Origin of the sequence: Carboxylicivirga litoralis (genome assembly GCF_025499605.1) — a bacterium.
Lineage (GTDB): Bacteria > Bacteroidota > Bacteroidia > Bacteroidales > Marinilabiliaceae > Carboxylicivirga > Carboxylicivirga litoralis.
The window spans coordinates 1-57,671 of the sequence record NZ_JAFMVC010000019.1 but is presented as its reverse complement, the minus strand read 5'-3'; the positions used below and the strand labels follow the sequence as shown (position 1 = coordinate 57,671).

At 40.0% G+C, this 57,671-nt stretch carries 37 protein-coding genes (1 of these 37 running past the window's edge); 17 read left to right on the top strand and 20 right to left on the bottom strand.

Annotated features, from left to right (window positions below; all coding sequences use genetic code 11):
* From J1N10_RS15810 to J1N10_RS15785, 6 genes are all read left to right on the top strand, one after another.
* On the top strand, positions 1 to 1,094 hold the 3' portion of the coding sequence (locus tag J1N10_RS15810) for an efflux RND transporter periplasmic adaptor subunit (protein ID WP_262327703.1). It extends 19 nt beyond the left edge of the window; the window shows 1,094 of its 1,113 coding nt (coding positions 20-1,113); its start codon lies off the left edge, out of view; it ends in the stop codon at positions 1,092 to 1,094.
* Positions 1,095 to 1,233: 139 nt separating this feature from the next.
* Entirely contained in the window at positions 1,234 to 4,401 is a 3,168-nt protein-coding gene (locus tag J1N10_RS15805) for an efflux RND transporter permease subunit (protein WP_262327702.1), read from the top strand.
* A complete protein-coding gene (locus J1N10_RS15800) occupies positions 4,391 to 5,737 on the top strand; it encodes a TolC family protein (RefSeq protein WP_262327701.1) in 1,347 nt (448 codons plus the stop codon). Before J1N10_RS15805 ends, J1N10_RS15800 begins: the two co-directional genes overlap by 11 nt.
* A 1-nt stretch (position 5,738) precedes the next feature.
* Positions 5,739 to 6,797, top strand: coding sequence for a sensor histidine kinase (locus tag J1N10_RS15795; RefSeq protein WP_262327700.1), 1,059 nt, complete (start codon positions 5,739 to 5,741; stop codon positions 6,795 to 6,797).
* Positions 6,790 to 7,557: a LytR/AlgR family response regulator transcription factor gene (locus J1N10_RS15790; RefSeq protein ID WP_262327699.1), complete on the top strand. Its 768-nt coding sequence runs from the start codon at positions 6,790 to 6,792 to the stop codon at positions 7,555 to 7,557. Before J1N10_RS15795 ends, J1N10_RS15790 begins: the two co-directional genes overlap by 8 nt.
* An 87-nt stretch (positions 7,558 to 7,644) precedes the next feature.
* The gene (locus J1N10_RS15785) at positions 7,645 to 9,294 is read left to right on the top strand and encodes a diflavin oxidoreductase (protein ID WP_262327698.1); all 1,650 of its coding nucleotides are present in this window, start codon (positions 7,645 to 7,647) and stop codon (positions 9,292 to 9,294) included.
* Between the two features lie 6 nt (positions 9,295 to 9,300).
* Here the strand turns inward: J1N10_RS15785 and J1N10_RS15780 are convergent, their stop codons facing one another.
* Both J1N10_RS15780 and J1N10_RS15775 read right to left on the bottom strand, forming a co-directional pair.
* Positions 9,301 to 10,128 (bottom strand): LytR/AlgR family response regulator transcription factor, encoded by an 828-nt coding sequence (locus J1N10_RS15780; RefSeq protein WP_262327697.1) that lies wholly within the window; start codon positions 10,126 to 10,128, stop codon positions 9,301 to 9,303.
* Positions 10,129 to 10,134: 6 nt separating this feature from the next.
* Positions 10,135 to 13,053 carry a sensor histidine kinase gene (locus tag J1N10_RS15775; RefSeq protein ID WP_262327696.1) on the bottom strand — a complete coding sequence of 973 codons (2,919 nt, stop codon included), beginning with the start codon at positions 13,051 to 13,053 and terminating at the stop codon, positions 10,135 to 10,137.
* 244 nt (positions 13,054 to 13,297) lie between these two features.
* Here J1N10_RS15775 and J1N10_RS15770 point away from each other — a divergent pair, with 244 nt between their 5' ends.
* On the top strand, positions 13,298 to 14,350 hold the full coding sequence (locus J1N10_RS15770) for a right-handed parallel beta-helix repeat-containing protein (protein WP_262327695.1): 1,053 nt from the start codon (positions 13,298 to 13,300) through the stop codon (positions 14,348 to 14,350).
* 1 nt (position 14,351) lies between these two features.
* Positions 14,352 to 15,947 carry a LamG-like jellyroll fold domain-containing protein gene (locus tag J1N10_RS15765; protein WP_262327694.1) on the top strand — a complete coding sequence of 532 codons (1,596 nt, stop codon included), beginning with the start codon at positions 14,352 to 14,354 and terminating at the stop codon, positions 15,945 to 15,947.
* A gap of 70 nt (positions 15,948 to 16,017) precedes the next feature.
* Here the strand turns inward: J1N10_RS15765 and dnaB are convergent, their stop codons facing one another.
* Positions 16,018 to 17,571 carry a replicative DNA helicase gene (dnaB, locus tag J1N10_RS15760; protein ID WP_262327693.1) on the bottom strand — a complete coding sequence of 518 codons (1,554 nt, stop codon included), beginning with the start codon at positions 17,569 to 17,571 and terminating at the stop codon, positions 16,018 to 16,020.
* A 283-nt stretch (positions 17,572 to 17,854) separates the two neighbouring features.
* Between dnaB and ispE the strand changes: the two genes are divergently transcribed.
* Positions 17,855 to 18,670 (top strand): 4-(cytidine 5'-diphospho)-2-C-methyl-D-erythritol kinase, encoded by an 816-nt coding sequence (gene ispE / locus J1N10_RS15755; protein ID WP_262327692.1) that lies wholly within the window; start codon positions 17,855 to 17,857, stop codon positions 18,668 to 18,670.
* A gap of 86 nt (positions 18,671 to 18,756) precedes the next feature.
* On the opposite strand, the gene J1N10_RS15750 is transcribed toward ispE, so the two are convergent.
* From J1N10_RS15750 to tgt, 4 genes are all read right to left on the bottom strand, one after another.
* Positions 18,757 to 19,080: a biotin/lipoyl-containing protein gene (locus tag J1N10_RS15750; RefSeq protein WP_262327691.1), complete on the bottom strand. Its 324-nt coding sequence runs from the start codon at positions 19,078 to 19,080 to the stop codon at positions 18,757 to 18,759.
* Positions 19,081 to 19,091: 11 nt separating this feature from the next.
* Positions 19,092 to 20,636 (bottom strand): acyl-CoA carboxylase subunit beta, encoded by a 1,545-nt coding sequence (locus J1N10_RS15745; RefSeq protein ID WP_262327690.1) that lies wholly within the window; start codon positions 20,634 to 20,636, stop codon positions 19,092 to 19,094.
* A 172-nt stretch (positions 20,637 to 20,808) separates the two neighbouring features.
* A complete protein-coding gene (locus J1N10_RS15740) occupies positions 20,809 to 21,891 on the bottom strand; it encodes an LptF/LptG family permease (RefSeq protein ID WP_262327689.1) in 1,083 nt (360 codons plus the stop codon).
* Between the two features lie 153 nt (positions 21,892 to 22,044).
* Entirely contained in the window at positions 22,045 to 23,175 is a 1,131-nt protein-coding gene (gene tgt / locus J1N10_RS15735) for a tRNA guanosine(34) transglycosylase Tgt (protein WP_262327688.1), read from the bottom strand.
* A gap of 204 nt (positions 23,176 to 23,379) precedes the next feature.
* Here tgt and J1N10_RS15730 point away from each other — a divergent pair, with 204 nt between their 5' ends.
* From J1N10_RS15730 to J1N10_RS15700, 7 genes are all read left to right on the top strand, one after another.
* Positions 23,380 to 24,495 (top strand): glycosyltransferase, encoded by a 1,116-nt coding sequence (locus J1N10_RS15730; RefSeq protein WP_262327687.1) that lies wholly within the window; start codon positions 23,380 to 23,382, stop codon positions 24,493 to 24,495.
* Positions 24,486 to 25,094 carry an RNA polymerase sigma factor gene (locus J1N10_RS15725; RefSeq protein ID WP_262327686.1) on the top strand — a complete coding sequence of 203 codons (609 nt, stop codon included), beginning with the start codon at positions 24,486 to 24,488 and terminating at the stop codon, positions 25,092 to 25,094. Before J1N10_RS15730 ends, J1N10_RS15725 begins: the two co-directional genes overlap by 10 nt.
* A 57-nt stretch (positions 25,095 to 25,151) precedes the next feature.
* The gene (rsmG, locus tag J1N10_RS15720) at positions 25,152 to 25,772 is read left to right on the top strand and encodes a 16S rRNA (guanine(527)-N(7))-methyltransferase RsmG (protein WP_262327685.1); all 621 of its coding nucleotides are present in this window, start codon (positions 25,152 to 25,154) and stop codon (positions 25,770 to 25,772) included.
* A 191-nt stretch (positions 25,773 to 25,963) separates the two neighbouring features.
* Positions 25,964 to 26,122 carry a 50S ribosomal protein L34 gene (gene rpmH / locus J1N10_RS15715; protein WP_262327684.1) on the top strand — a complete coding sequence of 53 codons (159 nt, stop codon included), beginning with the start codon at positions 25,964 to 25,966 and terminating at the stop codon, positions 26,120 to 26,122.
* A 187-nt stretch (positions 26,123 to 26,309) separates the two neighbouring features.
* Positions 26,310 to 27,143 (top strand): PASTA domain-containing protein, encoded by an 834-nt coding sequence (locus J1N10_RS15710; protein ID WP_262327683.1) that lies wholly within the window; start codon positions 26,310 to 26,312, stop codon positions 27,141 to 27,143.
* Positions 27,144 to 27,166: 23 nt separating this feature from the next.
* Positions 27,167 to 28,216, top strand: a complete 1,050-nt coding sequence (locus J1N10_RS15705; protein ID WP_262327682.1) for an RluA family pseudouridine synthase — start codon at positions 27,167 to 27,169, stop codon at positions 28,214 to 28,216.
* A 28-nt stretch (positions 28,217 to 28,244) separates the two neighbouring features.
* Entirely contained in the window at positions 28,245 to 29,213 is a 969-nt protein-coding gene (locus tag J1N10_RS15700) for a D-alanine--D-alanine ligase (protein ID WP_262327681.1), read from the top strand.
* 501 nt (positions 29,214 to 29,714) lie between these two features.
* On the opposite strand, the gene J1N10_RS15695 is transcribed toward J1N10_RS15700, so the two are convergent.
* From J1N10_RS15695 to J1N10_RS15660, 8 genes are all read right to left on the bottom strand, one after another.
* Positions 29,715 to 34,094 (bottom strand): hypothetical protein, encoded by a 4,380-nt coding sequence (locus tag J1N10_RS15695; protein ID WP_262327680.1) that lies wholly within the window; start codon positions 34,092 to 34,094, stop codon positions 29,715 to 29,717.
* 199 nt (positions 34,095 to 34,293) lie between these two features.
* Complete coding sequence (locus J1N10_RS15690; protein WP_262327679.1) at positions 34,294 to 39,012, bottom strand: type 2 periplasmic-binding domain-containing protein; 4,719 nt, start codon at positions 39,010 to 39,012, stop codon at positions 34,294 to 34,296.
* 215 nt (positions 39,013 to 39,227) lie between these two features.
* Positions 39,228 to 39,767 carry a hypothetical protein gene (locus J1N10_RS15685; protein ID WP_262327678.1) on the bottom strand — a complete coding sequence of 180 codons (540 nt, stop codon included), beginning with the start codon at positions 39,765 to 39,767 and terminating at the stop codon, positions 39,228 to 39,230.
* A 231-nt stretch (positions 39,768 to 39,998) separates the two neighbouring features.
* Positions 39,999 to 41,015, bottom strand: coding sequence for a DUF4097 family beta strand repeat-containing protein (locus tag J1N10_RS15680; protein ID WP_262327677.1), 1,017 nt, complete (start codon positions 41,013 to 41,015; stop codon positions 39,999 to 40,001).
* 249 nt (positions 41,016 to 41,264) lie between these two features.
* Entirely contained in the window at positions 41,265 to 44,135 is a 2,871-nt protein-coding gene (gene gcvP, locus J1N10_RS15675) for an aminomethyl-transferring glycine dehydrogenase (RefSeq protein WP_262327676.1), read from the bottom strand.
* 154 nt (positions 44,136 to 44,289) lie between these two features.
* Positions 44,290 to 44,928: an MBL fold metallo-hydrolase gene (locus tag J1N10_RS15670; RefSeq protein ID WP_262327675.1), complete on the bottom strand. Its 639-nt coding sequence runs from the start codon at positions 44,926 to 44,928 to the stop codon at positions 44,290 to 44,292.
* A gap of 56 nt (positions 44,929 to 44,984) precedes the next feature.
* The gene (locus J1N10_RS15665) at positions 44,985 to 45,338 is read right to left on the bottom strand and encodes a four helix bundle protein (RefSeq protein WP_262327674.1); all 354 of its coding nucleotides are present in this window, start codon (positions 45,336 to 45,338) and stop codon (positions 44,985 to 44,987) included.
* Positions 45,339 to 45,471: 133 nt separating this feature from the next.
* Positions 45,472 to 46,125 carry a protein-L-isoaspartate(D-aspartate) O-methyltransferase gene (locus tag J1N10_RS15660; protein WP_262327673.1) on the bottom strand — a complete coding sequence of 218 codons (654 nt, stop codon included), beginning with the start codon at positions 46,123 to 46,125 and terminating at the stop codon, positions 45,472 to 45,474.
* Positions 46,126 to 46,325: 200 nt separating this feature from the next.
* Here J1N10_RS15660 and J1N10_RS15655 point away from each other — a divergent pair, with 200 nt between their 5' ends.
* A complete protein-coding gene (locus tag J1N10_RS15655) occupies positions 46,326 to 47,036 on the top strand; it encodes a sugar transferase (RefSeq protein ID WP_262327672.1) in 711 nt (236 codons plus the stop codon).
* A gap of 127 nt (positions 47,037 to 47,163) precedes the next feature.
* On the opposite strand, the gene J1N10_RS15650 is transcribed toward J1N10_RS15655, so the two are convergent.
* The 5 genes from J1N10_RS15650 to J1N10_RS15630 all read right to left on the bottom strand — a co-directional run bounded on the left by J1N10_RS15650 (position 47,164) and on the right by J1N10_RS15630 (position 57,296).
* Positions 47,164 to 49,968, bottom strand: a complete 2,805-nt coding sequence (locus J1N10_RS15650) for an alpha-amylase family glycosyl hydrolase (protein ID WP_262327671.1) — start codon at positions 49,966 to 49,968, stop codon at positions 47,164 to 47,166.
* A gap of 66 nt (positions 49,969 to 50,034) precedes the next feature.
* Entirely contained in the window at positions 50,035 to 51,615 is a 1,581-nt protein-coding gene (locus J1N10_RS15645; RefSeq protein ID WP_262327670.1) for a SusF/SusE family outer membrane protein, read from the bottom strand.
* A 63-nt stretch (positions 51,616 to 51,678) separates the two neighbouring features.
* Positions 51,679 to 52,707 carry a SusE domain-containing protein gene (locus tag J1N10_RS15640; protein ID WP_262327669.1) on the bottom strand — a complete coding sequence of 343 codons (1,029 nt, stop codon included), beginning with the start codon at positions 52,705 to 52,707 and terminating at the stop codon, positions 51,679 to 51,681.
* 14 nt (positions 52,708 to 52,721) lie between these two features.
* Positions 52,722 to 54,338, bottom strand: coding sequence for a RagB/SusD family nutrient uptake outer membrane protein (locus J1N10_RS15635; protein WP_262327668.1), 1,617 nt, complete (start codon positions 54,336 to 54,338; stop codon positions 52,722 to 52,724).
* Between the two features lie 21 nt (positions 54,339 to 54,359).
* Positions 54,360 to 57,296: a SusC/RagA family TonB-linked outer membrane protein gene (locus tag J1N10_RS15630; RefSeq protein ID WP_262327667.1), complete on the bottom strand. Its 2,937-nt coding sequence runs from the start codon at positions 57,294 to 57,296 to the stop codon at positions 54,360 to 54,362.
* Positions 57,297 to 57,671 lie beyond the last annotated feature (375 nt).

The window sequence follows — 57,671 nt, the reverse complement described above, 5'->3', positions numbered from 1 at the left end:
CGTTACTAATTGCTATTGTCATTATCATTGCTGCAGTAGTATTTAACAAGGTTATTTCGGCATCGAAAGAAAAGAGTGCAAAAGAGCTGGAAGCAAGCAAAGGCCTATTGGTAAATGTGGTTTATCCCCAAAAGGAAACCATTGAAAACCATTACCAGGGAACCGGTAAGCTTAGAGCAGTTGACCGCTTTGAAATAGTTGCCCAGGTTGATGGTCAGCTTTTATCTTCGGCCCGAAAATTTAAAGAAGGCAAGAGCTACCGCAAAGGAGAGCTTATGCTGGAGATTGACCACCAGGAATATAAAATGAACCTGCTGGCACAAAAAAGCGAGTTTGTCACCTTGGCAACATCCATACTGCCCGATTTAAAATCAGATTATCCTGATTCGTATCCGCTTTGGCGTCAATATATCTCATCGATTGAGATGGATAAAAAACTGCCTGTCATCCCAGAGGCCAAAAGTGAGCAGGAACAATTCTACTTATCGGGGAAAGGCATACTAAGCAAATATTACTCAGTGAAATCAGGAGAAGAGAAGTTTGTAAAATACACCATCCGTGCTCCATTTACAGGTGTGGTCACCTCAGTAGATGCCGAAGCCGGTAAAGCTGTTCGCTCTGGTTCGGCGCTTGGAACCATGATCAGCACCGCCAGCTACGATTTGGAGGTAACCATTCCGCTGGCTAATATGGACCAAATTAAAGTAGGCACTGAAGCTGTACTCAAATCAAGCGATATCAGAGGTCAGTGGATGGGTAAAGTGGTACGTATCAGTGGAGATATTGATGAACAATCGCAAAGTGTTAAAGTGTTTATCCGCGTGAGTGGCAGTGAGCTGAAAGAAGGCATGTATCTGAATGCTCAAATCGACCAGAAGCCATTGGAAAATGCCATGCGCATTCCGCGTAAGATGGTGGATAACAATAACCGCATCTATATTGTGGAAGACAACCAGTTAAAGCTTGTGCAGGTAGCCGTTATCACCAAGCAAAGCGATTATGCAATCATCAAAAGCCTCGACGAAGGAACAGCCGTATTGGCCACAGTCATTAAGAGTGCTTATGATGGTATGCCGGTGCGAGTTAATGATTAATGGTTAATTGTGAATGATTAATGGTTGGTGATTAATGGTTAGTCAACTGGCACATGATTCAGATTTAAGTTTACCTGTTGGACTTCTGGCCAACAATTGACTACTCACCACTCATTACTGACTAATAAACTACAAACAAATGAAAAACATCATAGCCTATTTTATGAAATTCCCGGTGGCAGTGAACCTTATAATGGTCATGGTTGCTATATTCGGTTTTATTTCATTGCTACAAATACAAAAGAACTTCTTCCCCAATGTACCGCAGCGTTATATTTACGTTGACATTGTGTACCCCGGAGCCTCACCTGAGGAAGTAGAAGAAGGTGCCATACTGAAAATCGAAGAGAATGTTAAAGGATTGGAAGGTATGGAGCGCATCACGTCGGTATCGCGCGAAAACAGTGGTACGGTAACCATTGAAATGCTAAAAGGAACCGATATGGACGAGGCGCTGATTAAGGTGAAGAACGAAGTAGAGCGCATTGCCTCCTTTCCTGTTGATATAGAATCGGTGGTAACTTATAAACATGACGATGTCAATTTCTCGATTAACTATGTGATCACCCCTAACGAAGGTAAAAACGTGAGCCTGGAACAGCTGAAAGCTACAGCGCGCGACATGGAACACGACCTGCTCCGAATGGATGGTATCTCAAAAATATCCATTGGTGGGTATCCGGATGAGGAAATTGCCATCTTACTTAAAGAAGATGCCTTAGAATCGTATGATATTACCTTTAGTGAAATTGCCAACGCCGTGAAAAGCACCAACCTGCTTATGACAGGTGGTAGCATCAAAGATGGTGAAGAAGAATTCTTTATCCGGGTGCGCAACCGTGAATACTATGGCGAAGGGCTTGAAAACATAGTGATTCGTAACACCCCTGAAGGTGGCATCATACGCCTGAAAGATGTGGCTACGATTAAAGACCAATGGGCCGATGCCCCCTCTGAAGTTTTGTTTAACGGACAACAGGGCGTGGTTATCACTATTAACAACACCTTCTCTGAAGATATTGTCACAGCTACAGATGCGGTAAAAGAATACATTGGTGAATTTAATGAGCGCCAGGATTTATTAACCGCCACCGTCATTCGCGACCAGAGTGACTTGCTCGATCAGCGTATTGAGCTATTAGGCAAAAATGGAATTATCGGTATTGTACTGGTTCTTCTTTTTCTTTCGCTCTTTCTGAATCCACGTATCGCCTTTTGGGTAGCCGTAGGTATACCCTTCTCCATGTTGGGTATGTTTATTCTTGTGCCAGGAACAGGTGTTACCATCAACATGCTGTCGCTATTTGGATTGATACTGGTACTTGGTATCCTCGTAGATGATGCCATTGTTGTGGCCGAAAACATATACCGCCATTGGCAAATGGGTAAAACTCCTATTAAAGCAGCTGTGGATGGTACACTGGAAGTAACGCCTGCCGTATTATCCGGCGTGTTAACGACCATGATGGCATTTTCAGCCTTTATTTTCCTTGAGGGGCGTATGGGCGATATGTTTAAAGAAATTTCCATTGTGGTAATGGCTATTTTGTTTGTGTCGCTTATCGAAGGTTTGATAATCCTTCCGGCTCACGTGGCCCACTCCAAGGCACTGAAGAAAGATTACAAGAGCACCTGGATGAAATACATGGGATGGGCTGAAACGGGTTTATTGAAAATTCGTGACATCACCTATAAACCAGCTGTGGAGTTTGCCATCAAATACAAAACCATCACCTTTGCCATTTTCACGGCTATGTTTATCATATCCATCGGCATGGTATCAGCGCGATGGGTTAATGTCACCTTCTTTCCTCAGGTAGATGGTGATAATATCACTGTGAGCTTAACCATGCCTTCCGGAACAGATGAATCGGTGACGCAGCAACAGCTGGACAAAATCAATAAAGCCATCTGGGAGGTTAATGAAGACATGCGATCGCTGCAACCTGGTAATGCCAATATTATCAAACAAACATTCCAACAATTCCAGGGAAGCGGTAGTAGTGCAACCATTCAGATTACTTTGCTCGATGGTGAATCGCGTAACTCCAGCGCTGACGACGTGACCATCCGACTGCGCGAAAAGGTAGGCGATATACCAGGGGCCGAAGCTTTATTGTTCGAAGGATTTAATCCCTTTGGTAAAGCACTGGCTATTTCACTCTTAGGCGATGATAACGATGAGTTAAGAGCCGCCAAAGAAGAACTGAAGCTTGCCCTTAATAACTTACCCGAAGTGACCGATGTATCTGATAAATCTCCGATCGGTTATCGCGAAATTGAAATTTCTTTAAAAGAAAAAGCACATCACCTGGGCCTAAGCTTACAAAGTGTGATTGGCCAGGTCCGTCAGGCCTTCTGGGGTAACGAAGCACAGCGCTTACAACGGGGTAAAGACGAGGTAAAAGTATGGGTTAAATACAGTGAAGAAAACCGCCAGAATATAGGTCAGTTGGAAGATATGAAAATCCGCCTGGGCAATGGTGTCGCTTACCCATTATCAGAACTGGTAACGCTTAAGCTGGTCAATGGTTTCTCTAGTATTCAGCACCTCGATTTCGACCGTGAAGTACAGATTGAAGCCAATCAAACCGATCCAACAGCCTCGTTACCTGATTTGATTAAAAAGATTGAAAAGGAAATACTTCAACCTATTTATAAAAAACACCCCGGCGTAAAAGCTAACTACGACGGCCAAAAACGTGAAAGTAAAAAGGTTGGTGACTCCATGGCGAAAGTCATGCCGGTGATATTGCTTTTGATGTTTGCCATCGTGATTCTGACCCTGCGTTCTGTCACGCAGTCCATTTTGGTTTACATGATGATTCCGTTGAGTTTGGTGGGTGTCATTATGGGCCACTGGATTCATGGTATGTCATTAAGTTTGATGTCGGGCATGGGTGTAATTGCTTTGATTGGGGTGATGATTAACGATTCGCTGGTATTAATCAATGCGCTTAACATCAACCTAAAAGAAGGCATGACCTACGAAAACGCCTTGATGGAAGCTGCCATGTCGCGTTTCCGTCCGATTATACTTACTACGCTAACAACTATTGCTGGTATGGCGCCAATGTTATTGGAAACCAGCTTGCAGGCACGTTTCCTGATTCCTATGGCTATTTCGGTAAGTTATGGTATGGCCATGGCCACAACAACAACGCTGGTGTTATTACCGGTAATGTTGCTGATTGCCAACAAGGGTAAAGTAAAATGGCAACAATTTGCATATAACAGAACTGTGAGCAGTGAAGAGATTGAGCCAGCTATTAAAGAAATGAAATACATTAAAGAATATGAAGACTAGAATTCTATATACAATTGTTTTGTTTCTGGGAGTAATAAGCTCCCAGGCTCAAACAGTACCCGATACAAGCACGCAACTAACACTGCAAAAAGCCATTGAAATTGCCATGGTTAATAACTATGATATTAAAATTGCCAGTGCCGAACGCGAGAAAGCAAAAAATAATAATTCGATTGGTAATGCCGGACTATTACCTTCAGTGAGTGTTAGCGGAGGTGCCGATTATTCGAGTAATGATACAGAGATTCACATCGCCACACAGGATGCTGACGGAAACCCTGTAACCATAATACAGGAGCAAGATAATGCTGCTTCGACTAATTACAATGCAGCAGCACGAGTTGATTATACTTTGTTTGATGGCTTTGGTAATATTTACACCTACAAAAAGCTAAAAAGTAGCGATAACCTACAGGAAACTGTCTTCCGTCAGCAGACTGAATCAACCATTGTACAGGTGGCTGAGCAATACTACCAGGTTTGCAGGGCACAGCAGAACCTGCATCTAGCGCAGGAGTCGATGCGTATTTCGCGCGAACGCTATCAAAAAGCGATGGACCAAAAAGCCTATGGACAAGCCAACCAGCTGGATGTACTGAACGCCGAAGTGGATATGAATAACGATAGTACTATTGTGTTACAGACGGAGCAAACATTTATTCAGAGCATCAAAAACCTGAATCTGGTTTTAGGGGTGCCTATTCAAAATATTTACGAAGTTGACAATAGCATCGCTTATCGGGATGATTTTAAAGCAGATGTGGTGATCGCTGATGCTTTAATGAACAATGCTAACTTATCAGCACAACAGCAACAAGAGCAAATTAGCAATCTGGATGTTAAAATTACAGATGCTAAAAAATACCCGACACTTTCGGCATATGGTCAGTATAGTTACAACCGAACTGATAATGATGCCGGGCAGCTATTATATAATCAAACACAAGGACCAAAGGTTGGCGTATCGTTAAACTTTAATGTTTTCAATGGTCGTCAGCAGCGCACACGCGAGAAAAACGCACGCCTTGATTACATCAGTCAGCAAGAACGTACCATGCAGGTAAAGTCACAAGTAGAACGTGATGCATCCAATGCCTACACCGACTATATTTACAAGCGTCGCATTGTTGATTTACAGGAAAGCAGCCTTGAACAGGCTCGTTTGAACTTTGAACAAACACAAGAAATGTTTCAGCTGGGACGTGTCACCTCCATCGAGTTCAGAACAGCTCAGCAGAACCTACTTAATGTGGCCGCGCAATATAATGATGCGCAATATACTGCTAAAGTCGCCGAATTTTATTTACTTCAACTTACCGGTCAGTTAATTCAATAGTATGGTTGATAAAGTTCTGTTAAGAAATAACCGTTTAAAGCTTCTGCTTACACCATTTATACTTCTTGGAATAATTTTTATTTCCATAATGCTAACTGTTGTTTTTCAGTTTAGAACCATTGGTGAAATAAGCCAAATTCCATATGAACGTATGTTAATTGGCTTCATTGAAGCTTTAATCGTTGTTTTCTTTTACAATTGGGTCATCAGAAAACTTAACAGATCATACCCTTGGGGACGCAATTGGTTTATTCGCTCAACCATTGATTTTGGAATCGCCATTGCTTTTCCGGTTGTTGTTATTTCACTAATTAATCTTGCACTTAACTTAGGCTGGTTGCCCGAACACGAGCACGATGACAAGTTCAAAATCATGATTTTCATTATGCCACTGATGGTTAGCGCCTTGTTGATGGTAGTGGTTGAAATGATAGTTGCTACCGAAGAACGCAACAACCTGGAAGTGCAACTGGCTAAAGTTGAAAAAGAACAAATGGTATCGAAATACTCAGCCTTAAAGGAACAGCTTGACCACCATTTCTTATTCAACAACCTGAGTGTACTATCTTCGCTTATTTACGAAAGTACTGAAAAAGCCGATCGCTTTATCCAGGATTTTGCCAGCATTTATCGCTATGTTTTATCCATCAACAAACAAGATTTAGTCTCAGTAAAAGACGAGTTGGATTTTATTTCAACCTACCTCAACTTATACAAGTTCAGGTTTGAAGAAGGCTTTAGTTATTCATTGCAGGTAAACGAACAGTATCACAACTACCTGATACCACCACTTACCTTACAGGTTATTGTTGAAAACGTTTTTAAACACAATGTGGTCTCGAGGCATCAACCGTTAACACTTGCGATTAAGAGCATCGACGGTTTTTTGATAATCGAGAATAACCTACAGGCTAAAAACAAAAAAGAAATCTCGACGCAAACCGGTCAGCAAAACCTTATTGAGAAGTTTAAATTATTAAATTACAAGGCTCCCGTTTTTGAAGAAAAAGCAGAAAAATACAGTGCTCAAATCCCTTTAATTAAACCTAGTGATGATTGATGTATTAATAGTTGAAGATGAAATGCCATCGGCCCGAAAACTTAAGGCTATGCTCGAAGCTCATGCGCCTGATTTTAATATAGTCAATATATTAGATTCCGTTTCATCAAGCATAGAATTCCTAAAGAACAATCAGGTTGAACTTATCTTTCTCGACATTCACCTGGCCGATGGTAACAGCTTCGAAATATTTGAAACCATTACCATATCAACTCCTATTATTTTCACCACGGCATTTGACCAATATGCTATTCAGGCCTTTGATCAAAACAGCATAGGTTATCTTCTAAAACCAATCAGCACAGAAAAGCTTAATGCGGCCATTGCTAAATTCAGGGAGCAACACGAACAGAAGGATAAAGCAGCAATAGATTACCAGCTTCTGGGCAAAGCCATTGCTCAACAGCATGAACAAAAAGAATATCGTGAGCGCTTTATGGTACATTATCGCGATAAAATTAAAACCATTCCGGTTGATGATGTAGCCTATATTTATGCCGAAAACAGAGGCGTATTTGTATGCACCAAAGAAGGTCGCATTTACGATATTAACCAAACGCTTGAACATTTAAATGAAGAGCTAAATCCACGACAGTTTTTCAGAGCAAATCGTAAATTTATTGTAAGCATTAACGCTATTGTTGAAGCACATTTATACTCTAAAAGCAAATTGAAGCTGGAGCTTAATCCTCCTTCCAGCAACGAAGTTATCATCTCAAGTGAAAAGGCCTCCAAATTCAAAAAATGGTTGTCCAAATAAACAAACATTTTGATGATTGGCTTTGTTATAAAGTTGAAGGTTTACACGACAGACCTTCTTTTTTTATTGACAAAACACGCATCATATATGGGATTTTTCAGCACATTACTTAAAAGAAAAGAAAAACCACTCAACCTAAACATATTAGATAATTTCAATTGTCCTCCTGTCACTATTTTGTATGGAACAAAAACCGGTAATGCACAATTAATTGCTCAGCAAGCCCATAAATATTACCACCAGTGTGGTATCGAAAGTGAGTGCCACAATATGGATAAATACGATGTGGGTCGATTGCCATCTGAACACAAACTTTTAATTGCAGTTAGTACCGATGGCGAGGGTGAACTACCGCCCAACGCTCGAAAATTCTTTCAATTATTACAACACGATGAGATGCCAATGCTCAACAATCTGCAGTATGCTATTTGCGGCCTTGGTGACTCTAGTTATGATAATTTCTGTGGAGCTGGTAAAATGCTGGATGCCCAACTTCAAAAACTGGGGGCTCAAACTATTATCAACCGGGTGGACTGTGATTTGGATTTTAAGAAATCGGCTTTACAATGGATTCAAAACACCTATGATACAATTGTTGGGCTTAAGAAAAGCGAAGAAACAACAGTTAAGCCAGAGGTGGAAATGCCCGATTTTGTTTCAACCAGGCTACTACGGCGGCGTCAGCTGACCAAGGCGCAAGTTGAGCAACCGGTATTTCATATTGAATTGGATAATACCCAGCATCCGATTCACTATCAGGCCGGAGATTGTATTGAAATTATTCCAACCAACCCGGCCCGTTTGGTGAGTCAAATTATTGAAACGCTCAACCTGGATAAATCACAAGAACTCATCTCCTATAATCACACCTTAGAATATTCGTTGCTATATCAGTTTGAAATTACCAAATTAACACGCCCTGTCATTCGACGATATATGAAAATAAATGATAGTGCCGAACTAAAGAAACTGAATGATAACAAGGATGAACTGCGACAATTCATCAATCAGTCGGATGTACTGGATTTACTTCGGGAATATCCCTGCTCGATGGACGCCGATGAGTTTGTAAGTATTTTACAGCCCATTCATTCGCGTTATTATTCCATTGCCTCCAGTTATAAAGCCCAGTCCAGTCAAATTGACCTGACGGTAAAAACAGTGCGTTTTCAGCAAAAAGAACGGCAATACGAAGGTGCCGGCTCCACCTTTGTCAACGAAGGCCTCGACGAAGGGGCAACCATCAACTACAGGCTGGTGAGTAACCCATCGTTTCATTTACCGGAAGATACCGACACGCCTGTTATTATGATTGGTGTTGGAACAGGCATTGCCCCCTACCGGGCATTTTTACAGGAATTAAACGCTCAGCAAATAAAAAAGAAAGCCTGGCTCATTTGGGGAGATAAACACCAGTCCACTGACTTTTTGTACGAAGATGAAGTAATAGACTACTACAAAAACGATACGTTGGCTTTTATCAATACGGCTTTCTCTCGCGATCAGGAAACAAAAGAATATGTGCAGCACCGCTTAACAGATTATAAAGAGCGTGTTATGGAGTGGCTGGATAAGGGCGCCGTCATTTACCTATGTGGTCACAATCAAATGGGCGATCAGGTGAAAGCCACACTGATTCAACTGTACATGAGCGAAAAAGGCATGAGTGAACAGCAGGCCAAAGCCCATTTGCGACAACACCGCGATAACAACATTATTCGCGAAGATTTATATTAAAGAAAGTTAGTTAAACAACTTTTTAAAACTCTGTGCAAAACTTTTTATTCGACTATCGGATGAATTAAAGCTGTCTTTAAACTCCTTACCAAATCGTTTGGAGGCATACAGGCAGGTTCCATCAACCAATTCAACTGTTAACTCTCGATGGTTGTATTTTTTGATGTAATCCTGATTGACCAGCAATCCATTGCTGATTGAGTGAAAATTATAGTCACTGACAAGCATCTCCTTGTAAAAGCCAATATTACGGGTGGCCGTTAAGCGCTGGTCACCTGATAGAAATACATAGGTGATAACACCATCAGCCTGTAAATAAATAATATCGGAGATGGCAACAAACTCAATAATGCCACTGTGCAGATGAAAAGCCATTTTATTACTCACCGCTCCCTGCGTCACTCCAACCCGTTCGAGCAACAGTCTAATTTGCTGATTGTAGGCCTTACGGTTAATCTTAACCAAAGCTTTATTAACTGCCTGCGTCAGTTCGGCATCATCCAGTGGCTTGTACAAAAAGTCGATTGCGGAAAACTTAATCGCTTTCAAGGTGTATTCTTTGGCACTCTCACCTGTTATAAAAATGATTTCAAAATCAATCAGGTTTTCATCCATCAAGCGCCTTAATAAATCAAATCCGGTACCTGTTGTTAGTTGTATATCCAAAAACACAACATTGACTATTTGTTGCTTTATCAACTCATAGGCCGACTCGATATCATAGGCCTGCTGAATGGGTTGTATTTGCGGAAATAACAACTCAACACGCTGCCTGATATAATCGGAAGTATCAGGTACATCTTCAACAATTAAAGCACTTACAACTTGTTCCATTTCCTGTTAATTAAAAACAATTACTACTTTGGTTCCACCTTCCATCGGGTCTTCATAACTAATTTCAATCCGGTAACCTAACTCATTCAATATCTCTACGCGTTTATTTATCAATTCTAATCCACGAGATTCATAGGCTTGTATTGAGTCTTCTTTTAACTTCATCGATTGCTTTCGCCCTATACCATTATCTTTAATAACACACACTAATTTATCGGTATTGCCCAGGAAGCGTATTTCAAGCTTACCAGGTATATCACTCGGGTAAAGGCCATGTTTAATAGCATTCTCAACAAACGGCTGCAACACCATCGGCGGAATCATACGATTTAGCAGGTCATCATCGCTTAATTGAATCTCGTAGTCAAAGGCCTTGCCTCTATACTTAACTTGTTCAAAATCGATATACATTGTTAACAAATCGATTTCCTCTTTGATGCTAATCTCATTTTCTGACATGTGTTGGTCTGCCACTTTCGACGATTTAATAGTGGCCTCCATATAAGCCCGAATCAAACGAGAGAATTTTATCAGATATTGATTGGCTTTTTCGGGCTGGTGCTGTGTGATCAGGTTTTGAACTGATGCCAGTAAATTGAAGATAAAATGAGGATTCAGGTTGGCCTGCAGGGAGGCTACTTCGAGATAACGCTTCTTTCGCTCTTGCTCAATGGCCTTCACCTTAAACCGATAACGTGAACGAGCAATATAAGCGACTACCATTGCCAAAACTAACAATATAAAAAAGGCCGTTTGATAAAATTTTGGCTCTTTATAAAATGGCATATCAATCGCTATATGCTGCCGTGCTGTTTTAATAGTTATTTGCCGACTTATGATAGCAGGCTTCACCTCTACTTCAAATGTGTAATGTCCCGATGGCAGATTATAAAAATTGGCATAATTCTGCTGATTCCAAGTCGTCCACTCCTTATCATGCCCCAACAAGCGAAAGCGATAAACCGGCTTGGTTGGTAAGCCAAAGCCAATGGTTTCAAATTTAAATTCCAGGTCATTCTGACCACCGTTTAATTGGATGGCACCTAAATCTCCTCTTAATGCATAAGCAATTGGTTGTGAATTAAAATGAGTGATGGCCACATCAAAAAACTCACTGTCGAATTGCAACTCTTTTAAATTGAGCAATGTAGTATTGGTAGTGGATGGGAACAATATATTATCCTGCCATTGAATAAAACTATTCTGCGCAATTTCCTGTGCGGTTAAACCATTACGAAAATTGTAGGTTTTAACCTGTAATTCACCGTTTTGAAGAAAATCTTTATACTTAACAACCAATACTTCACGTGTAGTACCAATAAGCAATAACTTTTCATCAGCAACCATTAGAGCGGTTATAAAACCCGAGTAACTAATGTCTACTTTTTTAAATGCATTGATAGCTGATTGATAGACAAATAAGCCTTCACGTCCTCCTAACCAAATATTACCAACAACATCTTTGCACATCGAAATAATACCACCCTTAGGCCCTGCTCCACCCGAACTGGAAACATGCCTGTAACTTTGATTGTTGCGATAATAAACGGCTAATGATTTTCCGGTGCCCACCCAAATTGTACTATCTGTAAATACCAATGCCGAAGGATGCGATTTAACCAATGATTGTGATTTATCCATCGCATAGTTTAGCTTACTATTACCATCGATAAAACCTAAGCCATTTTGCTTGCCAAAAACAATTTGCTGCGACAAAGAATCATAAGCGGATATCAAACAAATATCCCTGATTAATTTTTTAGTGTGTCCATTGCTATACTTCACCAAACCATAGTGACTCGGAAAGTATAAATTACCCTTATTATCCTTCGATGCCCCATAGTAATAATCGCGCTCTTTCTCTCCGAAAGGCCCGGGTGCTATCAACTCTTGCTTTTCCTGTTTATCCAGGTTTAATCGATACAAGCCTTGTTTATAAGCCGCTCCGTACAACTGCCGATCATCTCCTAGAATGAATGTCCAGAAGTCATTCATAAACGAACGGGGAAACGTTTTAAAAGGGCGTTCCCATACCTGATATAAGCCATTGTCTGACCCTACCCAAAGGTTGTTATCCTTATCTTCCATAACCGGGAAAGGTCCTTTAATATAATCAAGTTCTAACTTTCTAGATGAGTTGGTCAGGCTGTCAAGTATAAAATAATCGTACATGTACGAATACAAATATTGCTTCACCGGCAGATGATACACCTCAATATTTTGCACTTCATTATCTTGTACCCAGTAGGTAAATAAAGGACGTTGCTCCAATAAAGACAATATTCGAATTTCTCCACCTTTATAAATGGCAATAGCTGGAAGCTCCTGTTTTAATTGCACTGTATTAATACGCCATCCATCAGGAGCCGTATAAACTCTATCGCAACTATTTTCAGACAGTTTAAATACATCATCACTCACACTTCCTGTGCAATACAACTGTTTATTTTCAGCATCATAAACCATTGTTTTTATTTCACCTAAAGGCATATTGGTGCATACCTTATAGGTATGTACAAGGGAGTCACTTCTGAATTGCTTAATCCAGTTTTTTGAATAAATAAATATATCCTCAAAGCTTATATTGACATGAAACAAGGCGTCAGATTCATATACGAGCTGAAAATGCGTTCCATCGTATTTGTAAAGGCCCTTAGTAGCTTTTACATATAAATTACCTTCTTTATTATTAGCAATACTATAAATATGCTCGTTGGGCAAGAAATGATGAAAATGCTCACCATTAAACTGAGCCAAACCAGCTTTGGTGCCCACCCAAATATATCCATGTAAATCCTGAAAGATAGCCGTCACCTGTATTTGAGGTAAGCCATTGTGTGTATCATATAGTCGGTATGGACTGTTTTGACTAAATAACAGCACACTGGTAAGCATAAACAATATGAGTAATATTTTGGGTTTCATCTGGCTATTCATAACACTATAACGACCAAGATAAGCATTAATTTAGCAAATACATGTCAAATAATAACAGGTGGTCGTATTGGATAATAAATGGATAGTAAGCACCAATAAACACCGCTTATTTCCTCTACGACTTTGGCACATACACCCACTTATTATCTTAATTGCCCGATTGTTACTTTTTACTGTTATAGCACCTGTTACATGCCTATTTTTAATCACGAACAAACTTAAAACAGACATAATGAAAAAGATTTCCTTACTTATCCTTTTTTTAACTAGCGTTGTATTGGTTCAGGCGCAAGTAACGTTTATAGTTGAAAACAGTTCTTCTACACAGGTTTTCCCAACATTGCAAGAAGCAATCGATGGTGCTGTCGATGGTGATATACTTTATTTGCCGGGCGGCTCATTCCCATCTCCCAGTGGTGTAGGGAAAAGCTTAACCTGGATAGGTGTTGGACATTATCCTTCAGCGACAGAGGCTACGGGTAAAACACAAATAACAGGGACATTCACACTTTTAGAAACAGCTGATAATACATCTTTGGAAGGAATTCACTTTACAAGCCATTTTTATTTAGGCACCAGTAATGAAACCACCAATGTTGACCATGTAACAATAAAACGCTGCCGCATAGATGGTAATGTTCGTTTAAAATACAACTCAGATGTAGCCAGAACTGACTTTATAATGAGCGAATGTGTTACAATGGGTGAAATACAGGGGAACAATGCGACTCATGCCCTTATTGAGAAAACGATTCTTTCGGGAAGAAAAAAAAGCATCATTAGCATGAGTCAAAGTAATTTTGACCGATTAATCAGCACATCACCAGTGGAAAATGGCAGCTATGGTTCTTCCTACTGTTTTCAGTATGTAACCAACTCTACTATATCAAATTGTCTTCTCAGAAGAGCTTACAATTATTGGTCACCTTATCAATGCACAGGTAATACTTTCTCATATAACGTTTTCGCTCCCGGAGCGTTCGATTTAAGTGGTAATACTGACAATAACAACATGGAATCAACAGTGGTAATTGATGAAATGTTGGAAGCAATTGGAAAGTTAGATGCATTTGATTATTCAGATGACTTCCATTTGAAAGATGGTGTTGTAGGTATAAATGCAGCCAGTGATGGCACCAATGTAGGCCTATATGGTGGAGATGCCCCGGCTAAAGTTACTGCCATTCCCACTACCCCACATATAAGTTCTAAAAGCATAGCGACCTCAACTGACGACAATGCGATGCTGAACGTCAATATTACTGTGGAAGCTCAAGACAACTAATATGAAACAACTATATCAACTATTCATTTTATCACTGACAATTTTGTCAATTGATATAACTGCTCAAATCAATGTCGAGGGCGTTGAGTATTGGTTCGATACTTACACTAACGTCAGTAGTCAGAACATTACTCCCGGCAACTCGTATACTTTTAACGAAGCAATCAGCACCACTCACTTAAAAGATGGTTTGCACCAGTTTACTATTCGTTTTAAGGATGAAAATGACCGATGGAGCGCACCTGTCAGTCAGTTCTTTTATAAAAAGCCCGCTAAAGTTAGTAACAACGAATTAATCAGCTATGAATATTGGTTCGACAGTGAAATTAGCAATGCTGTTAGCTCCCCAATCTCGCCAGGAGCTTCATTTACCTTGAATGATGCATTTGATTTATCTGACCTAAGTAATGGCCTGCACGTGTTTTCAATGCGCTTTAAAGATTCTCATGCCCAGTGGAGTGCACCAATCAGCCAATTTGTATACAAAACGGAGCCAGCTGCAGCTAACAGTCAAATAGCAGCATACCAATATTGGATTGATGACAATATTGCAGAGGCTACCGATGTTGCCGTAACAACAAACCCAACATTAGCGCTTTTAGACGATCTGGATTTATCAACCTTAAAAGCAGGAACGCATCAGTTTAATATCCGTTTCCAGGACACAAACGGCAGATGGAGTTCTCCTGTCTCGGAAGAGTTTCTTAAAGTAGCCTTATCGCTCAATGACCATCTGATTGCCCACTACCCATTTAATGGCAATGCCAACGACGAAAGTGGTGAAGAACATCATGGAACAGTTTATGGTGCATCCTTAGCTTCCGATAGGAATGGAAATACTAATCAGGCATATCAGTTTGACGGCGTGGATGACTACATTGATCTGGGTGACTGGATTAACGGAGGAGCTACCACCATAACTTTCTGGGCGCGCTGGGAGGCATTCCATAACTATTCGCGCGTTGTGGATTTAGCCAATGGCTCATCAAGCGATAATATTGTGGTATCTAACTATCAACAAGGCAATCGCCTATTCTGCCAAATTTACAGTACCTCAACCCGTAATTTAACATCAACAGATAATATAATAACACAAGGTCAATGGGATTTTTATGCTATTTCGGTCGATGAAACAGGTCATTTTAAAATGTATAAAAATGCGACGCTGGTTGATGAAAACATCAGTGGTGTGATGCCCCGAGAACTTTTACGCACTGAGCAATTTATCGGTCGTAGTAACTTTTCGCAAGATGGTTACTTCCAGGGATACATCGACGATGTTCGTATCTACAACAAAGCTATCGAAACCAGTGATATTAATACTGTCTATAATGCTTTATCAACCAACAACAGTGAAATTATTTCACTTAAGAGCATCAAGGCCTATCCTAATCCGGTAGTATCAAACTTAACTGTTCAACTAGCTGGTAACGATTGCCGACTCACACTTTACAATCAGAATGGGCGTTGCGTACTTGATAAAACAAGCAAGAACACTGAAGAAGAAATATCCATGGATAAAATGCAGCCAGGTGTTTACATTCTTCGCATCATCAGTAATGATTCACAGCAAACTTTGAAAATTGTTAAGAAATAATCCAATACCTACTATCGGGAAACAGTAGCTTGCCTAATAAGCGTCCTCAACTGTGAGGGTGCTTATTTTTTTAGAATGGCACATCACTACTAAAACCGGGTCCTTCAGGGAACTCGGGCAAGTGTTGTCCCTCGGCGGGAGCTCCACCTTCATTGCCTTGATTCATCTTTGAACCAAGCACTTGTGTAGGCGTATTGCTATTATCGCCAAATCCATTGTCTTCATATTCGGCATCTTCCACATCCTGGAAGCGTGCCAACTCAGCGCGGAAACGCAAACGAACATCGGCGGTTGGTCCGGCACGGTGCTTGGCAATAATAATTTCAGCCATACCAATCAGTGAGTTACCTTGCTCATCCTCGGTAATACGGTAATACTCCGGACGGTGAATAAAGCACACCATATCGGCATCCTGCTCAATCGCACCCGATTCACGAAGGTCGGATAGCTGCGGACGCTTACCTTCTGCACCGGCACGGCCTTCAACACCACGGTTTAGCTGTGACAGGGCAATAATAGGTACATCCAGCTCTTTAGCCAATCCTTTCAGGTTACGCGAAATCAAACTCACCTCTTCCTGACGCGAGCCCGGATTCATACCACTGGCATTCATCAGCTGCAAGTAGTCAATAATCACACACTGTATATCGTGCTGTTTCTTTAATCGACGACACTTGGCTCGCAATTCAAAAACTGATAATCCGGCTGTATCATCCACAAAAATAGGTGCATCAATCAGGTTCTGAATTTTATGGTCAAGCTGTTCCCACTCATAGGGTGCCAAGTTACCTTTCTTAATTTTATCGGCCGACAACTCGGTTTCTGAAACAATCAATCGATTCACCAATTCCACGTTGGACATCTCCAGCGAGAAGATAGCCACCGGTGTTTTATGGTTCAATGCCATCTGGCGCGTCATCGACAGTACAAAGGCTGTTTTACCCATTGCCGGACGAGCAGCAATAATAATCAAAGCCGATCCTTGCCAACCTGACGTAATCCGGTCCAAAGCGGCAAAACCAGAAGGCGTTCCACTCATCCCATCCGTGCGCTCAGATGCCGCTTTAATACGGTCAATAGCATCCTGAATAACAGGGTTAATCTGCGTCGCATCGCGTTTCATACTCCCCTGCGATAGCATAAAGAAAGTACTCTCCGCTTCTTCCAACAGATCGTTAACATCAATGGAATCGTCGTACGCCTTTCCCTGCAGGTCACTCGAAATCTGTATCATCTGACGTTGCAGATATTTCTGCCAGATAATACGCGCATGGTATTCGATGTGCGCTGCTGAAGCAACTTTACTCGTTAACTGTGTAATGTAAAAAGCACCACCACACTCTTCCAGCTTGCCCATTTTTTTGAGCTGCTGCGTCACCGTCAGCATATCAACCGGTTGCTCATGCGCTTCCAAATCCATAATGGCTTTATAAACGTGCTGATTGGCTTCCTTATAAAAATGCTCAGGCTTTAACAACTCCGAAACATTTAAAAAAGCTTCCTTTTCCAGCAATAAAGCACCCAAAACCGCTTCCTCAAGATCGGTTACCTGAGGTGGTAATTTACCCATTTCCAGCCCAGTCACGGCGGGCTTTTTACGATTTGAATACTTGTTATCTGCCATCTATTTTATTGGAAATTTTAAGAGCAGCAAAGATATAAATTAATTGTTGATTTGCTGATTTGCTGATTTGTTTATTTGACGAACTGAGCAATTGAGAAACTGAAAAATTGCAAAAAACACTTCTGTTTAGTTTAAATGTTGAACAGTTTAGAAGTTGATTGACTTTCAACTTTTAAACTCATTAAACTTATTCATCTCGTTTAATAATTAAACTACGAAATCGACTCATAAACTACTTCTCAAAGAAGAAAAACCCCTTTCTTTGTAAGAAATAACATTACACATGATTTGTTACCCCAACGCTAAAATAAATATTGGCCTCAATGTGGTTGAAAAACGGCCAGACGGATACCACAATCTGGAAACCATATTTTATCCAATCCCTTTATGTGATGCACTTGAAGCTGTTCATTCTGTTGATGGAAAAGCACCATATACATTCAGTAATACAGGTATTGAGGTAGATGCCATAGCTGAAGACAACATCTGTATTAAGGCATTAAACCTGATTAATAAAAAATATGATTTACCTCCGATTCAGATTCACCTGCATAAACAAATACCATTTGGTGCTGGCTTGGGTGGAGGCTCTGCTGATGGTGCATTTATGCTAAACCTGCTTAATAAAGAATTTCAACTAAACATTCCTCAGGATGAATTACAAACCTTAGCCGTGCAATTAGGTGCCGATTGTGCCTTTTTTATTAATAACAAGCCTGCCTTTGCCACAGGTATTGGCGACCAACTTCACGCTATCGATTTAGATTTAACCGGCTATTATCTGGCATTAATAAAACCTCCCATCCATGTTTCAACACCTGAGGCATACGGTGGTGTAGTGCCAAAACCATCTATTGATTCATTGAAGGAAATCATTAAGCTGCCGATTGAGCAATGGAAGCACCATATTAAAAATGATTTTGAGAAATCGGTATTTGCTAATCACCCCGAAATAGGAAAAATAAAAATGGACTTGTATGATGCTGGTGCTGTATATGCATCCATGTCGGGAAGCGGTTCGAGTGTGTTTGGCTTTTTTAAAGAAAAGCCCGAATTAAACATGAATGAATCGCATTATACCTGGGTACAAAAGTTATAAAAGAAAAAGGATCGCCTCTTTATTAAAAAACAGTAATAAAGAGGCGATCCTATAACAAATGAAAAGCTGCCCGAAGGCAGCTTTTTCTATTCAATCACAACCATTAAATGGTTTTTCGGAATTCTATCTCCTTGTGACACTTTAATTGATTTTACCTTACCATCACGTGGCATTGTAATCTGGTTACGCATTTTCATGGCTTCCAGAATTAAAAGTGATTCACCTTCTTGTACTTTCTGTCCCTCTTTAACAAACACCTCACAAATCGTTCCTGGTATGTAGGACAAAATGTTATCGGGGTTTGGAGCTTCATACTTGACTCTGTTTTCGAATTTCTTAGTTAATTTTGTTTTATACTTCATACTAAGTATTGCAAAATCAACCAATCCTTCTGTATTTTTTGTACTCATATGCGCTACTATTAAAATGGAGGAATACCATGCTTCTTAGCAGGGCGATGATCGTCTTTATTAGCCGAAACTTCAATAGCATGTAACAACAATGCCCGTGTCTCGCTTGGCTCAATAACTGAATCGATGTAACCTTTTGCTGCAGCAACATAAGGGTTTGCGAACTTCTCTTTGTATTCTTCAACCTTAAGAGCACGCATCGCATCCTTATCTTCAGCTTCGTCAATCTCTTTCTTAAAAATAATGTTAGCAGCACCTTCTGGTCCCATTACCGCAATCTCTGCCATTGGCCATGCAAACATAAAGTCAGCACCCAGGTGACGTGAGTTCATAGCGATATAACCACCACCATAAGCTTTGCGCAAGATAACAGTGACCTTAGGCACAGTAGCCTCTGAATAAGCATATAATACCTTAGCACCGTGACGAATTACACCGGCATGCTCCTGATCAACTCCAGGAAGGTACCCAGGCATATCCTCAAGCGTGATAATTGGAATATTGAAGGCATCACAGTAGCGGATAAAACGAGCTGCTTTATCTGAGCTATCGCAATCCAACACACCAGCAAGAACCAATGGCTGGTTGGCAACAAAACCTACAGTTTCACCATTTAAGCGACCAAAACCGATAACGATATTAGCTGCCCAAAGATCCTGAATTTCGAAGAAATCCGAATCATCAACGATGGCTTTGATAACATCACGAACATCGTAAGGTGTTTTAGGATCTGAAGGAATAATATCTTCAATTTTTCCTTTAAACTTAGGTGGTTTTGGAGGGAAAGCTTTAGCTTTTTTATCGTTATTCCAAGGAATAAACGTAATCAGCTTTTTAATTTGCTCGAAACATTCAGCCTCGCTATTTGAGAAGAAGTGAGCATTACCTGTTGTTTCGGCATGAACACGGGCTCCCCCAAGATCTTCCATCGAAATCTTTTCACCAAGTACTGATTCAATCACACCTGGTCCGGTAATAAACATCTTAGAAATATTCTCAACCACAAAAACGAAGTCAGTCAACGCTGGCGAATAAACCGCACCTCCGGCACATGGCCCTAAAATAACGGACAGCTGAGGAATAACCCCTGAAGCTAATGTGTTACGATAGAAAATTTCACCATATCCAGCTAATGAGTTTACACCTTCCTGAATACGAGCACCACCAGAATCGTTAATACCGATCAAAGGCACACGCATTTTCAAGGCGTGATCCATTATTTTTGTAATTTTACGGGCATGCATTAATCCTAATGAACCCCCGGCTACTGTAAAATCCTGAGCGAAAATACAGATGGGTGCACCGTAAACGGTACCCGTACCGATAATTACTCCATCACCATGTAATTGCTTTTTCTCCATTCCGAAGTCGCGAGCCGTGTGCTCGACAAAAAGGTCATATTCGGTGAAAGAATCTTTATCAACAAGTGCAAGGATTCGTTCGCGAGCCGTCATTTTACCCATGGCTGCTTGCTTCTCAATGGCTCTGTCGCCACCACCCTTTTCTACTTGTTCCTTTCTTTTCCGAAGGTCAAGGATGTGTTTTTTCAATGACATAATCCAAAAATTTGATTTAACCTACTATTAATCAAAATATCAATTTATCCACTCTGATTAACAATTTTTCAGAGTGCATAATTACTAATTTATTTTTTTTAACAAAAGGAATAAGGTCAGTAAGTGCAAATGCGAACAACTCAATTTCACACTTAATTTTTTAAGTGTCAAGTTATTTAGGTGCTCGCATGTATAAAAAGATTCCGACAGCAGTAAAAACTATATTTGGTAGCCAAACGGCTAAAATCGGATTCATATTTCCATTAACGGCAAAAGTTGTAGAGATGGTCATAAACAAAATATAACCAAAGCTTAATGCAATACCAACACCAATATGCAGCCCCATTCCTCCCCTAACTTTTCGCGAGGCTAAGGATACACCAATAAGCGTAAGAATAAAGGCACTAAATGGTGAAGCTATTCGCTTGTATTTTTCAATCAGGAATTCTTCTAGATTACCAACACCTCGCGCTTTTTGCTCATCAATATATGTATTGAGCTCGGTATTAGTCATCATCTCAAAGTACTTACGTTCTTCCTTAAAGTCTTTTGGAGTGATATTAGGAATTAGGGTGTCGAGCTTTTTACCACTCGAAATTTCATGCTCTACCCCATTTTTAAAATCACGAATGATATAATTGCTCAATTGCCATTTAGTGGTAGCAGTGTCGTACTTAGCATATCGGGCTGATAATTTCGAAAGCAATTCTTTTCCATCGTATTTCTCCATCGAAAAATGCTCACCTCGGCCACTATAAGCGCGATATTTATCCATGTATACAAATACACTTGGTTCAATTTGCATATGGATTTTCTCCAGCCCTTTTTCCTTTCGGTTTTTAACATATTCATTCTCGAACTTAATACGCGTTTGATTAGCCGGCGGAATAACATATCCACCCAACAAAAATGAAAAAATACCGATAATGGCGGCTCCCAGAAAATATGGAAACATCATTCGTCTAAAACTTACCCCACTTGATAAAATGGCAATAATCTCAGTTTGATACGCCATTTTTGACGTAAAGAAAATTACCGCAATAAAAACAAACAGTGGTGTAAATAAATTGGCAAAGTAGGGTATGAAATTTTTGTAATAATCAAATACAATGGCCTTTAATGGGGCCCCGTGTTCAAAGAAATTATCAATCTTCTCCGTCACATCAAAAACCACCGAAATGCTAATAATCAGTAGGATAGCAAAAAAGAAAGTTCCCAGGAACTTTTTGAGTATGTATAAGTCAAGTTTTTTCAAAACCTGTATTTTTTATTTGAAGTATAGTGTCAATTACAAAAGAACAAAAAAATAGTTACAAGCTAAATTTAATACTCCTGTGTTTTCTTCATCACGCCCATTGGCTTGCACCAATAGTTAGACAACCAAATACTAATTAACACTCATTTATATCTACAAACGCGTTGTTAACTTTTTAACCATTACACTTTTCCACTCTGCAAAATCACCAGCGATGATATGCTTTCGAGCTTCGCGCACCAGCCATAAATAAAAAGTAAGGTTGTGCATACTGCCAATTTGTGCCGCCAGCATTTCTTTTGAAACATAAAGGTGACGCAGATAAGCCTTTGTATAATGATGATCAACAAACGAGGTGCCATTGGGGTCAACCGGAGAAAAGTCGTTCTTCCACTTTTCGTTGCGCATATTTAAGATACCTTCAGACGTAAACAACATGCCATTGCGACCATTTCGAGTCGGCATTACACAGTCGAACATATCTACACCAAGTGCGATATTTTCCAATAAGTTAGCCGGCGTTCCAACCCCCATCAGATAACGCGGTTTATCCTTTGGCAAAATACCATTAACCAGCTCTACCATTTCGTACATCACTTCGGTTGGTTCTCCTACAGCCAGACCACCAATGGCATTTCCTTCCCGATTTTGAGAAGCAATAAACTCGGCCGATTGCGTCCTTAAATCACGATAGCCAGCTCCCTGTACAATGGGAAAAAATGTTTGTGAATGGCCGTACAAAGGTTCTGTATTATCAAAATGATCAACACCACGTTTTAACCAACGGTGCGTCAACTCCATTGATTTCTTAGCATAGGCGTATTCAGCATCTCCAGGAGGGCATTCATCCAATGCCATAATGATATCCGCGCCAATCACCCGTTGGATATCAACTACATTTTCTGGCGTGAATAAGTGCTTCGAACCATCTAAATGAGAACGAAACATCGCTCCTTCTTCTGTTAACTTTCGATTATCGCTCAAGGAAAAAACCTGGTAACCACCACTATCAGTCAACATCGGTCTATCCCAGCCATTAAACTTGTGTAAACCACCGGCTGCTTTTAAAATATCTAAACCTGGCCGCAAGTATAAATGATAGGTATTACCAAGAATGATCTGAGCTTTCACATCATCTTCCAAATCACGAAAGTGCACACCTTTTACCGAACCTACGGTTCCTACCGGCATAAAAATTGGTGTTTCAATCTTGCCATGATCGGTGGTTATCTCACCTGCCCTGGCACTACTTTTTGCATCTGTATGTTGTAACTCAAAATTCATTTTATTGCATCTATCATTTACAAATTCCTCATCCTGTATTATATTCAGAACAGCCTGCAAATATACAATAGCTGATGAGATAAATAAAATGTTGAGCCAGCATCGTTATGGAAATATTTTTATTTACAACTACTTTCAAAAATGAACGTATTGAAACAGGTTATTTCTTGAAATTTGTTGCATTTTTGAATAAAATTCAATTCTGTGGAGGAAACAACATTATATATCGTTATCGGAATTTATGCTTTCACCTGGCTTTTCCAGTTATTTTATCACTTATACTTTATGCTGAAACCAGGTTTATTTGTTCCTGAACAAAACACCAAACTACTTCCGGTTTCCGTCATCATATGCGCCAAAAACGAAGCTGAAAACCTGAAAGCTTTTTTACCTTCTGTTTGTCATCAAAATCATCCACAGTTTGAAGTAATTGTGGTGAATGATTGCTCAACCGATGATACGGAAATGGTATTGGCCCAGTTAAAAACAGAACACAAAAATCTTTATTATACCAACATACCCCATAGCCGTCAACATTACGAAGGAAAGAAACTGGCCTTAACGATTGGGATTAAAGCCGCTAATTTTGAGCATTTGGTATTCACCGATGCTGATTGCCAGCCAGCATCTCAAAACTGGTTGACTGAAATAAGCAGCCAGTTTAACGATGATAAACAAATTGTAGTGGGCCATGGACGCTATGAAAAAAAGAAAGGCTTTTTCAATCTGTTTTTACGCTACGAAACTTTTTTTAATGCCGTTCAATACATGGGATTTGGGCTACGCAAAAAACCATTTATGGCAGTTGGTCGCAACATGGCCTACACCAAATCATTATTCGAAAAAAGCGATGTATTTAAACATTATTTAAACATAGCTTCTGGCGACGACGATTTATTTATGCGTCGATGTGCCACAAAGCATAACACAACCATTCAAACAGGTTTTGAGAGTCAAACAATATCTGTAGCACCAAAAAACTTTAACGAATGGATAACACGTAAATCAAGGCATCTGACCACTGCTCCTTTATATAAATTCGGAATAAAAACATGGTTAATTACAGAGGTAATGACCCGTCAAATATTTTGGGTCTTAACACTTTGTTCACTTTTTTTTCCTACTTTTGTTCCCATAACGGCAGGGTTATTTATAAGCCGATTAGTTGTATTACATATAGTACTTGCTAAAGCGGCTAATAAGATGGGAGAAAACAAATTATACTGGGCAACCATCCTTTTTGATTTCCTGACACCAATTGTCGTTGGAAGCATTTGGGTAAATAACATTATTAGTGCAAAGAAGAAGAAATGGAAGTAAATCCGAATCTATCTGACAAGGCAAAATATGATTTAGACTTAGTAGAATTAGCGGTTAAAGGCGACCAGAAAGCGTTTGCCGAACTCATGGGCCGCTATAGAGATGCTATTTACTTCATGCTTCTCAAGATGGTGAATAACAAAAGTGACGCCGAAGACTTAACCATTGAAGCATTTGGCAAAGCCTTTAAAAACATTCACCAGTACTCTCCTAATTATGCTTTTAGCACCTGGTTGTTTAAAATTGCATCCAATAACTGTATCGATTTCCTTAGAAAAAAACGCAATAATATTGTTTCAATTGATGGTGGTATTACCGATGATAAAGAAAACGATCAACCCATTCACCTAAAAGATGAAACACCCGATCCGGAGGAACATCTGATCAAACAGCAAAAAAAAGTGCTAATGCGCACTGTGGTTAAAAAACTGAAACCCCGCTATCGCATACTAATTGAGTTACGCTATTTTAAAGAGTTTTCGTACGAAGAAATTGCTGAAGAATTGGACTTACCGCTCGGAACAGTAAAAGCGCAATTATTCAGAGCGCGCGAATTACTCTTCAATACGCTTAAAAACTCGGATATTAAATTAGGATAATCACTATCTGTTTTCTAATCATTATACTTATCAGGATTTGCATCCTGTGTTATTATTATGGAATTAATTAAAAAGTACTTTCCAGACTTAGCGCCTTCCATTGAAGAAAAGTTAGGCATGCTTGGCAAATTATATGCTGAATGGAATTCTAAAATCAATGTTATCTCGCGTAAAGACATGGATCATTTTTATGAGCGACATGTTTTGCACTCATTAGGCATTGCTTCATTCATTCAATTTGAAAAAGGAACTACAATATTAGATGTTGGCTGTGGAGGTGGATTCCCCAGCATTCCATTAGCGATTATGTTTCCAGATTGTCAGTTTCATTCTATTGATTCCATCGGAAAAAAAATAAAAGTAGTCAAAGGGGTAGCTGAAGCCTTAGGACTAGAAAACCTGACAGCTGAACAGGTACGTGTAGAAAATCACCCCAAACAATACGATTTTATAATCAGTCGTGCTGTAACAGCATTTCCTGCTTTTGTTAAGCTTTGCCAAAATAAATTTCTTACAGAAAACAAAAATGCCATCACCAATGGTATAATTTACCTAAAAGGTGGTGACTTTGATGATGAGTTAAAAGCTTTTGAAAACAGAGCTTCGGTAACTCCATTAACCAACTACTTTGAAGAGGAGTTTTTCGAAACAAAAAAAGTAATCCACCTTTCAATGTAGTAAGCTTTTAACCGTGAATAAAAAGCAAACAGAAAAAAGCACTCATTTTTTTTTGGAAGATAAAAAAAACGTGTATTTTTGCAGTCCGAAAAGCTAGGGTAACAACTTAGCTTAGCAATTCAGGCGGAGGACAATCCCGAAAGAATCCATTTGAAAAGCGACTATTACGAAGAATAAAAAAATTACATACAATGAAAAGGACATTCCAACCATCGAACAGAAAGAGAAGAAACAAGCATGGTTTCCGCGAAAGAATGGCCAGCGCAAGTGGTCGTAAAGTATTAGCTTCAAGAAGAGCTAAAGGACGTAAGAAATTAACTGTTTCTAGCGAAAAAAGACACAAAGCTTAATTATAATTAGCTTTCAAAATATAAAAAGTAAAGAATCCTCTCATTGGGTTCTTTACTTTTTTTATGCCCTTAAGTTTGGTTGTTGAAGTTAAAATCATTCAGGTTTTTACTATTTTTGAACAATATAGAAAGCTGATACTTATTAAACAGTTGCCCGAATAAGGGAAACTGTTGCAAACCTATGCATATGTCAATTCTTAAAAACCTGCTGAACAACGTATTTGTAAAAAATATCGTCATTGCAGTTGTAGTTATTTCATTGGCCTTAATTGCCACTTTTGTAAGTCTTAATATTTACACCAATCATGGCGAATACTACCCGGTACCCGATTTTAGAGGCTTAACCGAAGAACAGTTCAGTAAACTGATTGAGGAAAAAGATTTCCGCTACAATATAATTGATTCGGTGCATGTGGACGATTATTTGCCAGGTGCCGTCATCGAACAGATTCCTGCTCCAGGTAGCATGGTGAAAGAAAACCGTAACATCCACTTTACCATCAAAGCTATTGCGCCCGAAAAAGTGCAGATACCTAACTTAATTGACTACTCGCTACGAAATGCCAAAGTGATTCTTGAATCATATGGTTTGGTAGCCGGCGAATTGATTTATGTGCCAAGCGAATATCGCAACCTGGTATTGCAACAATTGTACAAAGGCAAGCCAGTTGAGCCAGGAACAGTTGTGCTAAAAGGATCTATTATAGATATGCACATTGGTAAAGGTTTGAGCACCGAACGAACCAATGTACCAGATTTAACTGCCCTAACATTGGAAGAAGCACAAAGTTATTCTGTATCTGTTTCCTTAAACGTTGGTGCGGTTATTTACGATGAATCGGTACAAACAGAAGAAGACTCATTGTCTGCTACTATTTGGCAACAACAACCATCGGCCGAAACAGGTGCACGAATTCCTCTTGGCGCCTCCATTGATGTATGGCTAAGTGTAGATTCCACCAAGCTATATCCCGAACTGTTTCCACCAGATGTAGATGTGGAAGAAAATATCGACTTATAAAACAATAAAATAGAGCAAGCATAATGGCTGAGCACATACAAGAAGAATTAGATGAGTTAGATGAAAGTAATGAGTTGTATGAGCATTACCGATTTGTAACCGATCCCGGACAGAAACCGCTGCGTATAGATAAATTCCTGGTGAATCGTGTTGATAATGCATCGCGCAATAAGATTCAGGATGCTGCTGCTGCCGGCAATATTAGGGTGAATGATGTGCCGGTTAAATCCAACTATAAGATTAAGCCCAACGAAGTCATTACCATCGTTATGTCTTTTCCTCGCCGCGAGCTGAAAATTATTGCGCAAGACATTCCTTTGGATATTCCTTACGAAGATGATGACTTGATAATCATTAATAAAAAACCGGGAATGGTGGTGCATCCCGGACATGGTAATTATACCGATACCATGGTGAATGCATTGGCCTGGCACCTTAAAGATGTTGAACTGTTCAACTCTGAAGATCCGCGGCCAGGGTTGGTACACCGCATTGATAAAGACACATCTGGCTTATTGGTAGTCGCTAAAACCGAGCAAGCCAAAAACTTCCTGGCTCGTCAATTTTTTGAAAAAACATCAACCCGCACCTATGTGGCGCTGGTTTGGGGGCAACCCAAAGAAGACGAAGGTACCATTGTTGGTAATATTGGCCGTAGCCTGCAAGATAGAAAGCAAATGGCTGTTTTCCCCGATGGCGACAGAGGCAAGCACGCCGTGACGCATTATAAAGTGTTAGAACGATTGGGCTATGTATCGTTGGTTGAATGCCGACTGGAAACTGGCCGAACTCACCAGATTCGTGCACATATGAAATACATTGGTCATCCACTTTTTAACGATGAACGCTATGGCGGACACCAAATATTAAAAGGAACGACCTTTACAAAATACAAGCAATTTGTACAAAACTGCTTTAAGATATTACCACGACAAGCACTACATGCCAAAACACTTGGCTTTGTGCATCCAACATCGAAGGAATACATCGCTTTCAATACCGATATTCCGGATGATATGATGGAAGCTATTGAAAAGTGGCGAGGCTATATTGCAGGACGCGAAAATGACTAATCATAAAAACCAAATCTCTATTACAACTATGAAAAACATTGGTATCATATATGGCGGCTATTCGTCTGAAATAATTGTTTCTGAAAAAAGTAAAGAAGGTGTCATGACCTTTATCGATGAAACCAAATACAAACGTTACCCCATATTGATTACCAAGGAAAAATGGTGTGCTGTAGTAGATGATGAAGAATATCCTGTTGATAAAAATGATTTTTCATTCATAATTAGAAATGAGAAAATAAGCATTGATTTTGCCTACATCACCATTCATGGAACACCGGGCGAAGATGGCCTGCTTCAGGGCTATTTCAATATGCTGGGCATTCCGCATAGCACTTGTGATGTGCAGGCTGCAGCTATCAGCTTTAATAAGTTTACCTGCAATACCTACCTGAAAGGATTTGGTGTGGCTGTTGCCGATTCGGTTCTAGTGAGAAAGGGCAATAGCTTTAACGACAAAGATATTGTTGAGCAACTGGGCTTACCTTGTTTTGTTAAACCCAATGCAGGCGGTTCGAGCTTTGGCATAACCAAGGTTCAGGAGGCTGAGCAATTAACACCTGCTATCGAAAAGGCTTTCACCGAGAGTGATGAAGTGATTATTGAGCAGTTTGTGGCGGGTACAGAAGTGACTTGTGGTTTGTATAAAACAAGGAACAAGCAAACAGTATTTCCGGTTACCGAGGTAGTGAGCAAGAATGAATTCTTCGACTTTGAAGCCAAATACACTGCCAGTAAAGTGGAAGAAATCACACCTGCCCGCATAGAAGATGCTGTGCGCGACCGCATCCAGTCTATCTCGTCTCTTATCTACGACATACTGGGCTGCAAAGGCATTGTACGTATCGATTATATCATCAGCGATAACAAAATATTCCTGCTCGAAGTCAATACCACACCTGGTATGACCATCACCAGCTTTATCCCTCAGCAGATTAAAGCTGCCGGATTGGATATTAATGAGGTGTTTAGTGAGATTATTGAGAATGAGTTTTAATTAGTATCAAGATTTAAGACATAAGAACTCAAGATGATTTATATGGTGTGAAGATTCATTAAAATTATCTGTTATGCTATTGCGAGGTAGACAGAGGACTGAAGATCGAGCACAGTAGAAAGATTTAAGATAAAAGACTTAAGACACACACTTCCGCGCAAATGCTGCCACACAAAGAGATTCGTACAGCAGCGTGGACCACTGTTACATATCATGGCGCAGCCGTTACAATAGTATGCGCAAACGGGAATATGGACTGAGAGCTTGGGGAAATTCACTGAGAACTCGGGGAAATCCGTTGCCAAGCCAGTACAATGCATTGCGCGCTCAGTACTATTGACTGAGCGAAAGGGAAAATCCATTGCGCGGTCGGGATATTATATTGCGCAGTCCGTACGATATACTGAGACACCTGTTTGTCTGACAATTGGTAATCAACCCAATAATTATGGAGAGAAAAAAGCTGCCCCCGAGGCAAGCCTCGAGGGAATCTATTGATTATTATCCCGATATCGTCATTTCGGTTTCATTCACATTAAACACATCGGCATAAATCAGGCGGTCGGTTTGCTCGGTTTGCTCCAACCGGTTCTGATAGGCAGTAGGCAGACCAGCAATACGATTGGGGCCTCTTTCATACTCTTCAATCACAATCTGGTAAGCATCTTTTTTATACTTGCCCGGTAACTTAAACTCACGACTTATGGAATAACGGTTGTTCGTCACATGCTTGCCCGAAATGCGAATCACCAGCGTCTCTTCGAGTAAATCCTTATCAACCTGGTCATCCATAACCGTACCATAAATGGGTCGTGAATACTTTGTATCCTGAAAGCTTATTTTTAAGAAGTTATAATTACCATATTTCGCATATCGCTCATTATAAATGGTTCCCTCAACGGTGATAGATAACTTATGATTGATGTCTTCTTTATTAAAATGAACGGTGGTTTGTCGTTCGGGCACCAACTGGTTAAAGTTAGCCGATACAACAGGCGACAAACACACATCTTCGGTATCTGTCCGAACGGAATAGGGCTGATAGCGGGCCAGGGCCAGTTTAACAAATGGGAAATACATGTTTTGCGGATTAATACGAATATCGGCAAACCACACTTGCCGGTCTTCGTCAAAATGCACCGGATAAGCCACCACTTTAGCGCGCTCGTTTTTATCAGGGTATTGCAAATCATGGTCAATGACCGGGTTCATAAAGAAATCTTCCGGTTTAGGCGAATAAGCCTGTGGCTGCACTGAATACAACAGCGGATCCATTCCCCAACTGGTATAATCAGTGTTATAACCCGGCGATTGACTGACAAAACTGGTTGGGTTATAGCCTTTCTCAGGCAATAACACGCCCAGCATTTCGTCATCGCCTGATGAGAACCATGGCCGCTTAATAAAAATACGCAAGCCACCACCCATGCGCTGATGCCTCATCGCGGTGGCATTTTTTGTTTTACGCCATTCAAAAGTCGGAATAATATAATCTATCTCGGGCGCCTTTGGACGGGCCGAACTTGGTATACTCACACGCTCCTTCCATTCGCTCAATCGCGATGTTTTCAAATCGGGATTGGCAGCCAGTATTTTATCGAAATACTCGTCGTAGCGCGATGCAGCCAACAGGCGATAATCCACCCAGCGATGCCTTGTATCGCCAAACTGGTGCTTGAGCGGCATGAGACGCAGATTCATGCGCTTAAAAAAGTTAAACTGGTACTCTTCCACGTCGAATTTCACCCTGTTAACCAGGTTATCACTGGCCTTCACTTTAGTAGTTTGCAGCTTCTGAAAGCCGGCCTGCTGCACCTGATAGTCTTTATTGATGCGATGCGCCTTGGGTTGCGGCTCTGCTTCAAACTCCGCTTTTGCCCGCATAGGGAAAACCTTAACAGGCTGTACCTTTATATTCTGCGTTGGCGCCACTTTCAGCTTTTCAGGAGCTGGAATCGTGCCTTTCGTCACCACATCATCATGATAATTAATTAATATGTCAGGAACACTGTTACTTCCCTCCTTTTCTTTGATAGCCACCGATATTCCATCGTCCCATTGCTCTTTCCAGCGGGCTTGTAGCTCAACTTTTTCGGTACTCTCACCATGAATATCAAAACGGATATTAATATCGGCATGAGTCGTTTTAAACTGGCGGTTGGGCAATAGTTCTTCAATCACCGGCGCATCCAGTGGTTGCTGCAAGGCATGTACCAGCTCCATCTCACGCGACGGGCTCACCATCCAGTGACGACCAGTGAACGCCAGCTCTTTGGCTTCTTTTAAATTATCATCCGACTCATCTTTGACCATTTGCCAGATGGCCGACAATTCTTTTAAATCACTTTCGCGCCAGAATGTACTAAAGCGGATACGTGAACGAATGCCTTTGGGCAGATAGAAGGTCAGCTGTTTATTGGACACATTCCAGTTTGAATGGTAGTCTCCTTCCTCCAGTTTTATGCGAATAAATCCACTTTTATACCAATCTTCGGGTATGGTAACAGCATCGGTATGCTGTGGCTGAACCTCATCCTTTGTGAAAAAACTAAATAACTGAGGAGAGAACTCCTGCGTATGCGTGTGTTCATAATCATCGGCCAAAAAGACAGCCACACCAGCTGCCATGGGGTCGGGCAGATAAATGACCTCCACCTCAGAGGGCTGATACACCTTTTCCTTGTTCTTCTCATCCTGCTGATATAAGCCCTCGTGACTGGTAATAATCTGATAAATTTCTTTGGCCTTTTGTGCATCACCGAAAGCCTTCTCAAACATACCATGACACTCAGCCATTAACTGGCTGTTTTTTGGGGGCAATAAATAACGCAGCGAATGATTATCCAGCTGCAGACCATTTATCGCTTTACTGGCTTCATAGTCACTCACCGACTGGTCGTAGTTGGAACGAATCACCATTTCCTCCAGAAACTCACCATCTTTAAGCTGATTACCCACCAAAACAATGGGGCTGGCCAATGGCTCATAACGCAAGTATTTAATGCCGGTTCGCTCCGATGAATTTTTATCTGAAGTGATAAAGGTGTGCGCCACGCTGTTTCCTGCCAGATCAACCGTACGTATGCGTAAACGATAGGCTTTACCAAAACGCAGCCGTGGCAAAGTGCCTGCTATGCTTTTCGATTCGGCATGCACCCGGAAATCCAAATCACTGTCATAAGCATATTTCTTTGCTTCCAATGTTTTGGATTTATGAACAAAATCCCTCTTCTCCGTTTCGCCGTCCTTCAGCTCATAATCGTCCGACTCATTAATGGCATAGCCCGGTTTGCGCACCGACAGGCTCCATCCTTCCCAACGTGCCAGTGTTTCCGAAACAAACACATCATCGGGCTCATCGGGATCTTCGCTCAGGCCTAATTGAATAAAACCCTCATCGGGCACAATACCGTCGATTGGATGTGCCGTATTACTCTCATCAAACCATTGGTACACATCCTGACGCCAATGCAGAGAATACCACTTATCAGGCTCCTCTTCATAGGCTATGTCCATGCGATACCCCTGCACCACATCATCGGAATACAGGGCATTAGATGGCATCTTCACCTTAAAAGACGCCATTGGAAGTGGCGTGTTGCTTTTTATCTTCAATGATTTCGCATCGAAGGTTTTAACCTGTTCGGCCTTAAACTCATTCTTCAGTTGCACATTCCGTTCTATCCGTTTAACCAGATGCTCGGCCATACCGTTTTTTGTAATGGCAATACCAGCCGAACGCATATAAGGCAGTCCTTCCTCCTGTGGTGGCTCCACCTCATCCAGCACCTCTTGCCGAATGACTTTACTGCGCGAAATCTCATTTTTCACTTCGTAGAAGCGGGCTATCTCCTGCACCTTGCTTTCGGCCATATTGTTGGTTTTGAGAGCTGCTCCATCGGCATCAATCTGCACCACCTCAAAATCGTCGGAATTAATCCTGACAAATCCCTGCTTAAAGAGCGAGTTACTTCTGTCGCGTGTAAAAAAGCCTTCATCAGTTATTTCGTATGCCGTGGAAGGAATGGACAAGGCATAGTCCTCACTTAAATCAAGGTTTTGCGGCACTACAGTTAAAGTGCCTTTGCTGGGTATCGAATTATTAAACGGAATGGTAAAATCCAGCACAAAACCCATTTTACGCATGATTTGCGGATAGCTGTTAATGGTGGCCATCACATCATGAAACTCGAAGCGTGGCTTTTCCAGCTTCAGCTTAGGCGTTGTTTTAAAGGCCTTATCCACTTTATGAAACTGGCGTAACTCGGCAAAATCGCTCTTGGGATTCATCTGCTTGCTAAAACGTTTGAAGCGATCCACCTTAACCGCCTGTCTTATTTTCACATCCTCATCCTGACGACGTACCATCAGGGGCTGAGCTGATGTTTGTCGCACCTGGCGCTCAGCAACCTGCTTTACCGCATCCTTTTGCAATTTATACTGACTAATGGCGCCCAACTGCAATTCATCGACAAAACGCTCGGGTTTTATCTTACGCGACGGGTTAATCACCGCTTCTTCTTTTACGGTTTTAAAAATGAAATCCTGAACGTGTTTCACCGGAAAAGAAAAAATGCGCTTATTCACCAGCTCTTCATCATCCTTGAAATCATCCACCTTTATTTCCGGATGAAGAATATGCTGATACAAATCGGTTTGTATTTTAGCTTTATCCAGCTCCGCTTCAAGCAAACTACCGTCCTCCAGACGAAAGGCAAAGTCAGTGTTGAGGACCTTGTCGGGCCAGGCGAGCACATCAGGAAAAGCATTTAACGTTGTGTCACTGGGTGTATTTAGCTTAATGGAGACAAAAACAGACAACTTTAATAAATTGTTTTCCAGGTCTCGTTCGTGTGGTAATGTGGTTAGTATAATTTCCATAGCTCGTATTTTCTCTCATTATTCTTAAGCAAGATTTACCCCCTCTCCCTTCGGGTATCTCCATCTCGACATCCCCTTCGACTCCGCTCAGGGAACAGCTCGATGACCACCCAATGGGAAAATTTTCAAATAATGCTCAATCAATCTTCCCCGTGAGTAAGTGCCGTCGGGCTGTGAGGGACAGTTTGGTGCGTTCACCCTATCCGGCAAAGGCCAGACAATACTCCTGCCAGTCATCTTCATCAATCATTTCAATAAATTTAGGGTCTGCATCGGCACCTTTTAGTTCGCGACGCACGGTGACCTTCACAGTCTTACTAAAGAATAAGACTTCTACCTTAACTTTAACAGTAGCCACCCCTTCGAGTTTTTGCACTTTGCCATCGGAAAAAACTGCAATAAAGGCGAGGTAAAACTCCATGGACAAAGAGATAATACCCAGGATAGACAGATGACCGTTGATTCGTAAATAACCAACAATGGTTGACGAACCTATTTCTTCAACAATATCCCCATCTGGTGTTGGCAGCACCTTCTCAATCAATTCAAATTTGTAATAGATGCCACCCATAACGGAAACGCCACCTGATGCCACTCCCACATTCAAAGACATGGCTGCTCCAAACTCAAAGGCTGCCTCAATCGATTTCAGTCCTTTCAAGGTGGTGATCATCATAAAATAACCACCTCCACCAAAGCATGAAATCGTGAGCATAAACGGATTTTCACGCTTACAGAAGTTAAAACCAAGCTCAAGCGGAGCACCCGTAAATGGCAACGTCACATGAGCACCAAGGCTGATGTTGCTAATCATGCAGATACCCACCTCAACATTTGGAATACCAATGGTAAAGCCGGCTGTAACTTGTGTGGCCTGTAATTTGATGTAAGGCCCGTCATCAGAAAAACCAGTGCTTGGAATAATATTCTGCAGGTTATTAACAAAGCTTAAGGCACCCTTGAACTCAATGGGCTTTTCGGCATTAATATCCACTTTCACATTCGTCTTTTGTGCATTACCCGTTTTAAATTCCATGTAGTTGAAATTAACCGCCAGCAATGGCACTAAATCAATACCAAACTTCTCGAAGCGGGCCGAACCACTAAAAGAGGCTTCCTTGGAACCGTCAAATGGTTTTTCCAAAGCCGTAGTAATGGTCAATGCTTTATTGGGGGCATCCACATTCACATGCAAAACATCCTCAATCACTTTAATCGGGTTGGACTTAAATTCGGGCTGCCATTTATACTCGGCATAAAAAGCCTCAGCTGTCACGAAGGTTTTAAAGTTTGGTATCTTTGGTATGTTGCCGTTAAGCAAATCCAGCAACTCGTTCGTCTTATCTTTAATGGCTTGTTTCAGGTTGTTGATCTGATCACTTAAATCCTGCTGCAACTCCTTCGCCTGATTTTCAAGATAAAGGATTTCTGTTTTGATGCTTTCAATTTCCTGCTTCGCCTGGCTGGTTGCGTTCTTAACACCATCGAAGGCACCCGACAAATTCATATCGCCCAACAACAGGTCAAAGATTTTAATAACCCCGAAAATTTTAGCGACCGGAAACTCTTCCAATGCTTTAAAGAAATCATCGGGATTAAACTGCAAAGCTTTACTGTCAGCTATTTCTCCACCAACAGGTCCTTGCAGCTTGCTCAGTGCCGAAATGCCCATATTGGGCGACATAAAGCCACCAGCCTTATCGGAGCCATTGGAGAAATCAACCACTGCATCCTTAACCGAAGCAAACACGGCTCCCTCATTTTGATCATCTTCGAGCTGAATGGTGGCAACCCTACGCACGCCTGTCATTTCGTTAAGTTGCTTGATAAACACCTCAGCCTTTTGCACCACAGGATGAAACTTAATATCGGCTTCACCGGTAACCGGATAAACCTCGGCACCAAACTGTATCGTTTGCGTTTCAAATGAGGTATCGCCATCGAGCATACTTTCGGCATAGGCAATATCCTGCTCGTTCAATTCCATTTTATTATACAACTCATTGGGATTGTACTTCCCGATGATTTGCTGAACCAGGTTCGTTTTTCGTGCCACCCGATTCTCCAGAAATACTAATGGCATTCGAAGCGCATGCTCCTGCCCTTCTTTATCGGTTAGCACCAAATCAAACAGGAAGCCCTTTTTATTCACATTGATATAGAAATTATAGGCGGTATTGCCGGTGCTACCAAACTTTTTGTTTTGCTCTGATAACACCATCAACTTCATTTGATTATTACCCGATGGCACATCTATAATTGGTTCCTCCAAAGGGTTATCAATATTAGGCGTTTGCGTGGTATTAATTTGCACCGCCTGAAAAGCAAAAGGAATAAATTGATTATTAGGATTATTTCGTTCGTACAACACCTCTTTTTCGAGCACGACAATGTACATGCGCTGACGGTTAACAGCAGCCTTGGTTCCTTTATGGAACTTACGCTCGGTCACTTTAACTAAAGCAGCCCGATGCCCGAACGGAAACAGGTAACCTTCGCGAACCACCTTGACATAATGGTCGCGACCAAGCGTGGCCAGGTGTTCCCATTCAATAATATTCAATTCGGTATCGGCAGGTGATGGCACATCAAAAAAAGCATGCCAATCCAGGTAAGCTCCCAGCGATGTTAACATCAGATTTTTAACCGGAACAGCCTTGGGATAATAATGCGGAATTGAATAGTTAGATGTGGTATGTACCAATACATGCCGGTCGTTTCCATCCAGCGACGCCATAAAAGGCTGACCAAGTGGGGGCAATATTTTATAATCAGCATTGGCTTCATCGGCCCATAAGGCTCTGATGGTTTTAAAAGCCGATAACTGCCGACTTGTCTGACTATTCTTCAATTTTACTCCTAGAATAGTGTGCCACAATTCAGCTATCGAACCTTTATTGGTAGTCAGATTATCGGCTGCCAGGTTAAAATTACCCGGGGCTTTACCAATAAGCTGTTTTTGCTCCTGGTGCTCGCGTAACTTCAACTGTCGCTCATGAACAAAATCATTCACCTGGTTAGGTGAGATGTACATTAAAGTGGGGGCTTCAATAGAAGTATCAGTCAGCGGAATAGGTTCCACATTCAGATTGATGTTTTTAACCGCATAAATATTAAAGCCGGGCTTCACTGTCTGTACCTTATCTGACGGTAACAGCTGCCCCAGTTGACCATCGGCATATAAATTTTGTTTATCAGCTTTAATACGCGAATGCGCATACAGCTTAATGGCGTAGTCTTTTGATTCTCCTTGTAAATATTGCTGCTTATTAGCAGGTGTTGCAACAGCCGAATTTCTCGATACCCCTTTTTGTGGTGATTTGGCTTTTGGTAATTTAATCCAGGCGCGTGGGTTAACCCGTAATTTTAAATAGCTCCAGTTGAGCAGGTGTTCAATGGTCAATGGAATACCTTTGCTTTTGGCTGGCAACTCATACACCAATCGACTCTTTCGGGCGCGTAGATGTCTGGCTGGCAAGGTGACACTATCAGAACTTGGTACACCGGGAATATTGTTGGATTCAAAGTAGGCTTCTTCTAAAGTGTGTTGCGATGTAAATGAGATGATGAGTAATCCTTTCTTATTGGCATTACTTAACTCCGCAAAAGATATCGCTCCCTGACGAACCAGTGAGAAGTTGTGTAACTCAAACTCCAGAATCAACATATCCTCAGGGCGAAGTACCCTAAAGCGTAAGGCTTTCTTTGGTTTGAAAATGACTTTATCCTGTGCGATGGTTAGCTGATTGGTATTAGACTTCCGTTTAACCGGCTCCTGAGGAGATATATTCAGCTGACTTAATTCATTAACTATTGAGGATAAGCCAACCGCTCCGTCAACCAATGGCTTAAAGCCTTCCCACTGGGGCTGAAAGCGCTCTTCAACAACTCCGGTCAGACGACCATGATATTCATAATCGACCTGTTTATCGGTCTGATTAAAATGAAATGAACCCAGTTCGGTTGGCATCCAACAGTCATGCAGGCTAGCCGTTAAATACACTTCAGGCTCTTGGTTATTATGGTACTCGGTAAATAAAAAGGACTTATTAAAAGCATTGCCCTTTGATAGTTGATGACTGATTCGACCATTACTATCACTGGTCCATATAGCAACGTCTTCATTTAGTTGAAAATTCAAATCTGGCAAAGCATCCTCCTTATTAGCCAAAGGGTGTGAAGGCAGATGAATATTAACAAACCGATACCAATCATCAAATTTCTCTAAACACAAATACGTTACCTTATTTGACCTTGGTTTAATAAATGACGCATTTCCAGCGTTGGGTGATAATTGAATAGCACTGCCCACATACCGGCCACTGATATTTTGAAAGACAAGCGATTTATCAGCCTGAATATCCAATTTCCAATCAACATTCAGTTGACAAACAGAGCACGCACTAACCTTAACTGACAACAACGCTGAGTCTACAATTGTGAATGGCTGAATTTTCCCTTTTACAGTTTTCCCGTCCAACCAGGATAAGAAACCCATTTCTTGCGAAATACTTAATTGGGGGATAGAAATCAGGCAGCGCCACTCTCCATGCTTCAACTGAATGCTTGCTGTCAAATCAAATGAAAAATCGGTGTGGTGATACCGAAGACCATTTGCTTTGATATGATAAGCGTCTTTCTCCCTGTTCAGTTCCAGGTGATAACCATCTTCAAAAATCCGGCTGGAAAGCTCCCAGGCAATACGTCCCTTTTGGTACACATATAATTGCTGTTGCCGTTTAACAATTCGAAATGGCTTCTTCGACAAGGCAAAAGCCGCTTCTACAAGAGGGCTCCAGGCCAGAGCTCCAATACTTAATGTACGTAAAAATGAACGACGAGCCGGTGATGCCATACCTTTCTCTTTCTTCAACAGCAAGAGTTGGCTCTTTTTAACATCTAAATATCTCAATCCCATAATCAACCATTTTGACAGACAGGATTAAAGCAGGCTGATTAGACAAGTTACGGAGTATTTTATTGAATGGGAAGAGGTGAAATAAATAAAAGAGTTTGAAGTGTGAAATAAAAGTTTGTCAATCTTTTTATATCCTTCGGTGTTTAAGTTACGAGTTTCGGAGAAAAGTAATCGATTACCCCTGACAAAGAATGTTGAATAAATTCCTTTAGCATCTAGACCATTACACTGATCAATTGTTCATAACATTCTATTTTTCTCTGTTCATCAGGGATCTTATTCTTCAATGGCGATTGGTTGATTTGCATACCTACCAGATAATTTGCACAAACACTACCTTCAAATTCAGGCTGCTTCATTATAAAATAGTAAGATTGGTAAGACAGAGCATGTTTAAATCGTAGCGCACAATTGACATAAGACGGATGCCCTTTTTTACCCACATTACGATATAAAGTATCAAATCGACGCCAATCATCGGGATGCATACTTGAAAAGACAAAACGACGAATGGCCGCCCGCTTCAGCAGGCGCTTATTAATGCCATTCATGGCCATAAAATTCTTATCGGCATACACTATCTGCTCTAACCGGGTATCCAGTAAAAAGACCCCAAAAGGCACAGTATCCGGAATCTGCTGAAGTAAGTAATTGGTTTTTCGAAAAGCAGATACAATCTCCACATAAACTTCATCTGTGGCATCAAACCAGCTACAGGTGTGCTCTGCGCCAGCTTGTTCACAATCACATGTCATAGTTAATACGTTTCATTAGTCCCCTGGAATGCCACTTAGGCTCACCAGTAAATTACGTTCAAGCTAAAACATTTTAAATTAAATGTCAATTATTAATATGTCTAATTGAAAGTGATACAAAAGTTTTTCTTGTGCTAAGCAGATATTTTAAGTTTTCAAGAAGTTGAACGATTAGGAAGAAATAAAAAGCCCCGCAAAATGCGAGGCTCTATATATCCGATATTTTGAATGCTATTGCTTATTGAAATTCATAGCTCCTGTGGTGCTGATGGCTGTGACCACAATTGGCCCATCACCCAACTTCAATTTCTTCTTCTTCGATTTACCATAAGCAACAATGTAGGCATGCTCCGATTGACAGGCAAAAGTAAATTGCTCTTTCGGATTCATAAATTTAATTTTAATCTTACCTTCTGTGGTATTAAAGCTTGATGACTCATTTAGCTTCACACGGCTACCAATAATCGAACCTTTAGTTGCTACCAGGTTAAATACACCTTCGACATTAAACAGGTTTAAGGTACCTGAAACAGATAAGGAACCAATAGTCCCTTTGGCATCAGACAACTTCAAAGCTGCTGATTTTGTTTTCAAATAGATATCGCCATTTACTTCTTTAACAGTTTGTGTACCATCGGTCGATTCTGTTTTCAATGAACCATTAATGTGTTCTACAATCATTTCCCCACTGCTCGAATACAGTGATACAGCTCCATCAACGTGGCGAATAACATGGTCTCCTCCTTTACTTTTGGTATTCAGCTGTCCTTTTATGTTTTCTGCCTTAATAGATGCCGAACGTGAGCGAAGCGTTACATTAGCGTTAATATCTGTTGCCTGTATCTTTCCTGATTTTGACTGGGCAACAACATCAGCGCCAGATAATCCTTTTAGCGTAATGTAACCAGATGTTGTTTCGATATCTAGTTTCACACCGGCAGGCAATGTAACATTGACAAAACCCGTATGTGAAGTCCATCCACTCTCTGGCTTTTTTACTTCAATCTTTAAGGCTCCAGCTTCCTCCATACAATTAACCGCATAACCCTCCAGTTCTTTAGCAGCTCTTAGCTCGGCATCAATATTCAGTTTATCGCCCGCATTAACCGTTACTTTACTGAATTCGCCAATGATTTTAACACTGGTAATGTTTTCAAACGACTGATTAGCATTGGCTACAACAGGCATATCCTGTGCCATTAAAGAGATTGGCAGTAGTAGTAAGAGTAATAAATAAGTTTTTCTCATCATCCTTTATTTAGATTATAACGGCTAATAATACGCTATGGGACAGTAAAAGTTTCTATAATACCGATTGCTCAATGAAATGAGCCTTATTTCAACAAAGTTTTCCTAAGGCTCTTCATTGATACTTCGGCATTTACCAATGTAATCAGCAAAATGGCCTGAGGCTCATTTTGTGATACATTTGGTATAAAATGAAAAAGCCTGATAGCAAAATTCGCTATCAGGCTTAAATATATCGAACTATAAAATTTAGTCTTCCATATAGCTTTCGATTGGCTCGCAAGCACAAACCAGGTTACGATCACCGTAGGCATCGTCAACACGAGCAACATCAATCCAGAACTTATTCTCACGAATATATGGTAATGGATAAGCAGCCTTCTCGCGTCCATATGAGTGATTCCACTCATCAGCCACCACTTTATAAGAAGGGTGCGGTGCATTTTTCAACACATTATCTTCTTTATCAGCTGTTCCATTCTCTACCTCTTTTATTTCAGCATAAATAGATTTCATGGCTGAAATAAATCGGTCCAATTCCTGAAGTGATTCACTTTCTGTTGGCTCTACCATCAAGGTACCATAAACAGGGAATGATAAAGTTGGAGCATGGAAACCATAATCCATCAAACGCTTGGCAATATCAGTTTCAGTAATGCCAGAATCTGCTTTAAAATGACGGCATTCAAGTATCATTTCGTGTGCCACACGACCATTTTTACCTGTATACAGAATACCATAGTCATCTTTCAGGTGCGAAGCCATGTAGTTGGCATTCAAAATTGCCATTTTGGTTGATTGTGTTAAACCTTCGCCACCTAACATTTTGATGTAACCATAAGTGATTGGTAATACACTGGCACTTCCCCATGGAGCAGCAGAAACAGCTGTGATACCTTTACGACCGTTATCAATTACAGAATGCTTAGGCAAGAACTCAACCAAGTGCTTAGCCACACCAATTGGGCCAACACCCGGACCACCACCTCCGTGAGGAATGGCGAATGTTTTATGTAAGTTCAGGTGACAAACATCGGCACCAATATGGCCAGGGCTGGTTAAGCCAACCTGAGCGTTCATATTCGCTCCATCCATATAAACCTGTCCACCATTATCGTGAATAATCTGACAAACTTCAATGATTGACTCCTCAAATACACCGTGAGTAGATGGATAAGTCACCATTAAGTTTGACAAGTTATCTTTGTGTTCTTCAGCTTTAGCGCGTAAATCGTCCACATCAATGTTACCATTATCGTCGCATTTTACCACTACTACTTTCATACCAGCCATAACAGCTGATGCCGGGTTGGTTCCGTGAGCAGAAGCCGGAATAATTGAGATATTACGGTGTGCTTCACCACGACTTTCGTGATACGCCTGAATAACCATTAAACCAGCGTATTCACCAGCGGCACCTGAATTAGGCTGCAAGCTTACATCGGCAAAACCAGTGATTTCAGATAAGTCACCACGCAACTCATCCATCATCATGTGGTAACCCAAGGCCTGGTTAGTTGGGATAAATGGGTGAAGCCCGTTAAATTCAATCCAGCTTAATGGGAACATTTCAGTCGACGCATTCAACTTCATGGTACAAGAACCCAATGAAATCATCGAATGTGTTAAAGAGATATCACGACGCTCTAATTTCTTAATGTAACGCACCATCTCAGCCTCTGAACGGTACTTTGTAAAGATATCATGTGTTAAGAAAGAGCTCGTACGTGCTAACTCTGACTTAATATTTAGTTCTTCAGTAAAATCGCCAATTACAGGCACCTCTTTACCAGCTGCCTTAGCAAATACTTCTACAATCCAGTTTAAGTCAAACAGGTTGGTTGTTTCATCAATACTGATACCGATATCACCGTTTTCGAAGTAGCGGAAGTTCATCTCCAAATCAAGACTGAATCGCTCGATGTCTTCTACTTTCACACCTTCTGGCAACGCAAAACGAATGGTATCGAAATAATCCTCGTTTAACTGCTTATAGCCTAATTTTTCTACCTCCTGAGCAATCTGATAGGCGATGGAATGAATACGCTCTGCAATGCGCTTAATTCCATCTTCTCCGTGGTAAACAGCGTAAAAGCCAGCCATCGTTGCCAATAAAGCCTGCGCTGTACAAATGTTGGAAGTAGCACGCTCACGTTTAATGTGCTGCTCACGTGTTTGAAGTGCCATACGAAGAGCTCGTTTGCCATTCACATCTTTGGTAATACCAATGATACGACCCGGCAACTGACGCTTTAACGCTTCTTTACAAGCAAAGAAAGCCGCATGAGGGCCACCATAACCCATTGGAATACCGAAACGCTGAGTGGTACCAAATACGATATCAGCACCCCATTCTCCCGGAGGTGTTAACAGTGCTAATGCCATAATATCGGCAGCCACAGCAATGCGACAGTCATTTTCGTGTAACTTTTCAGTCAAAGCTTTGTAGCTTTCTACAGTACCATTTGAATTAGGATACTGAACCATTACACCAAATACGTTGTCGTTGCATTCAAATGAATGAACATCACCGAACTGTAATTCAATACCAAGTGGCTTGGCACGAGTAATCAATACCTCTTTTGTCTGAGGCCACATATTCTCGTCGGCAAACATGACATTAACACCTGCTTTAGCCTGCTTACGACTACGAGCATTAAACATCATAATCATAGCTTCGGCAGCCGCTGTTGCTTCATCTAACAACGATGCATTGGCCAATTCCATGCCTGTCATTTCAGTTACTACCGTCTGGAAGTTTAATAAAGCTTCTAAACGACCTTGCGAAATCTCGGCTTGGTATGGTGTATAAGATGTATACCACACCGGGTTTTCCAACACATTACGTGTGATAACAGCAGGTGTAATCACATCGTAATAACCCATTCCAATATAAGTATTGTACACCTTATTTTGCTGAGCAATATCGTGTATCTTTCTAAAATACTGACGCTCGGTTAATCCTTTTCCAATATTTAATGGCTTATCCAGGCGAATAGATGAAGGCACTGTCTGGTCAATCAAATCTTCAAGACTTGATGCACCAACTTTCTTTAGCATAGTGTCTATCTCATGGTCCCTTGGACCAATATGGCGAGAGACAAACTTATCGGTTCCCATATGCTTATTAGTTTATGTTATCTATAATTTTTTTGAGTTCTTTTATGACTTCAAATTGATTAATAAAATCTGAAAAAGAAAATGATATTTGCTTGGTTATTAGAAAATAATTATCAAACAAAAAACTCTTTCCCAAATGAGAAAGAGTTTTATACTAAGTTAAAAAAGGATTATTTGTTCGCTCGTGTCCAATAGTCGATTCAGGACCATGCCCCGGATAAACTTTTACATCATCATCTAATACCAGTAGTTTTGCCTTAATAGCAGAGACTAAAGTATCGAAATCACCACCTGGTAAATCGGCACGACCAATACTTTCTTTAAAGAGCACATCGCCAACAATGGCAATTTTGTCAGCCTCACTGTAAAACACGATTCCACCTGGTGAATGACCTGGCACATGTAAAACTTCTAGTTCTGAGTTTCCAAACTTCACTTTATCACCTTCATTTAAATAGTTGCCGATAGCAGGCGGATTAGAATCGAGCTGCATACCAAAATTGGCAGCATACTCAACAGTTTGCTCACCCCAGAACTCATCATCTTTATGTGCTTCGAGTTTAAGGTTGTATTTATCAGCAACAAACTGACTTCCAAAAACATGATCGAGGTGCATGTGGGTCTGAAGTAATCGAACAGGCTTGTAGTCATTATCTGCTATAAACTTAGCCACATATTCCCGCTCTTCGGGCGATAAACAACCCGGGTCGATGATGACACACTCCTTGCTTTCATCAGACAAAATATACGTATTCTCTTGCCAGGGATTGATTGGTATAATGTCGATATTCATTGGATGTTTGATTTATAATGGATGAATTATGATGTTTAATTGTTGATATAATAACATTACTTCTTTTGCATTAATGTTTTTCGGCTGGTTATAAAAATCGATGCTAACTCATGTGCTTCTCTTTGTAACTCCTCCACTTTATTATCTACTAATAATTTTGTTTCTGATATCACTTCCAACCAAAACTCTGATTCATCAGCTTCCTCTATAACTATACTTAATTTAGCGATATATGCCGCCTTTAATTGTGCCAAACACGCTGCCCTGTAATTTGCAGCAACAGATGAAGCACTTCTAATTAATTGACCATTCACATGTTTTCCCAGATATACTGCTGGTAATTCTTCACACATTTTAATTACATCAAGAGCAAATTTCTTTGTTCGATCCTTTAATTCTTGTTTGTTCATGTTTGGATTTATGAGTTATAATGGATGAATAATGATATTCGATTTAAATATACACCATAAACAGTTCCATCACAACCATATACCATACACTTCACTTCCTAAATCCCCACATCATAAATTATGATTCAATAAATCATAAATCTTTAACAATTCCGTTAAGCATCGGCACAAAAGCACATTCCTCGATTTGCTCCTGTTCAAATTCATCTTCATCAAGACGGGTAATACGGGTCAATACTTGCTTTTTATCACCCAATGGTATCACCATGATGCCACCCACTTTTAGTTGTGTTAACAGCATGCGTGGAATAACCGGCGCACCAGCTGTAACAATGATTTTATCAAATGGAGCCTGTGCCTCAAGGCCTGCATAACCATCGCCCAGGAAAAAACGTCCCTGATAACCTAATTCTCTCAACAAACGTGTAGAACGTTGGTAAAGTTCAGACTGACGCTCGATGGAAAATAGTTTTACCCCCATTTCTATTAATACAGCAGCCTGATAACCTGAGCCTGTGCCTACTTCCAAGACTTTGTCTCCTGGTTCTACTTCTAAGAGCTGCGATTGAAGAGCAACGGTATAAGGTTGTGAAATAGTTTGCCCGGCTCCAATCGGAAATGCCTTATCCTGATAAGCAAACTTGATAAAACTACTCTCCAAGAACAAATGACGGGGTACATTGCCAATTGCCTGCAAAACAAGCCTATCAACAATTTTCTTTTGCATCAATTCCTGAACAAGCCTATTTCGTAGTCCTTTATGTCTAAATGAGTCTCTTTGCAGCATAGCGCAAAAATAACTTTAATTTCCAATTTAAGGCTTCCCCAATCGGGTCTTCAGGCACAAACACTAAAAAGTTATAATTTTTTTTTCACAATCTCACAGCTCATTATGAAACAATTAGCAATCATACTAAGTTAAATATTGTCAAGTGACAGTAATAATTTAAAAGTATCTGCGTTTATTTTCACAGATGAATTTGGGATATGTTGAAAGATAGGGAATCAATTATGCAATTAGCACCTGGATATGCGTATGCATATGAGCATCAATTAGAACAAGCCATTCACAAAAAGAATGGTTCTTGTGTGGTGCAAATTCCTGTTTGGTCAAAAACTAAATCGTTTATTAAAAGAAGCAGCGATATCCTTCTTTCAGTGGCAGGAGCTGCTATGATTACGCCGTTTATACCTTTTATACTCTGGAAAATCAAGAGCGAATCAGAAGGACCAGTTTTATATAGCCAAGAACGAGTAGGCAAAGATGGTAAAGCATTTCAAATCCTGAAATTCAGAACCATGTACATAGATGCAGAAAAAAACGGCCCGGCCCTTTCATCCTCAAATGATGTGCGAGTAACACCTTTTGGACGTTTTCTAAGAAGGTATCGCATTGATGAATTTCCACAATTTATTAATGTGCTAAAAGGTGATATGTCCGTTATTGGGCCTCGTCCTGAACGCCAGTTTTACATTGAGCAAATAATGAAAAATGAACCGGCATTTGTGGAATTGCTAAAAGTAAAACCTGGCATTACTTCTTTAGGACAAGTGTTATACGGTTACGCCGAAAATAAAACGGAAATGCTTCAACGCCTTAAACTTGAATTATTCTACATGCGTAAATACTCCTTACGCCTGGACTTCAGAATATTTATCTATACAATCAGGACTTTGGTAAAGGCAGAAGGGAAGTGAAAAATTAGAGATGAGAGAAGATCAATGAGAGGTGAAAAGCGTGTTTATACATTCTTTAGATTAACACTAACCTTTCATTTCAAAAAAAGACCTTAAGGTTTTTGAAACCTTAAGGTCAGAATACATATTATCGTTTTATCAACTTCTTAACAATTACCTGGTTATCTACCTCTATTCGCAGGATATAATGTCCTGATGGTAAATCACTCCAGTTGAGAGTTGATTGTTGTTCGTAGAGTTGTCCGCTTTTCACCTTCATTCCGGTAATATTATACAACTCATATCGTCCGCTTGAACCTTCAAATGCAATAGCCACCTCTGAAGTAAAAGGATTGGGTGAAACCTCAAACTTTGCTTTTTCCATGGCATCATCTACCGAAGTATTCGTATCAAAGCCACTTAGTTTCTTTTGACTATACATCACATATTCGCCAGGCTGCAGCATGATTTCCATATTTGCATCAGTCACTTGCATACTGTCTTTGGCAAAAATATTATACCATTTACCTGTTGTACTGAACTTAGGTTGTATAGCAGCCTTTGTGACGCCAAAATTACCAATAATACGCACATCAGTACCACTCATATTGAGTTCAATCCGCTTCATAGCACCGCCAACATCCAGTGTAAAGTCATTTGTCGAGAAAACACCTTCATTGGTTTTCATTTCATTCAGCAATTGGTAAACAGAATATAGATGCATGCGATCTTCATCATCTTTATACTGCCACATAGCCGGCTTTTGAGCTAAACGACAATCATCACTCACTGTTCCATCGGTACAGCGGTTAATGCTTAAATCGAATCCTAACTCACCAAATTGCCATATCATTTTTGGCCCTGGAATAGGAATAAAAAATACGGCAGCAGCCTCACATCTCTTCAAAGCTGTTTTAAGTTCAGTCACATCATAATCACCATCAGAATTGCCATATTGCAGGTTCTTATACATTAATCGTTCCTCATCATGGCTCTCCATGTAGTTGACAACATGTGCATCGTTCCAACCTCGCTGCTTGTAGGATGTCCATGATAAATCAGATTTATTTTCCTCGGTGTAACCCATAGTGGCTTCATTATAGTTATGATTGGCATTACCCCACAATAGTATCCCATGATTGGCCAACTCTGTTTCTTCGTCATTATCCGACAGGTGCTCAAACATCACAATCGCATCACTTTTTCGTTTCCAAATTTCATCAGCCATGCGTTTTAATATTTCAATGCGTGAAGCATCATAAGCACTCGCCCAATCCCCAGCCGGATACGAAGTATTGGTAAAACCTTTCGTAAAATCAAAGCGGAAGCCATCTATATTATATTCACTCATCCAATAGGAACAAATACTATCAACCAAGGCTTGTGTTTCTATGCTTTCATGATTAAAATCGTAGCCCCATTGTGCTGCTGGCTCAGCCATATTATGATCCGTATTATACCAGGGATTATCTAATGGCTTACCATCTTCGCCCAGATACATGCGCGCAAAAGGTGATTGACCATACGAATGGTTCAGCACCATGTCCATGATAACTGCTATGCCTTCTTTATGACATTCGTCGATAAAAGTTTTATAATCTTCAATAAGTCCATAAGCCTTATCTGTCGCAAAATAGAAGGATGGGTTATAACCCCAGCTATCGTTTCCTTCAAACTCGTTAAAAGGCATGAGTTCGATGGCATTTACGCCTAATCGTTTCAGATAGGATAAAGTATCGGTTATTGTTTTAACATCCTGATTATCGGTAAAATCACGAATCAGCATTTCGTATACTACCAGTTTCTCCGGATCGGGTACCACAAATTCATTAATTTCCCAGTCAAATGACTGATCGGCAGTTGTGAAAACACTGACGATTTCATCCTGACCTTCCGGATAGGCTTTTAAATTTGGATAAATGCGCTCGGGAATGTATTGGTCGTTCCATGGATCAAGTATTTTGTTGGCATAAGGATCGGCTACTTTAATATCCCCGTCAATCCAAAATTGGTAGGCGTATTCTTCAGTATTGTCCAGGTTGGTAAGGGTTAACCAGAAATAATCACCATCCTTTTTCATCATGGCTGCATTGGATGGTGCCCAACTGTTAAAATCACCCACCAGGTAAACATACTCCTTTGCAGGTGCGAATAATACAACTGTGGCTGTTGTAGCATCAATCACATTAACACCACGTCGAAGGTTCTCAGGCATAGGCTCCGTGACAACATCTCCTTTAACAAAGATTTTACGGCTTACTTCTTCTGTTTCACTTCCCGAAGTCGCCACTGCTTTGATAGCATATTCATCAAGTGTTACATTGGCAATTTGATAAGTGATTGAAGCATTAGTGGTGGATTCCACCATCTCATTATTGACAAAAAGCTCCAGCTTGTCATGCATCAACGCATTGGCTTTAACTTCGACATTATCTCCACTGCTAAAAATGCTGTTATTAAGCGGTGATTCAATGGAAATGCTTAACACTTCATCTGATACATCCACAAAAATATCTTTACCACCATCGTCTTTTCCTTCTTTTGAATTATCAGCGCTACGAAATACAAACGCCATTTGTTGAATAACCTCACCATCTGCCACTCCATAATACTGACGTATATCTGGTGTAATTTCAAGTGTATAAACATCAGTTGACGTACGTGTTAGTTTGTATTTTGCATCATTATCGCCCCAGGTAGGCGCATATTGCCAATCACTCGATCCTGAACTTTTATCGGTAATAACCCCGGTATGGGCATATACATCGCCAGTGAAACCAGCCAAACCTCCCGTGCCACGTTCGGCATAAAAAGTAATGGTCACACTATTGGTTTCAACAGGAATGGCTGGATCAGAAGTAACAACTTGTGAAAACCCTAGCACCGAGTATAAAAATATCCATTGAAGCGTCAGAAGTTTTTTAAATATTGGCATGTTGTATCTGTTTCCCATAGGTTTATTTTTAAAAAAAGCCGCCACAAAGGGCGGCTTAGTTTCTTCGTTCTTTTAAAAAGATATTTATTCAATAGTAGCTAAACCAGTCTTAAAGTTCATTACTATATCATCTCCAGATATTAATGGGAATGCTGCAGGATCGCCTCCTCCTTCACGATAAACAATTTCATTAGTTGCAGGATCAATATTTACCTCGGCTTGCCACCAGTCGCAATTTAGAGTACTTGCAGCAACATGCATTCTTAAATCACCATTATCAGGTACACCATTAAACCTAATAACCTCATTAGTATTATCAATAGTGAATAAATAATTAGGATCATTTGCAGCCCAAGCTCCACCAAATGCATTTCCAATTCCATAAAGCTTAACATCTGTTACCTCAACGGTGTTTTTAGAAAGATCTACAACAACCATGTAATAACCAGCCGTTCCAGGAACAGGTACATTATCGCCACCTTTTTCATAAACTCCATCAACTGCATCTCCTGTTTTACCAAACTCTCCGCCATCCCATGCTCTGTCAGAATTCATTTTAAATCCACCAGTTTCATTCATCCAGACAATTCTCCAGAACAACTCAGGATGTGAATGAACAGCTTGCATCTTAATTTCAATATTCCAGCTCCAATCACTTACTCCATCTCCTACCATATACAATGCCGTTGGGTATGTCGAGAATGTTAGGTCTTCACCATAAGCTACTCCCTCACTGTTAATAGCATAAGCTCTAGCGTGATATGTAGTACTAATTTCTAAACCATCTAAATCAACTGAGAATTCACTTTCAGAACCATCATAAACAACCTTGGTATCTTCAATAGTAGGATTCTCTTCTGTACCATAAACAACACCTCTTTCTGTAACTGCTGCTCCACCATCATACGTAATTTCACCTTCTACTGTTGCTGAAGTTGCCTGGGCCTGCGCAGAAACTGTATTAACTGTAGCTACACCAATAGGAGTTGAGAATGTAATTTCTTTACTAAATGAAGTACCAACTGAATTGGTTGAATAAGCCTTAACATAGTAAGTTGTATTAGCCTTTAATCCGGTTAGTTCAGCATTGTATTCACCCATACCTTCTCCACTTACCAAAACTTCATTATCAAGTGTTGGATTTGACTCTGTGCTATAGCAAACACCCTTAGCAGTTACATCAGCCTTTCCATCATAAGGAACATCACAAGGAATAGTGGCAGTCACGTCGGTAATTACAGATGGTGCATCTGCAATTGTTACAGTACTTAAATGTGCTAATGTTTTGAATTCTTTTACCTCACCATATAGCGGAGAACCATTAGCATCCAATGCGTAGGCTCTGTAATTATATGCAGTAAAGTGTTCTAAACCACTAACAGTTACCCAATATACTGAACCATCAATATCATCAGCTACTTTATTTGCATCATCAATAGTTGGTTCAGTTCCGATACTCCAACAAACACCCTGCTCTGTAATACCGCTACCTTGAGCAACGACGAAACCACTCAGCTCAACAGAAGTAGAGGTAATTTCTTCTGCGTTCCATGACTCCAACTGAGTCGCCAATGTTTTCATATCATCTTTTTCACAAGAAATTAATGCAAAAAAGACAATACTCATGGCAAACGCCCATATCTTAATTAATATATTATTTTTCATACTATTTGTTTTAAAGTACATTGTCTGGTAATTAGACAATGTACTGTACATTAACTATTTTGATTAGTTCTTTGTAATAGTAAATGTTGCAATTTCATCTGCATCACTAATGATATCAAGAACAATGGTATAGTTTCCTGCTTCACTTACAGGGACATTAGAACCATCATGTTCTAAATTTTCATCCAAAGCTTCGGTTTGTCCCAAATTCCATGCCCAACCATCATTTTTACGGAATTTAAATTCACCTACCACTAAATCAACAGTGATAGACCAAGTGTCTGATTTCAAATCGTACTCCATTTTTTGATCTGGTGTATCCCAACCATTAGGTGTCGCAGAACCTACTAATCCAATTTGATACTCATTAATTTCATATGTATCATTATTAAGATTTACGATTAGTTCATGATAACCAGTTCCCGGAGGAGTAATGCCAGTGCCATTCTCAACTAATGTACCTCCACTACCTCCATAAACTTTGCCAGTTTCAGGATCACTCAATGTAAAAGGTAAAGCAGGGTCTAATTTCACATAGCTTCTATATATTCCATCTGATAATGGCGATGTAATTTTTTGATCAACACCAGAACCAATTAAATCTAATCTTAGAAATCCGAACACAGTTACGTCTTCGTTTACAATCTGAGAAGTATATTCAAAAGGATTACTACCAGTACCTGGTGCTCCAGTGCCTGCATCGACTGTCAGTATTGAACGAACACGAAAATCAACCGAAGTCGTTTTATCTTCATCAAGAATAGTCAATAAGGCCTGATTTAATTCACTAACCGTCATGGTTACTTCATTAATCTGTGAACCTGAATAAATTAAAGCTAAATCCTGAAAATCATTCCCAGCTTCACAAGCTTCAAGGTAATAAGTAGCAGAGGCTACAAATCCAGGATCAACAGGGTTTCCTGCAAACGTTAGACTATTACCGCTATTATCGCGTGTCAAATTTAAATCTGGCATGCTAACTAATTCAGGAGCGGTTGGTGAATCAAGCATCACTACTTTGTCACCTTCTTTTTCACATCCTACTACAAAGGCAAATAAGCCTATAAGGAAATATATGATTGCTCTATTCATTGTTCTATATTTTATCAATTATAACCTTCGTTTTGATCAATATTAGGATTCGCGGCCGTTTCATCAGCAGGAATTGGGAAAATATCACGATAACTTTCTACGGTTGTTCCATCGTAAGAATTTCCTTTCCACTGCCACTTATAAGTTCCATTTGTAAATTGACCAAATCTAACTAAATCGGTTCTTCGCTGAGCCTCATAATAAAACTCACGTGCACGCTCATTTAAAATAAACTCATCAGTCACTTCAATCGCAGTAATATTACCAGATTCGTCACCATAAGCTCTCTCTCTCACCTCATTGATGTCAGCCATCGCCAAATCATTATTACCCAAATTGTGATATGCTTCTGCTCTCATAAGATAAGTGTCTGCTAATCGGAAAATAGGGAAATCTGTTGATGCAAAAGCAGGGTGATAATTCTCAGCTTCTGTACCGTCATGATTGCGAGCTGTAAATTTATAAACTCCGATACCATAATCTCCACTTGCACTTGGTGTAGGGATATTGGTTGCTCGTTTTTGCTTTAAGTATACACGACCATCTGCAGCTCTTGAAAACTCAGGATCATCATTTGGCACAGGTACATTACCATAAGTTGCTAAAGTATCTACCAAAATATTCATGAAATCTTTTCTCGAGCGGTTACCATTCCAGTTGGTATTTTCTGTTAAACCATGATAGTCTTCTGCTCTAATATAAACAGCATCACTACTTGACTCAATTAAGAAAGTAGTACCTACATAACCTTGAGAATTTATTCCATCAACTGCCCATGCAAAAATCATCTCAGGGTTACGAGGAAAATCGTTATCAGCGCTAAAATTCTGACGGTAATCATCCGCTAAGTCATATACGCCACTTTCGAAAACTTTATCACAATAGATACGACAACTATCCCATTTTGCAGTTCCTGTATATACCTCTGAGTTTAAATAAGTACGAGCTAAAAGCATCCATGCAGCAGCTTTGTCAGCCTGAGGATAAACTGTACCCGGAGCACTTAAATCACCTTCAATATCTTTCAACTCAGTAACGATGTAGTTGAATAAGTCAGCTCTTTTAATTTGTTGAGGATAGAATTTACCAACACCATCAGCTTCTGTTGTAAATGGAGGGTTCGCGAATAAATCCATCAACCAATAATATGCCATCGCTCTTAAGAAACGAGCTTCTGCAATATATTGGTCTTTTTTCTCAATATCAGTCTTACTAGCCTGGTTGATGAAATCATTGGCATAAGTAATACTCAAACTTAAACGCTGATATAAGGCTGTTAAGAATGGATTTGAAGGACTCCAGGTTTGTGTATTCAAATCAGCAATACCTACATCACCCCAGGCACAAATAGCTTCGTCTGTGGTTATTTCTTGCAGGTTCCACAGGGCTCGCATGGTTGTAAAAAAGTTTTCATCAGGCGCTGCAATATCTGCACCTCCATTAGCTCCTTGCCCTGACAAGTTAAAACTTGCGTAAATCTTAGCTAGAGCTTGATCCATATATGCAGGGTCGTCACCAAGGTTACCCGACATAATAAAGTTTGGATCCTTTGGCTCAATATCTAAATCGTTTGTACATGCTGTAACAAACAATAGCGCCAAAAATATGCTTGATAATATATATTTTTTCATATCGTTCTTAATTAAAAACTATTAGAAGTTCATGTTTAATCCTAAAGTAAATGTTCTAGGTCTTGGGTAGAAATTATTATCAATTCCACCATTAACCTCAGGATCAAGACCAGAGTATTCTGTTATGGTTAACAAGTTCTGCACGGTAAAGCTTAATCGCATATCAAGCTTATCTTCTAAGGCTTTGAAATTATAACCAGCACTAATATTATCAACCTTAAAGAATGATGCATTTTCTACAAAATAGTCACTTGTAAACTGACGCTTTACAAATTGCGTATCATTTAAATATTTAGGCATGTTCTTCCAATAACCAATCTGCTGCATTTGATCATATGAAGCACCAGCCGCAACTTGATTATAAACATAGTTACCAATGTTAGCACGTGTAGATGCTGATAAATCAAACTGCTTGTAATTAAATCTGAATGAGAAACCTAATAAATAATCAGGCGCAGGATTGTTATATAGATATTTATCTTCATTATCACCATTAACAACACCTCCGTTGCCAGATAAATCTACATACATACCTTCAATTGGCATTCCATTTGAGCCATAAACCTGTTTGTTAACAAAGAATGAATAAGCAGGATCGCCTACACGTGTAACCTGTTTCTGACCTGTAAATGCATCTCCGTAAAGAATACCAATATAATCAGGATCATCCGTCAATAATAACTTGGTAATTTCATTCTGATTATATGTCAGGTTAGCTCCAATATTCAAAGACATATCTGGAGTTGAAATAGCTACCCAATCTAACGAAACTTCAAAACCTTTATTTTCAAGGCTACCAACGTTTGTTAATAACTGGTTTGAGAAGTTACTTCCACTAGGAATTGTAACTGTGTTCAACAAGTCATCGGTCACACGCTTATATACATCAAAACTACCGCGAATACGATTGTTCAGGAAACCAAAATCTAAACCTATATTTTGTGTCGTTGTTTCCTCCCATTTAATATCAGGATCATATGCATTTGGACGCAGTGTTGGAATCCACTGGCCATTAACTATATAATATGAACCTTCAGAAGCTTCAACATAAATAGCCTGAGCAGGGTAATCGCTGCCAATATCTTGCTGACCTGTTACACCCCAGCCTAAACGAAGTTTTAAATCGGATAAGAAGTCAACATCACTTAAGAAAGACTCTTCATTAATCTTCCAAGCAAAGGCTGCTGATGGGAACAATCCCCATGGATCATTTGTAAAACGAGAAGAACCATCGTAACGAACAGTACCTGTTAATAAGTAACGATTCTTAAATGTATAGTTAGCACGTCCAAAGAATGAAACTAAATAGTTTTCAGTGAAGCTTTCAGTCTCAATTGGCAATACATCATCAGCAATTCCTTCTGTATAACTATCCGACTCAGTTTCGAAATGTTGCCAAGAGTATCCTGCAGTTGCATCAACAGTATGGTCATCATTAATATCTTTCTTATAATTTACATAAAAATCAAGAAGGTTATTCTTAATAGTACTGTTGTAGGAATTTAAACGTCCTGTAAAAGGAGTCGTTAATGTAGATGGTGATGTAACAGGTCGGTTGTTATTACCTTCACCTTTTGAATAATCGGTTGCCAGGTTTAAGTTAGCTGTTAATTCTGGCATAAAGGGTAAATTATAACTAAACTGTACATTACCTACAAAACGAGTTACATCTGATGTGTTATCAACGGCCATAGCTTGCTCAACTGGGTTTGGAGTACCAAGGTTGGCTCCGTAAGTTGGCCACTGGAAATAACCATCGGTTCCTTCATTACCATCTTTTATAGCTTGAGTAGGATCCATATTGATTGCAGAACCTATTGCACCTTCATCACCAAAATTATGTTTGGTCCCCATGAATTTAGCATTCATATTTACTTTCAGCGTGTTGTCAAAGAAGGTTGGATTAACATTCATCGCCCCTGTGAAACGTTTCATATCCGTATTCTCAAGAATACCATTTTGCTCTGTATACCCAACAGATACGCGATAAGGTAAATTTTTATAAGATCCAGAAGCACTAATATTATGATCTGTAGAAATCGCTGTTCTGAAAATTTCTTTTTGCCAATCTGTATTAGCAGTACCTAATAAGTTATATAACTCTTGATCGTAGATATCTCTCTTCTCCCATGCAATCTGTCTGAATTCATCACCAGAATACACATCTACATAATCAATTGGAGTTGCCACAGAAACATTTCCACTGTATGAGAAACGAAGAGCCTGACCTTTCTTACCTTGTTTCGTTGTAACGAGGATAACACCGTTCGATGCTCGAGAACCATAAATGGCAGTAGCAGATGCATCTTTAAGCACTGTAAAAGTCTCAATATCGTTTGGATTAATAAAAGAAAGAATATTCGAGCTACCACTTACGTTATTGTTCGAGATAGGTACTCCATCAATTATAATAAGAGGATCATTTGATGCATTTAAGGAAGAACCTCCACGGATACGAATTGTTGAACCACTACCTGGAGCACCTCCGCTAGAAGTAATCACAACACCTGAACTCTTACCTACAAGTAAATCCTGTGGAGAAGTAATGGCTCCTTTATTAAAGTCCTTCGAAGAAATAGCAACAACCGAACCAGTTGCATCTTCCTTTTTAACGGTACCGTAACCAATAACTACTACTTCATCCATGCCTATCACATCTTCTTCCAAAGTGATATTAATAGTTGTATTGGATGCTACAACTTCTTGAGGTTTATAACCAATAAATGAGAAAACCAATGTTTGCCCATTGTCAACGTTTAAGGTGTATTGTCCATCAGGTGTTGTAATCGTACCTTGTGTGGTACCTTTAACTGCAACTGTTACGCCTGGTAATGGCATTCCGTCAGCAGCATCAGTTACTGTACCTGACACTGTCATTTGCTGCGCATACAATGCTGAAAAGCTAAAGAGGGCAACAACAATAAACAGTAACTTAAAAAGATTTGACTGTCTTTTCATAAAAACTAGATTTTCATGTGATTTAATTCATTTTCAATCGCCACATCAAACTCACATGTTTGGTTTCATGTGTTGATAAAACATTATAAATTTTTCATGTTAAATTCCCGACACGTCGAGCTGGTAACTTTACAAAAATATACTGTTAAAGTATACTTGTTGTACCTTAATTAAACATCCATTATCCGTTTTAAAGGATTTTAATTGTGGATTAATTGAGAAGTGATACTGTTAATACCTTTAAAACAATGTTTAATTGACCACTAAGAACTTCACAAACATAGAGAATTCTAACTGAATTGTAAACACATTTTAACACAACAATACATTCGTTTGCAGAAAAAATACTGCAAACGTTTGCGGTGTCGTTTGCGG

Excerpts from the sequence above, each read along its gene's own strand:
- J1N10_RS15770 (WP_262327695.1), top strand. The coding sequence starts at position 13,298 with ATGAAAAAGATTTCCTTACTTATCCTTTTTTTAACTAGCGTTGTATTG.
- J1N10_RS15665 (WP_262327674.1), bottom strand. The coding sequence starts at position 45,338 with ATGAACAAACAAGAATTAAAGGATCGAACAAAGAAATTTGCTCTTGAT.
- J1N10_RS15750 (WP_262327691.1), bottom strand. The coding sequence starts at position 19,080 with ATGAGTACAAAAAATACAGAAGGATTGGTTGATTTTGCAATACTTAGT.
- rsmG (WP_262327685.1), top strand. The coding sequence starts at position 25,152 with ATGGAATTAATTAAAAAGTACTTTCCAGACTTAGCGCCTTCCATTGAA.
- J1N10_RS15780 (WP_262327697.1), bottom strand. The coding sequence starts at position 10,128 with ATGGAACAAGTTGTAAGTGCTTTAATTGTTGAAGATGTACCTGATACT.
- J1N10_RS15705 (WP_262327682.1), top strand. The coding sequence starts at position 27,167 with ATGGCTGAGCACATACAAGAAGAATTAGATGAGTTAGATGAAAGTAAT.
- J1N10_RS15660 (WP_262327673.1), bottom strand. The coding sequence starts at position 46,125 with ATGCTGCAAAGAGACTCATTTAGACATAAAGGACTACGAAATAGGCTT.
- dnaB (WP_262327693.1), bottom strand. The coding sequence starts at position 17,571 with ATGGCAGATAACAAGTATTCAAATCGTAAAAAGCCCGCCGTGACTGGG.
- J1N10_RS15655 (WP_262327672.1), top strand. The coding sequence starts at position 46,326 with ATGTTGAAAGATAGGGAATCAATTATGCAATTAGCACCTGGATATGCG.
- tgt (WP_262327688.1), bottom strand. The coding sequence starts at position 23,175 with ATGAATTTTGAGTTACAACATACAGATGCAAAAAGTAGTGCCAGGGCA.
- J1N10_RS15790 (WP_262327699.1), top strand. The coding sequence starts at position 6,790 with ATGATTGATGTATTAATAGTTGAAGATGAAATGCCATCGGCCCGAAAA.
- rpmH (WP_262327684.1), top strand. The coding sequence starts at position 25,964 with ATGAAAAGGACATTCCAACCATCGAACAGAAAGAGAAGAAACAAGCAT.
- J1N10_RS15725 (WP_262327686.1), top strand. The coding sequence starts at position 24,486 with ATGGAAGTAAATCCGAATCTATCTGACAAGGCAAAATATGATTTAGAC.
- gcvP (WP_262327676.1), bottom strand. The coding sequence starts at position 44,135 with ATGGGAACCGATAAGTTTGTCTCTCGCCATATTGGTCCAAGGGACCAT.
- J1N10_RS15745 (WP_262327690.1), bottom strand. The coding sequence starts at position 20,636 with ATGTCATTGAAAAAACACATCCTTGACCTTCGGAAAAGAAAGGAACAA.
- J1N10_RS15800 (WP_262327701.1), top strand. The coding sequence starts at position 4,391 with ATGAAGACTAGAATTCTATATACAATTGTTTTGTTTCTGGGAGTAATA.
- J1N10_RS15785 (WP_262327698.1), top strand. The coding sequence starts at position 7,645 with ATGGGATTTTTCAGCACATTACTTAAAAGAAAAGAAAAACCACTCAAC.
- J1N10_RS15690 (WP_262327679.1), bottom strand. The coding sequence starts at position 39,012 with ATGGGATTGAGATATTTAGATGTTAAAAAGAGCCAACTCTTGCTGTTG.
- J1N10_RS15670 (WP_262327675.1), bottom strand. The coding sequence starts at position 44,928 with ATGAATATCGACATTATACCAATCAATCCCTGGCAAGAGAATACGTAT.
- J1N10_RS15645 (WP_262327670.1), bottom strand. The coding sequence starts at position 51,615 with ATGAAAAATAATATATTAATTAAGATATGGGCGTTTGCCATGAGTATT.
- J1N10_RS15710 (WP_262327683.1), top strand. The coding sequence starts at position 26,310 with ATGTCAATTCTTAAAAACCTGCTGAACAACGTATTTGTAAAAAATATC.
- J1N10_RS15775 (WP_262327696.1), bottom strand. The coding sequence starts at position 13,053 with ATGAAACCCAAAATATTACTCATATTGTTTATGCTTACCAGTGTGCTG.
- J1N10_RS15765 (WP_262327694.1), top strand. The coding sequence starts at position 14,352 with ATGAAACAACTATATCAACTATTCATTTTATCACTGACAATTTTGTCA.
- J1N10_RS15700 (WP_262327681.1), top strand. The coding sequence starts at position 28,245 with ATGAAAAACATTGGTATCATATATGGCGGCTATTCGTCTGAAATAATT.
- ispE (WP_262327692.1), top strand. The coding sequence starts at position 17,855 with ATGATTTGTTACCCCAACGCTAAAATAAATATTGGCCTCAATGTGGTT.
- J1N10_RS15685 (WP_262327678.1), bottom strand. The coding sequence starts at position 39,767 with ATGACATGTGATTGTGAACAAGCTGGCGCAGAGCACACCTGTAGCTGG.
- J1N10_RS15650 (WP_262327671.1), bottom strand. The coding sequence starts at position 49,968 with ATGGGAAACAGATACAACATGCCAATATTTAAAAAACTTCTGACGCTT.
- J1N10_RS15805 (WP_262327702.1), top strand. The coding sequence starts at position 1,234 with ATGAAAAACATCATAGCCTATTTTATGAAATTCCCGGTGGCAGTGAAC.
- J1N10_RS15695 (WP_262327680.1), bottom strand. The coding sequence starts at position 34,094 with ATGGAAATTATACTAACCACATTACCACACGAACGAGACCTGGAAAAC.
- J1N10_RS15640 (WP_262327669.1), bottom strand. The coding sequence starts at position 52,707 with ATGAATAGAGCAATCATATATTTCCTTATAGGCTTATTTGCCTTTGTA.
- J1N10_RS15680 (WP_262327677.1), bottom strand. The coding sequence starts at position 41,015 with ATGAGAAAAACTTATTTATTACTCTTACTACTACTGCCAATCTCTTTA.
- J1N10_RS15795 (WP_262327700.1), top strand. The coding sequence starts at position 5,739 with ATGGTTGATAAAGTTCTGTTAAGAAATAACCGTTTAAAGCTTCTGCTT.
- J1N10_RS15635 (WP_262327668.1), bottom strand. The coding sequence starts at position 54,338 with ATGAAAAAATATATATTATCAAGCATATTTTTGGCGCTATTGTTTGTT.
- J1N10_RS15630 (WP_262327667.1), bottom strand. The coding sequence starts at position 57,296 with ATGAAAAGACAGTCAAATCTTTTTAAGTTACTGTTTATTGTTGTTGCC.